Source organism: Bradyrhizobium sp. 197 (genome assembly GCF_023073375.1).
In the GTDB taxonomy this organism is placed as follows: Bacteria; Pseudomonadota; Alphaproteobacteria; order Rhizobiales; family Xanthobacteraceae; genus Bradyrhizobium.
The window spans coordinates 171,948-227,454 of sequence record NZ_JADPJJ010000055.1; the positions used below are offsets into that span (position 1 = coordinate 171,948).

The window sequence follows — 55,507 nt, forward strand, 5'->3', positions numbered from 1 at the left end:
TCAGCGTCCGCAGATCGTGCTGCTCGCCCTCACCCCGCCGCGCCGCCATGCCCGGCCTCTGCACCGGCGGCATCGGCTTTGCCGTGACAGCGTCCTTAGCTTTTATCATCAGCCGGTATTTGCCGGCATCATACTGAAGCCCGCGGAAGATGATCAGCCCGTCCCCGGGCGTCTCGATCTTGTCGCTAAAAACCTTGAAGCCGTGGCCGAGGCCAAGACTTGCGATCTTGCCCTCAATCAGCCGCTTGGACGATTGCGCCAGCGTCCGCTGCGCCTCGCGGATGCAGACCGCGAGCATGCCACGTTCGGCCTGGCAAGTCTCGACCAGAAGCTCGCCGAAGAAATGCGATTTGCCTGAGCCGCGCCCGCCGAAAACGCCCTTGTAGCGCGCAGGTTGCAACAGCGGCTCGAAGATCTTCGCCGTCGGAATTTTCAGAATGGACAATGGATATACCCGCTCGCGTTACGGCCGGCCGGTACGCCTGCGCCACATCGCGGACCAGTCTTCGTTATTTGGTATGTCGGGTTGTCCCAGCGGAGCTTGATCGAAACCAGCAAGGACGTCGCCTCCGGAAGGCGAAGGCCACGATCCGAATCGTCCCTCGAAGTCGCTTTGCGGCGAAGGCGGAAACGAAGCGTCGGGAGGAATAAAAGGCACCGATACGCCATCACTCGATTGAAAGCGGATCGATCCGATTGTCCGACAGGCATTTTCCTCAGAACCCGCACATTCTTCGGCGCGGGTCACAGGAACGAAGTCCGCATCCTGGAGATACCGCTGATGCTCCGGAACGTAAGCTGGCGGGCTCGGCGCGGGCAACTCTCGTTGATTCCAAAATGCCTGAGGATCGAGACGATGCCCGGCGTCATCGATCAATTGATAATGAAGATGATGATCACCACCCTCCACGTATTTCTCGCGCACTCCCATGTTACCCATCGCACCGACCATCTGCCCCGCGACAACCCGATCGCCAATGCTGACATATTGCCTATGCGTGTGTAGCAGGTCGTGTGACACACCATCTGCGTCCCTGATCGCTATGCGACCTGCAGTTCCTTCACCGGCATTCGTCACGATACCATCGACCGGAGACCGCAATGCGGGATGCCTGAGATTGATCCTCTGTTGTCCGTTTGGCCCGACGTTGTAGTTCGCATCCACGCCACGATGGGGCGATGTGCCAACGTCCCGGATTGCGCCGTATGGGCTGGTGGTGTGCGGTTGAAAGCCGTCGGTCGGCGGCAACATTCGTCGCAGGGCATGCTCCCAAGACACATAAATCTCCACTTCGTAGATCGATTGAAGGCAAACCGGCCGCGCTAAAACGTACTCCACTTGCTCAACTTATGGTCAATCCGCTATTCTGAGGTTGACGCCCTCGGACAGCTCACCACCACACCTTGTGCAGGATCGGACTCGTGAAACTGAATCGAATGAAACGCCTCACCTCATTATTGATGCTTGTCGCGCCTTTGTTGCCGTGCGCTGGCCTGTCGCTCCACGCCCAGGAAAGCGCCAAAACGGCCCCAGACAGATGGCGCCCAAAGGACGGCACCTATGCAGCGCCCGGCCCCGAATTCGGTGCGAGATGCGGGGAGTACGGCGACACTCAGATCGATTGGAACTCAAAATTTATCTCGGGCGGCGAGGAGGGCTGCAAGATCTCCAGACTGTCGGATGCCGTTCCCGGCAGCATCAAACTTGATGTGGTCTGCGAGTCCGCTGACAGAGAAGGACGGCCGTACAAAGAGATCATTCTCCTGAAGAAGATCGACGAGAAGACGATTTTCATACGCGAAACCCAAGACGGAAAGTTCAAGCGTCCCGGAGGTCGGATGGCCTATTGTCCGGACGAGCTGCAACGTTTGTATAGCGAGTCCAATAAGAAGAGTTGATCCGAGTTCGATCAATTGATCGCTGACCTATTGCAGCGACAAGGTTCAGCGCGCCTATGCCGGGCAACGCCGGACCAACAACTAGCAGTAGGATTATCGAAACGAAAAACCCGCGGCCAATTGCTCGGCGCGGGCGGATCCAACTAAATCTCGATGATGCCATTCTGCCGGTGTTTTGCCCGACGAGTCAAACGGTCAATCGGGCGCAAGTGCAAATCAACAACGTCGGCAACTCAGGCATCGGGTACGACGTCCCCGTCACCAGGGCTTTCCGGATGCACGATGACGCGCTCGACCCGGTGAACAAAATCAGGTGCTCCATCTTCGCCGTTCTCGATCGGCTGCGCGGCCTTGCCCCAGCCACGGTCGAGGATGGCGTTGGCGGCCGACACGCGGGCCGCCGGCGTCGCGTCATCGCTGCGCATGATGCCGACGAGGACGCGGATTGCGGTTCTGGTGTGGCTTCGCGCCAGCGACCGGATCTCGGTCAGCGATCGCACCTTGGACGTCTTCCTGGCCGTGGGCGAGCGAACCGACTCGCCGGCGCTCTCACATTCGACCTCCTCACTCAAGAAAGCATCTCCCAAAGCACGATTGCGACGAGGCCCGCGAGCGCGAGCGATATCAGATAGGCGGTCATTGTCCCTCCATGAAAAGAAATGCGCGGCAGATCGCGTGACGAAGCACGATCGTTTCGGGCGCAAACCCTATCTCCGTTCCCGGAGACCGCAGCGGCGCGAGCAAATGCCCAGCGCCGCGACCGGCACGTTCGCGCGTGCACGGCCAGCAATGGTTCGGACGACGGCGCGCCGATCGGCGCTCCAGGTTTGACGAGTGCGTGGCCGCAATGCGCCACCGCCGTCCGATCTCGAATCGAGACGAAAAAACCCGCGGCGGATGTTTTCCGCGCGGGTGAACCAACTCGTCTCGATGATGTCATTCTGCCGGTGTTTTGCCCGACGTGTCAAAACCTCGTTGAATTAAAAAGCCCGCCGCAGATCGCTCCGCGCGGGCTCAACAAAACGTCTTTCGATGATGCCATTCTGCCAGTGTTTTGCCCGACGTGTCAAACGAACGAATTCGCCAAGGCTGCGTTACCGCAATCAGGAGGACCGGCAGATGACACGCAACACTACGTCCCAACAGACGTCGCGAAATCTTCCAGGACAAAAGCCGCGCATCGACAAGGAGCGCAACACGCGAGAGGCCATCGTTGAAGACGCCGGTGAGACCGAGGACAAGGGCCGCGATCTCGTGCACGGCGACGGCGGCACCATCGACCTTCCCACCAAGCCCGGCGATTTGTCGAAGGATGACTAGGCCGCTCCCGCAGGCGGCACACATCTCGATGATGCCATTCTGCCGGTGTTTTGCCCGACGTGTCAACGCGGCGAACGCGGAAGAGGGATTTACTCTCCCCACTCAGATATGTGGTGTGCAACGGGCTTGCTTCAAGCCCCCGGCCCTGCCGTAGAACCCTCGACCCGAACAATATCCAAACTCGAGAGGGTCACCGCATGTCCGTGTTGCTTCCGACGTCTCGGCCGCGCGGCCACACCACACCGGCCCGCGCCGGCAACGCGACCGACCACACCGTGGTGATCGTCGGCGGTGGCCCGACCGGCTTGATGCTGGCCGCGGAGCTCGCGCTCGCGCATGTCGACGTTGCCGTGGTCGAACGGCGCGCCGATCAGGAATTGGTCGGCACGCGCGCCGGCGGCCTGCACGCGCGCAGCATCGAGATCCTCGATCAGCGCGGCGTCGCGGATCGTTTCCTGCGCGAAGGCCAGATCACCCAGCTCGCGGGCTTCGCCTGGACCAGGCTCGACATCGGCGACCTCCCCACCAGGCACGCTTACGGGCTCGCATTGCGGCAGAGCCACATCGAGCGCATCCTGGCCGACTGGGTCAGCGAGCTCGCGGTGCCGATCTATCGGAACCTCGAGGTGACGGGCTTCGCGCAGGACGAAACCGGCATCGACGTGACGCTCCCCGGCGGCGAGACCTTGCGCGCGAATTATCTGGTCGGCTGTGACGGCGGCCGCAGCCTGGTGCGCAAGGCCGCCGGCATCGAGTTCGCCGGCACAGGTCCGACGCTGAGCAACCTCATGGCCGAGGTCGAGATGCGCCAAGAACCGGCTTGCGAGCCCGCATGGGGCCTGCGCCACGACGCGCTCGGCTTTCACGGCCTCAGCAAGACCGAGAGCGGACGCGTGCTGGTGGTCGTGACCGAAGCGACGCTCGCCCGTACCGGCGAACCCGGCTTGCGCGATCTCAGCGAGGCCCTCGTCGCCGTGTACGGCACCGACTTCGGACTGCACAACCCGTCCTGGATCTCCCGCTTCACCGATGCAGCACGGCAGGCCGTGTTCTATCGCAAGGGACGCGTGCTGCTCGCCGGCGATGCCGCGCATATCCATCATTCCGTCGGCGGACAAGGCCTCAACATCGGCGTGCAGGACGCGGTCAATCTCGGCTGGAAGCTCGCGCAAGTGGTCAAAGGCGTTTCGCCGGACAGCCTGCTCGACACCTACCACACAGAGCGCCATCCCGTCGCCGCGCGCGTGCTGCGCAACACCATGGCGCAAATCGCCCTGCTCCGCCGCGGCGAGGACGGCCTCAAGGCCGCGCGTGAGGTCGTCTCCGAACTGCTCGCGATGGACGCGCCGCGCCGGCGTTTTGGCGCGATGATGAGCGGGCTCGACGTGCACTATGATCTCGGCAAAGGACATCCACTGCTCGGGCGCCGCATGCCCGATCTCGATTTGACGGTCGACGGGCAGCCGCTGCGACTGTTCACGCTGCTGCACGGCGCGCGCGGCTTGCTGCTCAATTTCAGCAAGACAGGCGGCCTCGACATCGCGCCCTGGGCAGGTCGCATCGATCGCATCGACGCCGAGTGCGAAGGCCCGTGGCAGCTTCCGGCGATCGGACAGGTCGCAGCGCCAGGCGCCGTGCTGGTGCGGCCCGACGGGCACGTGGCCTGGGTGGGAGATGGGAGCCAATGCGGACTCGCGGAGGCGTTGACGAGGTGGTTCGGACCGCATGCGGCATAACGCATGAACGTCCGACGGGCTGTCGGAACAAACAAAGCCCGCGGAATTCCGCGGGCTTGAACCAGGCACCTTTTCGATGATGCCATTCTGCCAGTGTTTTGCCCGACGTGTCAAAAGAAAGACCTCGAACGACATTCGCACGTCTCAAAACCTGCATTTCACTCCGGCCGAAGCAACGGCCGTATCCAGCGCGCGAACCACTCCTCAGCGTCATTGTGCGGACTGCCTGCGCCATCCACTCCAAAGATCGGTGGCGGAATGAAATAGCTTGGCTCATTCGCAAACGGGCCGGTCGGCCTGCTCGGTTCCGGCTGCCGGCCGTCAGCGGTCGGCATGGTCCAGTTGCCAAACCGATCGTTAAATTTCGTGGAAGACAGATAAGGGACTGGCGCATTTCCTGACGTGAAAACGCTGCCCGCATTCGACTCATTGACGCGGGTGAGACGGCGGACCTCTTCGGGTGCGACTACTCTCGCGGCTGGAGGGAGCAGTGGTTCTGGCGAGTTTTGGGCAGGCATGGTGCCGGCCGGCGTGTCGATCCAGTTTCCGAAGCGATCTACAAATCTACCGGCCCGCCCCGTTTCTGGACCAAGGATCCTGCTCTCAGTTTGCGATAATCCTGATGGTCCGGCAGAATTGTCCCGACCATTACCAGAGCGTAGACCAGGAACGTTGACGTCGAACGCTTTGTAGGGAGCCGCACCACCGTTGGAAAAGACGCTGCCATCTGCAACCTTGGCATCGTTGGGGGTAGTTGCCGAGAAAGCGGGTCGGGTGAGAGCGGCGGCAGTTAAGCCTGCGAGCAACGCAGCGCCAAAGCCTTGTGTTCCAGGTATCATCATGGCTCCTGCACCAAGCACACCTGCTCCCATTAGCAACGCGGAGCCTTGATCGGGAGGTGCTTGCGGCCCGAGCACCGGCGACCCATCAGAGAGCCGCGTGAGCGGTTGGCCTGTCTCTGAATGGAATTGCAAGACCTGCGGCTCCGGCGGCGCTGCCGTGGTCGGAGGCAATTCACCAAGCCGTTGTTCATTTGGCCTTAGCGCAGGAAAAGCCGGCAGCACACCTGTGAGGCGCGGATCAATTCGCGTGAGCCTTTCTTGTTCGTTCAGACCGACGAGAGAAGGTGAACTGTAGCCCGGCAGCGGCGGAAAGTCGCTCGCGTCTGCCTGTGTCGAGCCGGGTATCCGAAAGATGCTTGAGGAGGGATCAAAGGGCGTGAACTCGGACCAAGGCGTCTCCTTCAAGTCTTTGTTGCCGGGCGTTATGTTGAGGCCATGGTTATCGGCGATTGCCTTACTGAGCTGCTTTTCCCTGTCGAAATTGCCCAAGTACGGCGACAATTTGATGAGGTGACTTCCCGTCCGCCTGAGCTCGCGGATTCTCTTCTGCTTTTCGGGGTAATCGGCAAGATATTTTCCACGACCGGCAAGCAAGCTCTCGTTGATAGATGTCACATCAGCGCCGGCGCTCGGGTTGTTCGTGAAAAGGTCGCCATTCGCAAGGGCAATTCTCATCGCATCTTGCAGATCCTCTATAGCCCTTGAGCGAAGAATAGAGTCAGAAATCTCGGCAATCGCGTCAAGCTCTTTGCAAGCAGCGTAGTATGATTCGAGATGCCCACCGGGATGAGGAGACAACCCCATTTCGGCAGCGAGCAGCCGACTTCTCGGAAGATAAACAATATTTTCAGGTGCATCCAAATCCACTCCTTCCAAGGCCTTACGGCCCGCACAGTGCTCCGGAATAATATGGTGAGCCCATAGAATTGAAGTTCGCATGATGTCCCTCAGGAGGATTCAGCGGCCGCTTGAGCCGTCAAATGTCCAAAGCATTATTGAATTTGATTCCGAGAAGGCCGGCTTCCTTGCAGGCATCCTTGAGCGCCTGATCGCAAATAACCGTCCTAAAGCAGAAGGCCATTCGGAATACGTGTGCACTCCCGACCGCGTCTTTGTTGAAGACGAGTTTGGCGCCGCTCCCGAACTTGTAATATTTCTTGCCGAAATCGTTGTACTTTGGGTCGTCTCGAATACCTATCTCAAGCCGTGACTGCTCTTCGTCTAGCGCGTCCAGGACGCGAGTGGCATCGCACAACCAGTATCGCGGGCCATCGTAAGTCCCCCGGGAAACACTCACGTCGCATGCTGCAAATGCGAATCCGGCATGATCGACGGTTTGAAAGACCATCTTCGCTGGGTCGGACAGCAGCCAAAAGGAGTGAAATTCTCTGATGTCCAAAGGTTGTCGTACGCGCTTTTTCTCAAACAGGAAGCGCGGCTGCTCGGAGTATTCCGGAAATCCCCGCCGTCCCGGTGGCGGCGCAAGAACTCGCGTGCCAGGAGCGAGAGCAGCAGCGTTCTCCCAGGTCAGACGGGGGCGGGCGGGGCGGTAGTCGAGGGCCATTTCATAGTACTGTCCCTTCCGTACGCTGCGGCGACGCGATCCAACCTTCTCGTTATCGTCATTCATGATGGCCTGCTCGACTTTGCCGGTTTCAAGAGTAACGTCGTTAAATCAACAATGAGGCGCCTATCTCACATCTGAATACGGCTTGCTGCTAGGATCGTCTCTTGGGACGATATTCTAGGCCTGCCGGATTGCAGACGTCACCTGCGGCTGCGTTGATCTTGGTGCTCTATGTTCTGCGAGGAAGATCATCACGTGCCTTCGGCTTTTTCTTGCGAATGCGGCAAAGCCGTCGAAAGGTCCCAACCAGGTATCGTGATACGGGCGATTTCAGTCACGCGATAATCGCATGGTCCCGTGAGATTTCGCCAGGCCAGCCGGTCCAAGCCGCGCGTCCGCCAAGGAGTTGAAAATCTTCTACTCGCGCCCGTGAGCCCCTCCGCTAAAAGATTTTGGCCTTAACTCTTCATCGCTAAAGCGAACCACACCGAACGCCTCGCAACCTGCTCAGCTATTGCTTCGAGATCCGCAAGCGTTGCCAGACCTCATGACGCCGAAGGCTCCAGGCTAGTTCAAAGCTTCGAGACGTCGCAAAACCGTGTCCTCCTGAGACCGGCCGCCCTACAGGCATCCTTCATGTCTTGATCGCATATGACGTCAGCCTCGCTATGAGCCATACGAAAGATATGCGCTTTGCCGATGGCAGCCTCCGTAAAGACCAGCTTGGAGCCCGGCATGGTCAAGTAGACCTTCTTTCCAAATTTGAGAGAGCGAGGATCGTCCTCACTTCGGATGGTCAAATGCGATTGCGCTTCATCAAGTGCATCAAGGACGCGAACAACATCGCAGAGCCAATAGTCCGGGCCATCGTAGCTACCATGCGGCACTCGCACCGTGCACGGCACAAACACAAAGGCCCCCGGATCAAGCCGCTCCAATACTGCTTTTGTCCGATCCGAAATGAGCCACCAGCCGTAGTAAGGCTCCAGGTCAATTGGCAAGCTGCCAGCCGATTTATCAAACACAAAGGGCGCAGGCGCGGTAGAAGCCGGCAGCCGGAATACCTTGTAGGGAGGAAGGATACTTTCGTGCTCGAGCCAATAGCCCGCCTTGCCTCCCACGCCGTAGTCGGGACCCATTTCGTAAAAACGGCGCTTTCGCGCTCTGGGTCGTTTCGCAATAGAAACTGCACTTTCCTCGCCCATGACTACGTCCCATTGAACATCATGCCCATCGGGGCACAACGAAGAACTACCATCAACTGCCAATAAAAAAGCCCGCGGCACCCCCGCGGGCTCGATCCAAATCCATCTCGACGATGCCATTCTGCCGGTGTTTTGCCCGACGTGTCAAATGACCTATCCTGAATGGGACGCACGCAACTACCCTCGCGTATCGTTACAGTCAATCATGACGAACCATCGGTACAGAAAAGAACGGGCAAGCCTTCAAATCGATCGGAGTCCTTGTAACGAGCCGAGAAGCGCTCGCGCGAATCGCGACCAAACGTGTCGCCGTCTTTGACCACAAGCCCGTGCTCAACCAGATAGACGGTAAGACCGTCCACCTTATCGATCAACGTTGGAAGCGTCAGCTTGTGGGTCTCGAACTCGATTTCACGTCCGGCAAATGCTGACAGCCCTATCGTTACCGCGCCGATGCCTGTCTTTGATCGGAACGGCAATATGTCCACCCACAGCGAGGAAGGATAGTCGGGAAACGGCGCAAACGATCGGCTGGACAAGTCCAGCCATAGCTCGGCGGATCGTGCGACCCTGCCATTCCAGACCACGGCGCAACATTCCGGCATCGTCGCGATCAATGCGCCGATAACAGCAGTCGTCAGACGAGCGGAGGGCAACGGTCGCTGATTTTGGCCGAGCACGGAGACGATCAGATGCCCTCGATGCCGCGCCGCAACCGACTTGCTCTCTGGCCATGTCCCGGCGGCGCGCGACCACAGGCCGGCATCGTCAGGGATGCGCGCCGGCATCGACATGACGGCAACAAGCTCGTTGCCACAGCGAATGAGCGGCGAGTTTGTCTGAGCCTGTTGCACAGCTCCGTTCTCCCCCACCTCCGTCGCCAATTCCGGATGTCGCGCGCGAAGGACCTTGGCGACCGCCGACATATCCGGCGTCACAGGATTGTCCAATAAGACCAGAGAGAGAAGCGAGTTACTCATCGACTGCCCCGCAGAAATTGGGCGAGACGACAACTTCCGTTCTCGCCCACAGTTGAAACTTGGTTTCGTAGAACAAAACAAGAACCTCGTCAATCAATATTCCTTGCTCCCATGGCAGTCGTACGAATATCGATGCGGATCGCACACAAGCCATATCCATGTTCTCGATCGACCTCGACGCCCTCTCCGGCGCCCCGGCCCGCCGCCTGCTGGCGCTGCACCTCGCCGGCGTGCATGCGTTCGCGACGGCAATGAGGTGGTCTGCATCGGCGCGCTGAAGGAGGTGGACGACGGTAGCGCGGAGGTGAAATCGATGCGCACTCATCGGCCGCCGCGGCGCTGCTGCCCGAGCCGATGCGTAGACGGTCCACCGCAGCTCGCATCCAAGTGAACATTAAAATCTCCTGCGCCGCAAAATGAGTAAGCCACTCAAGCCGCTCAGACTAGCCGCGGGCACCCCGAAAGATTCTTCTAAACAAAATAGCAAATGACAAAGACGGTGCGAAACCGGCGGCCTAGGCTTGAGATATCACCGCGCCTCACTCGGCATCGATCGGCAACGACAACGCCGGGGTTGCGCTCCCGCCCTGCTCGCACGATGGACATGCGCCATGCTGACGCGCCGACGCTTCAAGCAGATCAAACCCCTCCATGAGCGACTCGCAGACGAAGCGACACGCCTTCGCGAGGAGGCGCGCACGCTCGCGCCGGGGCGCCGCCGCGAGATGCTGCTGCGCCGCGCGCGGCAGGACGAGACGGCCATTCACATCGACGCCTGGCTGCATTCCCCGGGCCTGAGGCCTCCGACATGACACAGCAATATCGCGCCTACCTGGTCGGCGAAAACGGTGTCTTCCGCTCCGCCGAAGCTTTCGAGGCCACGTCGGATGCGACCGCGCTCATCTTCGCGCAGCAATTCACGCGGCACGGCAAGGTCGAGGTCTGGCAGCTCGGCCGCAAGATCGCCGTGCTCGAGCCCGAGCAGTCGGCGACATTGCTGACGCGTCAATGATCGCGTGATTCTGAAGCTGTCCTGAAGATCTCGATCGCGAACGAGAAGTTCACCTGCATCACGGGACCTGCGGCATCGCGAACGTCGATCGCCATCGTCTGCCTGCGGCCGGAGGGAGGCGCGGAGAGGATGGCGTCGCGCGCCATATCCGCGACCGACTTGGCGGCCTCCGCGTGAACGGAGCGAGGGCTTGCCAGCTCCAGCCCTTCCTCGTCGAGCGCTACACCGGTCTCGTCGCGCAGGTCGAAATAATATCGGGGCATTGCAGCATCCTTTGCCGTAATAGGTCCGAAGCGGACAAAGGGTTTCCGGCGGCACGAAAAAATCTGTGCGGGATCAATGGGTTCCAGGAACTCCAGCGTCCTGCCCGCCGATTCCGCGCCTGCGTCGCGGACGCGCGCGCCACAACGGCCTAATCACTCATCCCACGACGACGGTTTCAAGCAAAACAAGCAAGCAGACAGGTGCTGCCGCCGACCCAGTAACCGCGCGGAAGCCGAGCGTGAAATTCGATGAAGACGCGAACGCGGCAGCATCAGTTGCCGCGTTCGTGCCCGGTCTCTTCACGGCGAAAGCGACAGGGGCGAAATGACACTCGCCACCCTCACTCCTCCGCAAGCTTCCGCTCGATATAGGCATCCACCGTCTCGGCGAACGAGCGCTGCACGCCGACCGCGGCACCATGCTGGTCGAGCGCATCGCGCTGGAGCACGCGCAGGCCGCGCCCGCGCATGCACACCGGCGCCGTGTTCAGATATGAATCGATAGCGCCTTGGGCGAGCGGGATGGCTTTCGGGTCGCCCCTTGCGATCAGAAGGCGCAAGAGGCTCTGGCATTCGGCCAAACCTGGCATGGGATCAGCGACTCACGCCTGCTGCGATGTCGACTTCGGCCGCTTGACCGGCTGGGTGTGCGTGCCGAACAGCGCCAGCAGAAACGCGACTTCTTCCTTCGAACCGACCTGGATCATGGTGATCTCCTTTTCGCCTGGTTGGTCGGGCGCCGCGGGCGGGGAGTTCGAGACTATCTGGTTTCAGCACTGTTTCAGGCGTGTTTCGTCGAGACGCGCCATGCCGCATTGGGCACGCAAACGGGCCGGAGCACGGCCCGGCAGCTACGCGACAGCGAAAAACACGCCACCCGATTAGGAACAGCTTTAAGGGCCAAAGGGTTATTCGGGCGTCGGTCCGGATGAACGACCGACAACCTCCACGGCCTCAGCTCGGCCCGCCGCGCTGGGGCCGTTTCTTTCCACTCGCAGGTCAAAGCAGGCCAGAGGTTCAGCCGCTATGGGGGCAGCGTTGGCAGCCTGAAGGCGCCGACCGAGGCGGCCTTAGTTTTGATCTCGTCTGGGCTTCTCCCAGCATAGCTTGTTGCACCCGGAGCACCGAAAGATGGCAATCGCCCCGTCCGGTGAAGCAACCGCGTCGATGAACGTCATGGGTATGTTGCACGCAGCACAAATAGGCCGCTGCCTGGTGTCTTGGTTCGCCATTCCGCGCAACGCGGGAACGGCGGACGAGGTTTCTATTGTTCTGGAGGCTCAGGGTGCCAGATCTTCGGAACCCGTTGCTGAAGCAGTGTCGTTGACATCTCGATCTGCTCCCGCGAACGGCGCAGCAATCGTCGTGTCGTTTGGCTTGCGTCAAGCTGGTGCGTTTTCTGCACGTCGAGATAGGCCTCGAATTCCTTGCTGATGAGCATGACAAGCTCCCGTTTTCCTGCTCTATTCGCAGCGTAGGTTATGAAACGATTTAGGACAGTCCAAAAGTGAACACGCGGAGGGAAGCTCGCCTGCAGCCATCCGGTGCGCTCTTGCCCTCTTGCGCAATCCGAACCCGTGCCTTTCACCTCACATTCATGACCCCGCCCTTAAACTACGGCCGAGAAAACGGCACGTAGGTAGGATCATGTCCTTTGACCCGATGGCCGCTGCGGTTGACTGGCTCGATGCCTACCGCGACGGCGATATCGAAATCATTCTGGCAATGTATGCTGACGACGCGGTCGTCCATTGCGGCTGCGGCGGCATGAAAACGATCTCGGGCCGGCGAGGCTTGCGGGAGTATTGGGTCGATCGCATGAAGAACTACCCCGCATCCCGCCTGGACAACCTCCAGCCGACCGCGGACGCAACGATCATCTCATACGTTTCGCGCGACGGCATCGTGAGCGCGATCCTCACTTTTAATGCCTCCGGGAAGATCGCGGCGCTGAGCTGCGGGCCTTCAAACTAGCTGTTTTTCAGGGTCTGCGCTTCTGCGGGACCGTCGGCAGACAGCCTCGCTCACACCCAGACCTCCTCGCGGCAACCATCGCACCGGTAGATCAGGACCGGGCGATCGCGTTGCACGTCGAGGATCGAGGTCAGGTAGTGCGTGGACGTCTCGCATTTGGAGCACGACGGCCCCGGCTGATGATGATGGACTCTCAACGGCCCGGCTTACTGGTCCTTGCTCATTTCCCCTCGCTGGCGAACTGAGTCCTAAGTCCCAAAGTGAACGTTTGTTCCCTGGCGCGGTAGCGCTTCTAATTCATGGGCGTGCCCAGACGTCCCATGATCGCGCGCTGATCCTCGGCATAGTCCTGAACGACTTGGTGGGATTCAGGCCGTCGCCGTTCGTCCAGGGTCGGGACGGTGCAGATGCGCGCGGCGCGGCGCGCCAGTTCTTCGTAATTTTCCGCCACCTTGCGCAGCACTTCCCGCGTCTCGGCGTACTCGCAATTGTCCGCCTTGGTGCGGAATTCTTCCGCCCGCATTCGCCAGTACCGCGGAGGGTGCATCCTTTCGGCGCCCATGGGCCACTCCTAGGTTGGGTCCAGCCAATTCCTGTTCGTTAATGGACCGCGCGTCCAGATGTTCCCGTCCCGAATCAAACGTAGATAGCGCAGCAAACTGCAACCAATGGCGGCAACGTCTCGCGGGACTGATCGACTTTAGTTCAAATGCAGCAAGGCACATTCGGCAGGATGCAATTCGTTCGCGCCATGCTGAAACGTGTCCCTTGCGAAAGACGCAATCGGGAAAGCTTCGGAGAGAGATCGTCGATGTATTACGTCGCCGCTGCATTGCTGGTGCTGTCGGGACTGTTCTATTCCGCAAGCCATCACGAGATCGGCTCGTTCGGCGTCACCATGTGCACCTATGGGAGCGCGTTCTGCGACAACCCGCTGATCGTCTTTTCCGGCGCCGCGCTGGCCGGCGCCTGGGGCATGTTCGTCAGCATCAAATAGTCCCGAAGCGTACTTGCTCAGGGGACAAACGCCTCGCTGCTCTCCATGCGCACGTTGCGGACGCGCGACGGCCGTCCATGGTCGCCGGTTGCGCCAGGGATGCGCGCAAAAGCGGGCACCGAGTGTTCTTCGATGATGCACTTATACAGGTGTTTTGCCCGACGAGTCAAAAGTCGATTAGCTTTATCAGAAATTGGCGAGGAGCCCGCTCATGCCCCGCTCGGAACCTTGTTCCCTCATTAGCAGTTGCTAACGACGCCCCCGACCGAGGTCCCTCCTGCCATGACCGACAGTGCCCTCACCCCCCCGAAATCGGCGCCGACGCTGTTGCAAAGGCTCGGGCCGGGTCTCGTCACCGGGGCGGCCGACGACGATCCCTCCGGCATCGCCACCTATTCGCAGGCCGGCGCGCAATTCGGCTATGGCTTGCTCTGGACGGTGTTTCTCACCACACCGTTCATGATCGCCATCCAACTCGTCAGCGCCCGGATCGGCCGCGTCACCGGCAAGGGGCTGGCCGCCAACGTGATGCAGATCGCGCCGCGCTGGGCGGTGCTGACGCTCGTCGCCATGCTCGTCGCCGCCAACACCTTCAACATCGCCGCCGACATCGCCGCGATGGCTGAGGCGCTCTCGCTGGTGATCGGCGGCCTCAACCACGAGCACGCGCTGATCTTCGCGGCGGGCTCGACCCTGCTGCAGGTGTTCCTGCCTTATCGCCGCTATTCGCCGGTACTGAAATTCCTCACTTTGGCGCTGTTCGCCTATGTCGCGACGGCCTTCACCGTGAATATCCCGTGGAGCACGGCGCTGCTCGCGGCGGTGTGGCCGAAGGCCAATGTCAGCGCCGACTACCTCATGATGGTGGTCGCCGTGCTCGGCACCACCATCAGCCCCTATCTGTTCTTCTGGCAGGCTTCGCAGGAGGTCGAGGAGATGAATCAGGGCAAGCGCGACAAGCCGCTTCGCGGACTGAAGCGCGGCGGCAATCCCGAACTCGCGCGCATCAGGGTCGACACCCTCGCCGGCATGCTGCTCTCCAACGGCATCGCCTGCTTCATCATCCTAACCACCGCGTCGGTCCTGCACGCACATGGCGTCACCAACATCAACTCGGCGACCCAGGCCGCCGAAGCGCTGCGGCCGCTCGCCGGTGACTTCACTTTCGCCCTGTTCGCGACCGGCATCATCGGCACGGGCCTGCTCGCAATTCCGGTGCTGGCGGGTTCGGCCGCTTACGGCGTGGCGGAGATCTTCGGCTGGCGCGCGACGCTGGAGGCCAAGCCGGACGAGGCGGTCGGCTTCTACACCATCATCGCCGCGGCGACCATTATGGGCTTCGGGCTCGGCTTCACCGGGATCGGCTCAATTCAAATGCTGGTGTGGAGCGCCGTGCTCAACGGCATCGTCGCCGTTCCGATCATGGCGATGATGATGCTGATCGTCTCGAGCAAGGCGATCATGGGCCGCTTCAAGGCCCGGTCATGGCTCGTCGTACCGGGCTGGCTCGGCACCGCGTTGATGGCGCTGGCCGTGCTTGCTCTGCTCGGCTCTTCCGCGATCGGCTGACTAACCTTGCGACAATGGCCGTAAAACGTCTAGGGCCAGGCCCGCTGCGGGCTTCACGCCGATCCGTGGTTGGCCTAACAATTGCGACCAGGGCCGGGGCTTGCGACCGGGCCTCAAGAAAAAGCAAAGCCCGGCCGGGCGACGGGGAGCGACATGACCAAATCATCAAAAGCAACAAGTCTCGAAATTCTCGCCTGCGATGCCGGTTGGAGAAACTACCACTTCGTCAAGCTGACGACCGAAGACGGTATCGTCGGCTGGAGCGAGTTCGACGAGGGCTTCGGCTCGCCCGGCGTCGGCGCTGCGATCCAGCGCCTCTCCGCCCGCGTCATCGGGCAAAACGTTTTCCGGCACGAGCGAATCTACGCCGAGCTGTTCGCGGCCACACGTCCCGCCGCCGGCGGCGTGGTGGCGCAGGCGCTCGGCGCGATCGAGAACGCACTGCTCGATGCCAAGGCGAAGTGTCTCGGCGTGCCCTGCTACGAACTGCTCGGCGGCAAGATCCGCGACCGCGTCAGGGTCTATTGGTCGCATTGCGCGACATGGCGGATCAATCATCCGTCCTGGTACAAGCCGCCGATCGAGAACCTCGACGGCGTCAAGGCAATGGGACGCGAGGTGCGCGAGAAGAAGTTCACCGCGCTCAAGACCAACATCTTTTCCTACGACGACGGCAAGCCGAACGGTTGGCGGCCGGGATTCGGCTCTCCCTTCGCCCCCGAGATCAACGTCGACCGCAAAATCCTGCGCGACCTGCGCATGCATCTGGAAGCGATCCGCGACGGTGCAGGCCCCGACGTCGACATCCTGCTCGACTGCAACTTCAACGCCAAGACCGAGGGCTATCTGAAGATCCTGCGTACCATCGCGGACCTCGACATGTTCTGGATCGAGATCGACAGCTTCAACCCGGAAGCGCTCGGTTACATCCGCAGGCAAAGCCCGCATCCGATCTCGTCCTGCGAGACGCTATTGGGCCTGCGGGAATTCCTGCCCTATTTCCACGAGCGGGCGATGGACGTCGCGATCATCGACACGCCCTGGAACGGCGTCTGGCAGTCGATGAAAATCGCAGCCGCCGCGGAAGCGTTCGAAGTCAACGTCGCACCGCATAATTTCTACGGCCATCTCTGCTCGATGATGAATGCGCATTTCTGCGCCGCGGTGCCGAACCTGCGCATCATGGAGATCGACATCGATCGCTTGGCATGGGACCGCGAGCTGTTCACGCATGAGCCGGAGATTGCGAACGGGCATCTGGTTATTCCAGACCGGCCCGGCTGGGGCACCGAGCCGAACGAGGAAGCCCTTCGCGCGCATCCGCCAAAGGCCAGCGGCGGGCTCCTCAACTACGGTCGCAAGGATTGAGGCCGACTACGGCGTCACGGGGTTGATCGTCGGGGACGTGTTCGGCCCCGGCCGCTCCGGCTCGATCGGCGACTTCTGTTCGGTCGGGAGCACTGCCGCACCAGCGGCGCGCGCAGCTTCGCCCGTGGTCGCATACATCGCGACGTGAGCCGGCTGCGTCTTGGCGCGATTCCACGGCCCATGATCGACGATGAGCATCGCAGCAATCGTCACGCCGGCCACAATCAACGCAATCACGCCGGGATGGCGAAGCGCTGACAACATGGAGTTTGCGAAGCGATCAGTTGCCATCATCGTATGACCCATATTTTTTCCTCTCGCAGGTTAATTCAATGACGTCCCGCGAGTTCCACCATTCGCATAAGCAAGTTCCGAGCCACCGCGTGGAACCTGATCGCGACTAGGCCATCACTTTTTCACATCAGGCCGCGCATCGTCAACGAACCTGTCGCGGTTCGGCATATTGACCGCCGCAAGCGATTTTGCATCGAGCGCCGCATCGGCTGCCACCAGCCCGTTCAGGTTCAGGATATAGGCGGACACCGCATAGACGTCCTCGTCACTCAGCGACTGCGGCGCGTTCTGCGGCATGGCGCGACGGATGTAGTCGAACAGCGTCGGCGCATAAGGCCAATAGCTGCCGACCGTTCGGATAGGCTTAGGAGTCCTGATCGTGCCCTGCCCTCCGACGAGCCGATCACCCAGTCCGCCCTCGCCCTGGTCGCCATGGCATGAAGCACATTGCTGGGCGAACACCTCGCGCCCGTGGCCGACTGAGCCACTTCCCTTCGGCAGATTGCTGCCGTCGCGCCCGATATCGATATTCCAGCCTGCGATCTCCGCAGCCGTCGCCGGGTGCCCGATGCCGTACAGGCTTTGCGCCTGCGCCTCGCTTGCAAAGACAGAGACCACGATTGCAACGGCGATGCTGCAAATCTCACGCCAGCGCATTGGTCACCTCACCGTCAGCCGCGATGCGCCAGGGCCATATCGCGTTGTTGTGGTAGAAATAGTTCTCGCCGCGCACCGCGAGCAGCTCGGACAGCGTCGGCTGCACATAGCCGGTCTCATCGATGGCCCGGCTCTGGATCACGGCAGGTTTGCCGTCCCATCGCCACGGCAGACGGAAGCGCGTGAGAGCGCGCGTCAGCACCGGCTCCTGCAATCGCGCGTCCTGCCAGCTCTTGCCGTCATCGACGGATATCTCGACGCGCGCGATCTTGCCATGCCCGCTCCAGGCGATGCCGGTGATCTCGTGGAAGCCGGGCGCGTTCAGACGCTGGCCGCCCGAGGGCCGCGTGATGATCGACTTCGCCTCCATGAAGAACGAAAATTCACGTGCGGTGCCGTCCGGCAGGAGGTCGGTGTATTTCGAGGTCTCCTCTCGCGAATAGACCGGCTCCGCCGTCACATGCAGGCGGCGCAGCCACTTCACGCTCATATTGCCCTCGAAGCCAGGCAGGAACAGCCGCAGCGGATAGCCCTGCTGCGGACGCAGCCGCTCCCCGTTCTGGCTGTAAACCAACATTGCGTCCTCGAGGCATTTCTCGATCGGGATGCTGCGGGTCAGCGCAGCGGCGTCGGCGCCCTCGGCGACGACCCATTTGGCTTCCGGCTTCAACCCGGCCTCCTGGAGCACCAGCTTGAGACTGACGCCGGTCCATTCCGCACAACTCACCAGACCCACAAGCTCCGATGCTGTCTTGCCGTAAGGCTTGCTGTAGCCGGGATTGCCGGAGCATTCGAGAAAGTGGACGCGCGATTCCGACGGGAAACGCCTGAGATCGTCCATTGTGAAGATCAGCGGACGCTCGACCAGCCCGTGCAGCATCAACCGGTGCTGAGCCGGATCGATGGTCGGAACGCCGCCGTGATGCCGCTCGTAGAACAGTCCGTTCGGCGTGATGATGCCATCGAGCTCCTGCAATGGAGTCCGGCCGGAGGCCGATATGTATTGCTTGAGAGTCTTCGAGATGTTCTTGACGACGCCCTTCTCGAACGGTGACGGCGCGCCATAGGGTTGGCTTCCCATCGGTTCGCCCGGCGCCTTCATCCATTCGGGAATGTTGGGTGGAAGGTTGTCGGTCTCGGCGGCAGCCGATGCACCGGCGCCCATGACGGTGCCACCCGCCACCGCAGCGCTGCCGCGCAGAAAGAGGCGGCGAGTCGTGCCTGCGGATTTGTCGTCGGCGTCGAACGTGCTGCTCATTTGCGGATCCTCGGCTGAAGCGCCACCCGCATGAAACATTCTGCGACGTGCATTTGCAATTCGCAGCTGTTTCAAAAATAGGCGATTTCGACCTCGACTGATCTAAATAGCGCGGCGGCGACGGCAGTTCCCTTCTTCGCAACGCACAAACGGCTCGTGCGTCACTCACCCGGCGCGATCGCATTGCTTGGTGTCGGCCGGTCGGCGATCTGCTGGCCGAACAGGCTGCCGATCAGTTCAACCGCGGTCCGCGCGGTGCGGCCACGTTCGTCGAGGAACGGATTGAGCTCGACGATGTCGACTGATCCGACCACGCCGGAATCGTGCAGAAGCTCCATGATCAGATGCGCCTCGCGATAGGTCGCTCCGCCCGGCACCGTCGTGCCGACACCCGGCGCGACGCAGGGGTCGAGAAAATCGACGTCGAAGCTGACATGCAGCACGCCGTTGCCGGCCCTGACGCGCTCGATGACGCGGCGGATCAGCACGGCGACGCCGAACTCGTCGATCTGTCGCATGTCGACAACCCTGATCCGGCGCGCGCGCATCAACTCCTTTTCGAGCTTGTCGATTGAGCGCGCGCCGAACAGGTCGAGCCTGTCGGGATCGATCGAGGCGCGCGGATCATCGCCGAGCAATCCGTCGAGGCCGGGTTCGCCGCACAGGAACGCTGCCGACATGCCGTGCATATTGGCGGTAATCGTCGTCTCCGGCGTGTTGTAGTCGGCATGGGCATCGAGCCAGAGCACGAACAGCTCGCGTCCGCGCTCCTGCCAGTGACGGGCCATGGCGTTCACCGATCCCATCGACAAGGTGTGATCGCCTCCCAGGAAAATCGGCAGCGCACCGGTGTTCGCGATCTCGTAGCCTTTGCGGCTCAGCACGCGCGTCCAGCGCTGAATTTCGCGGTAGTGATTGGCTTTGTCGGGAGGCCTGTCCGCGAGGTCCCGGACCTCGGCCACCGAGAGATCGCCGTAATCAGTGACCTCGAAATCCAGGCTCTCGAGCAGTGTCGCAAGGCCGGCGGTGCGGAGCGCCGCAGGACCCATCAGGGTGCCGCGCTGCGAAGCCCCCATGTCGATGGGAGCGCCCAGCAAGGCGATGCGCCGGGCTCGATCCGTCGGGGTCCGATCGGTCACAGCCGTCTCCTGAGATCAGCAAGATTGCGCCAGCCTAACAGAGATTCGCGCCCGTCGTTTCACGGGGGAGGTCCGCGTAGCGGTGTATCGACGCGGAACAAAACCCCGCGCGCCGAATTGCTCATCCACGGCCGGTACCCGCCGTAAAAACCACGGCGCCTGTCGCGGATAGCCAAAGGTCGTCGGACCCGCTGTTCAGAACGAGCGCTCGCGCGGATAGCCAAAGGTACCGGCCTCCGACACACGATCAGCCTGGAGGTCGCGCGCTTGAGCACGGAGATTCCGCAGTCCACTTCCCACCCCGGCATGGCCGAGCGCGCCATCGATGCCGCGACGGACGTATCCCGCACCGTCGGTGAGGTCGCAGGCGGCTTGCATGCAGCTGTCGACCGCATGACCTCCGCAATCGATGAAGCGCGAAAGCCCGGACGGCCCCTCGCGACCGTTGCGGCAATCACGCGCGAAGCGCCGCTTGCGAGCCTGTTTGTTGCTTTCCTGTTCGGGGTCGCGGTGGCGCGTCGGCGCTAGAGCGGGCCCGTTCAGGCGGCGTTGACGGCAGCGCACTCGACCGCGAGGAATTGCCGCTCGAATGCTTCCGCCGGCATCGGGCGGCCGAAGAAATAGCCCTGCCCTTCCTCGCATCCCATGCTCACCAGAAAATCGGCCGTAGCGCGATTCTCGATGCCTTCAGCCACGACCGTCAGTCCGAGCTGCTTGCTGAGGCCGATGGTCGACCCGACGATCGCGGCATCATCGGAATCCGCGAGCAGATCGAGCACGAACGACCGGTCGATCTTTAGCCCGTCGAGCGGAAATTTCTTCAGATAGCTCAGGCTCGCATAGCCAGTGCCGAAATCGTCGAACAGGACGCGGACGCCGAGCTGCTGGATGCGCTTGAACATGTCGAGCACGCGGCTTTCGTCGTGGAGCAGGATGTCCTCTGTGACCTCGATCTCGAGCAGCGACGGCGTGAGCCCCGTTGCGTCCAGAAGCGTCGCGACCGAATGCGCGAGATCGCCGGAGTGAAGCTGCGAGGGCGACAGGTTGATCGCGACGCGCACGCTATTGCCGGACAGCTCCCAGGCGCGCGCCTGCCGGCAGGCGGTCTCCATTACCCAATTCGCGATCCGCTCGGATAGCGCCGAGGTGTTGACCACCGGCATGAACTCCCCGGGCGAAACGTAGCCGCGCACGGGATGCCGCCAACGGATCAGCGCTTCGGCCCCGATCAGGCTGGCGTCGATCAGGCGTACCTGAGGCTGGTAGAACAGCTCGAACTCGCCGCGATCCGCGGCAAGCACCAATTCACTCTCCAGCGTCAGCCGGCTCTCCAGCTCCTGCCTGATCGCGCTCTCGAAGATCACATGGCCGCCCCGCCGCGTCAGCTTTGCCTTGCTCAGCGCGAGATGGCCATTGCTCAGGAGATCGTCCGCGTTGCGCCCGCCTTCCGGATAGACGGCGACGCCGATGCTTATCCTGACGCGATGCTGCCGTGTGCCAGTCGCAAGCGGTGCTTCGAAGGCGAGCGCGATTCGCTCGGCGAACTCTGCGATCGGCTCGCCGCCATCAGAGCCTTCACGCGCAATGGCGAATTCGTCTCCGCTAAGCCGGGCAACGATAGCGCCATCCCCCGCCTGGCCCTTCAGGCGAATAGCGACCGCCTGCAGCACGAGATCTCCGGCGGAATGACCCAGCATGTCATTGATGCTTTGGAAACCGTCGAGCCCGATCACGAGCAACGCGACCTCGCAAGAGCGCTGCCCCGCGTCCGCGATCATGTCGACCAGTCCGGCATGCAGCGTGTTGCGGTTGGCAAGACCGGTCAGCGCGTCGTATTCGGCGAGATATCTGACGCGGTCGGCCTCGCGCTTGCGGAGCGAGATGTCGCGCAGGATGGCTCCGTACTGGAAACCGTCCGTTCCCTGCCAGCCCGAGAAGCTCGCCTCGACCGGGAAAGTGTCACCGTTCTTGCGCCGCCCTTCGAATTCGACGACGACCGCCCCGCCGGGCACGAGGAGCGCCTGGCGTGCGGCGTTGCGCATGGACGGCCTCGCGTTATCGTCCACCGGCACGGCGCACAGCGTTTCGAACGGGCGGCCGATGATCTCGGCGGGCATATAGCCGAAGATCGCACTGGCGCCGGGATTCCACACCGTGATCAGTTGATCTTCGTCGGTGCAGACGAGGCCATCGCCGAGCGACATCGCGATCCGATGAAAGCGGCTTTCGGCGATGCGTCCCAGGAGACTACGGAAGTCGATTTCGTCCAGTGCGATCGCCGCCAGATAAGCGACAATCGCGATGTGGCACAGCGATGTGTCGATGATGAGGGGCCATCTTGCCTGCACGAGGATAGCGACCAGCTCGAAGGCCGCTCCGGCTGAGATCAAGATTGCGACGCGAGCTCCCGGTGCGAAGCGGCGCCACGAATACATCATCAGCAGGCAGATCGCACTGAGGCCCAGGATCATGCCGATATCGGAGGTCCAGCGCAGCATCCGGTTCTGGAGGATCGATTCTGCTGCCAGCGCCTGGAGGACGGGTCCCGAGACGATGCGCCCGTTAGGAACGCTGAACCGATCGCCGAGTTCGAGCGCCGTCGCACCAACGATGATTTTTTTATCTCTCAGCTTGTCGAGAGTGGCGGTATCGCCGCGGAGCACGTCGACATAGGAGACAGTCGGAATGGAAGCGCTTCGAATACCGAAATCGATCAGGAAAGGCGGCCGCCGATTGGCGTCCTGCCCGGCCAGCACGACGGCCATCGACGGCATCAAGGCATCGCCGAGCTTCTCGGCGAACGGATAACGGCGCACGAGCCCGTCGGATTCGACCGCGACATTGACGACGGCGGGCCACGACTGGTTGCTGAACGGCTTCAGAGGCCGATTGATGTGAGCCCCGCCGCCATTCGGCGTCGGCTGCTTGAAGGACGGCAGGATCGTCGAGCCGCCGACTTCACGAAGCGCAGTGACCAACGCCTCGTCAGAGGCCGGATCAGATGGCGTGCTGAAATCGATGTCGAAGGCGACGTCCTGCGCCCCCGCCGCCTCGAGCCTGTGCAACAGTTCCGCGTGCAGCCGGCGCGGCCAAGGCCATACCCCGATCTGGTCGATCGAGGGCGCGTCGATGGCGACCACGACGACGTTGCCGCTGGCAGCACGCGATTGCCATGCGAACCCCAGATCGGTCAGCGCGTTGCGAAGCGCACCGTGCCACCCCGTGGACAGCACCACCGCGAGTGCGGTCACGACAAGAATATGCGGCCGATAGCGTTTCACCCGATCCTCCTACACACCCGCGTCGGCGGGTGCGCCCCTCATCCCCTAGGAAATCGCCTCAGTGCTTGTTATGGCCGTAGGCATTGCCGTGACCATTGCGGCCATTGCCGTTACCGGTGGCGCCGTCGTTGCCGTTGCCGTTGCTTTCGTTTCCTGGACTTCCACCGGACACATTATCCGGCGGCCCAGCGGTGGTCGCAACGGTCGTCGCGCTTGCCGACGCCGATGTGGCACTGGCTGCGGATGAACTGCTGCTCACGCTGACTGCCGTTGTGTTGGAGCTATTGGCGGCTGCGGTCGTCGTGCTCGCCTTCGTATCGCTCCAGACCGTCTCGGTACCAGCGCTGGCGTTCGCGTTGCGCACCTGCCCGGGAGCAACAGCGCCGTGGGCGAGTCCGTGCGTGACCTTGTGGACGTTCAGCTTGAGCTCGCCAAGCGAGCTCGAGATGCGCACGACCCCAGCCTTGGGCGCGTGAACTCCGGCTGCCTGATGCGATTGCTTAGCTGCGCCGGCCGCCTTGGTGCCCTTGTCGACCGGACCGAGCGCATGAATCGCACGGCCATTCGCTGCGCTGCGCGGAGCCGACAGGCCCGATTTCGGCACGGGGACGCGCTCGATCGTCGAGGCGCGCGGCTTGCCGTGCTCGATCGGATTGAAGGTGCCGGCACCGCTCAGGCTGATACCGGGCTTGCCGTGCTCGAAGGCGGTAGCCGCTTGTCCCGGCATGACCTGAGCGATCTGTCCTGTCTTGAAGTCGGAGACCTCGACTTGGCCGCGAAGCACGCCGACCTTGGTGCTGCCCGCATTCACGGTGACGCTGAACTGCGTTCCCTTGACCACGGCGGCGAGATAGGGCGTCTCGACCTCGAAATGCTTGACGTTGCGCTTCTCGACCTCGAGCAGGATCGAACCTGCCTGCTGGATGATGGTGGTCGAGAGACCCTCCTTTTTCTCCGTGGGCAAGCCGACCACCGAGTTGGGAGAGATCAGTATTGTTTCCTCGCCGCGGACGAGCAGTACGCGCCCGTTACGTCCGGTGCGAATGGTGTCGCCGGGCTTGAGCGCCTCCTGCTGGTTCAACGAAACCTGCTGAGCGCCGTTGGTGGCGACCCAGACGTCGCCGGTGGCCTTGCCGACCGACCAGACGCCATCGTCCGCGGCGGAGGCGCCGGAGGCCGTTCCCAGGATCAGCGCAGCCACCAAGGCGCACCGCATTCCAATTTTGACCAGCATGACGATCCTCAGTCCGCGTTACAGCCAGTCCTGGGGGGTATCCGAAATCACTCAAGATAGAATTAGCGGGAAGCGGCGAGCGGAGCGGTCGCGTTAACGATTCATTGACCATAAAAAACTATGAAAAATCATGTGGCTAACGACCTTTTACCGCCTTAGGGGCACTTCTCCGTCAAACTACGGGGACAGGCTTGTTGGGCGCGTTGAGAAGCGGCATCTCCTTACCGCGCTGGTGCTGTTGGTACCGATTTTTGCGGGAGTTCCTCAGGCTTTCGGACAACAGGCGAGCCAGCCGGGTTTCGATCCGCGCCAACCTGAGAAATACTTTGAAAACCAAACCGAGCGGGAATCGCTGAGCCGTCGTCCGGTCAGGCTACCAACAGTCGGCCAGCCCAACACGGGCGGCGATACCAAGCCTCAGTTCGTGCTGCGCGGCGTGAACGTCAGCGGAGCCCAGGCGGTTTCCCCCGATCGCATCGCCGCGGTCTACCAGCCCTATGTCGGCAAGAAGGTTTCGCAGGCGGATCTCGCCGCGATCGCCGGCGCGATCAGCGATCTCTACCGCGCCGATGGATTTCACCTGAGCCGGGCGATCGTGCCGCCGCAGGATATTGCCGACGGACGCGTCCGGATCCAGGTGGTCGAAGGCGCCATCGTGCAGGCCGAGCTGAAAGGCGATGGCGCCGAGCAGTTCGGCGTGAGGCCGATGCTCGGGCCAATCCTGGCCGAGCAGCCCTCGCGCCTGGCAACGCTCGAACGCCAACTCTTCCTCGTCAACGGCAGGCCGGGCGTCCGCATCACCGATACCGCGCTGGAGGAGATCGGCGGTTCGACCGGCCGCTTCCGCCTCACCGTCTATTTGAAGACCTGGCACGTCTTCTCGTCGCTCGGTCTGGACAATCTCGGCTCGTCGTCAGTGGGCCCGTGGCAGACCTACGCGACCGGCGCGTTCAACTCCTACCTCACGCCCGGCGACACGCTGGCGGTCAACCTGTCGACCATTGCCAACGACCCCCGTGAGCTCGGCTTCGCGCGGCTGTCCTATGACGCGCCCGTCGGCGTCGACGGTGTGCGTCTCGGCGCCTCCGTCCTGTACAGCGCGGTGCGGCCGGGCGATGCCCGCCGCCTCGACAGCGACATCACCACGACCGAAGCTTTCGAGGTGCGGGCAAGCACTGTGCCCTTCATGTCGCAATCATCGGGGCTGACGCTTACCGTGGCCGGGACATTCAGCAACGTATCCGAGCATGACCTTTACGGGCCCTGGTACAACGACCACATCAGGACCGCGAGCCTGACCGCCGATTACCGGCTCCAGGATCATTTCGGCGGCACCAATTTCGCGACGCTGACCTATCGCCAGGGCCTCGACATCTTCGGTGCCTCGCATTTCGACGACGATCTGTTGTCGCGCGATGGCGCGGCATCGAACTTCTCGGTGCTGAACCTCTGGTTCACGCGCTACCAGACGCTCAACGACGCCTGGTCCCTCAAGCTCTCCGCTGCGAACCAGACGGCGTCGCGGCCGCTGTTCACCTCGCAGCAATTCTATCTCGGCGGCGCTGCCTTCGGCCGCGGCTATGGCGCAGCCGAGATCAGCGGCGACAACGGTCTTGCCGGTTCACTCGAACTGCGCTTCGACCAGAAGCTCAATTTCCGCTACTGGACCGGCTATCAGGTCTATGCTTTTGGCGATGCTGGCGCAGTCTGGAACGACGGTTACCGCTTGAGCGACGGCCTGTCGTTGACCTCGGCCGGAGCTGGCGTGCGGTTCTTCCTGCCGGACGATTTCCAGGCCGATCTCGGCGTGGCGGTCCCCTTGAGCTACCGGGCGCCAGACAACGAGCGCCGCAGCGCGCGCTTCCTGTTCACCCTGTCGAGCGCGTTCCGGCTCTGCCCCGAACGCAGCAGGGACGGCTACCTCTAGCCGCACGACCCTTGTTGCCGCTGCCTTGATGCGGCCCTTTTGCGGCGTTCCTCACAGACTGTCCTAAATTTAATCCCGTAACCTGCTCACGATCGCTCGATCCGGCAGTTCACAATGGCCATCTTCAGTGAAAAGTGATTTGAGACGGAACCATGAAAAGGGTGTTTGCAGTTCTGGCGTTTCTCTGTGTCCTCGGCGTCGGCCAGTACTTCGTCGTCAGCCGGTTCGCGATCCGCCACGAGGTTTTGGCCCTGTTCGACGCCGCCCGCCAGCGGCCGATCGCGGTTGAAATCGCGGTGCGGCGCGATTACGAGACCAAGGCCAATCTCGGTCTCTGGAAGCTGCCGCTCGCCATCATCAGCAACGGCAACACGGTAAAGGCCACCGAGTATTCCTTTCTCGCCAACGTGCTCGCCGCACGCGGTTATCTTGTCGCCAGCATCCAGCAGGACCTACCGAGCGATCCGCCGCTGATGACCCGGGTCGGCCAGGAATATGTCGGCCGGCGCGAGGTCTATATCCGCTGCGAGACCAACATCCTCTTCACCTTGGCTGAGTTGAAGAGGCGGCAGGAGAACGCCGACTTCGACCACATCACCCTCGTCGGACATTCGAACGGTGGCGACGTTTCGATGTATGTCGCTCATCAGCACCCGGAGTTGGTGTCGAAAGTGATCACGCTGGACAATCTGCGGGTGCCTTTCGTGCTCAGCGACAATATGAAGATCCTGTCGTTCCGCTCGAAGGATCCGCATTTCCAGACCGACCCGGGCGTGCTGCCGACGCCCGAAGAGGCCAAGGCGCTCGGCATCGACATTATCCACACCGGCGCACAGCATACCGAGATGAGCGACCGCGGCCCCGATGCGGTCAAGGAGAAAATCCAGGCGACGCTCGACCGCTTCCTGCGCGACAGCGCCAGCAGTGCGCTCGCGCCTGCCGATACGAAAAGTCCGATGATCATGAACCCCGGCGACTATTAGCCTGGCACCTTTGCGGCAGGTCAAGGCTGCCCCGAGCCGGGCACGATAGAAAGGGCCTCGCCATCTCGGAGAGGCACGTGTCGCACTCCATCAAAGCCTTGACACGAGAAATCTCGATACGACAAGCTTTGGCCTGCCCGTGGCAAGGACGCCGAGATTCGCGCGGCATCTCTATCGTTCGGCCCGCAGGCAGCTGCGGTCGATCATTGCGCGCATCGGCCTCTCGCAATTTCCGGGTTCGTGTTGCGGATGAGCACGGCGTCGCAAACTAACGCGTGCCCTAAAATGCAAATCCCTGCCGGAGGACCGGCAGGGATCAGCAGAGGATGATGGAGTCACACACCGAGATCAGGACTTGTCCTTTCCCGGTTGCATGAGACTGCCGGTCATCTGGCGCATGTGATCTCCGGCGCTGGTGAACTGGCTGCGCAGGAAATCGGATTGGATTCGCATCGCCTCCTGAAGGTCGGTGGCATGAACGAGCTTGCGAGCATGCTCGAACGCCGACTTCATGTTCTGCTCGGTGAAAGCGAGCGCCTGCTTCGACACCTCCGCCCCCGCGCCCGGAACGGTCGTCATCGATTTGGTGGCGGCTTCGAAAAACATGCCGAATGCCTTTTCCGCCTGGTCAATCGTCTTCTCCGCCAGGTCGCGCAGTTCGGCCGGAACTTCGATCTTCGGTTCGATCATGGTCGCACTCCTCCCTTTTTCAAACTGAATACCACACTTGCCGGATCGCCTTCCAGCGTCCAGCCCGGGGCAAACCTCGCCCGGCGGCCGGTTCTGGCAGGAAAACGAAGGGCAAGGCGGAAGGCCGGCGCGCAGCCCGGCTTAGGACAGGGGGTGTTCGGAAACAGTTTCTTCGGTGGCGAGGTCTTCGACGAGCTTGATGACCTCGAAACGCTGCCGGGGCGCCAGCTTCAGAAACGCGCGGAGCAGACGCAGGCTTTCGACGGTGCCGCCTGCAGGCGCGCCGAGCTTGAGGTGCAGTTCAGCGGCGAAATTGAGGTTTTTCATCTCGCACCTATAACAAGCATCGTCTTTCGTGATCCGACATCGAGGTCCCAACTGAGAACCGAACGCCATAACCGAACGCATAACCGGATACCATGGCAACGGCGAGCTTTCGGCCGGAGCGGACCCTCGCGTGTTCGCACGCTGAGCTACATGTCCGAAGGTTCGGGCTCAACCGAGCAGGTTGCACTTATGCCAAGGAACAACTCCTCCGGCAAGCCCAACAGTTGGCGTAGCAATGCTTCGTCTGCATCGCGCTACAGCAATTCCGGATAACAGGAATATGGCCCCCCGTCACCCACCTGCGTCAAGAAGCGGCATCAATTCGGCATACCGTCTCGATCGCTGACCTTCTACTGCGGCTTTGCGCAGGCAAAGGGACGAGGTCCTGATATCTCTCGCCTTGAAGGCAGCCTCTTTTCCCATCAGCCGCGCCTGCCCGGTGCTGTCAGGCTTGCGTTGCGGGTCGGCCCATGGCGCGACGGCGACGGCCGTCAATGTCCAGTTGCCGATGTAGAACGGATCGGCAGCCACAGCGATGCCCCCAAGCGACATGAGAAGGCAAACTGCGCCGGGAATTTCATCTTATCCGCCGCGTCGAGCTGTCAGACTCGGACGCGGCTCTTCATTCGGGCCGCATTTGGTTGCTGGCCATGAACCGTTCTTGAGGAGCGAACGACAAAGCGGATGCGAAACAGTCACGCAGATCACGGGCGCCATAGCCGACGGACTGATCGATTCGGGCGCGCCGCAGCACCTAAGGACGACGGCATGCTTTCTCGCTGCGATCTCATCAAAGGCGCCGCGGTCGCGCTTCTCACCCTCTCGATACAAGGCGCATGGGCGCAGGAGACCAGGATGAACCTGTTCAAGGTCGTCACCATCAAGGACGAAATCCTCGTCGGATTGTCGGCGGAGGAGCTTCAAGCGCTCGGCGGCAATGATGCCAGCGCGATTGCGCATGCTCTTGCGCAGAAGGGCGATCTCACCGTCTGGCAATACAATGTGCATCGCGGTCCGAGCGGAGAATTGCAGCAGGCGCCGACCGCCAAGATCGGGCTTTTGGCCAACGCCTCGCTCCGCGTCGAGCCCTATACCACGCCCTACCAGATCCTGCCGCATCCCTAAGCGGCAGACTGGCACGCCGGCGGCCGAGGCCGCAGGCGTGCCGTTGTCATCCGCGCTGCCCTGCACGCTGTCTCCCCGTTTCCGTCGCAAAGCCATAGATCAGCGCCAGCCGGTCCAGGCATTCCCGAAAGCGCCGCGAAAAATAGTCGTTCCAGCGCTGGGTACGGACGGCGCGACGCTGGCCGATCTCGTCCATGGTCAGGCCCAGGACCAACACATCGTGCACCAGCGCGGCGCCGTCGGTGCCGAGTTCGCGCTCGACCCCGTTCAGACGCAGCACCGCCTGACGCTGGCTCTCGGTGACGGGCTCGCGCGTGCGCGCGCCATCGACATATTCGCGGGTCGGGTCCATCGCCTGAAGACCTCGCTCGGCCCTCTCCCAATCGTTCTGGAAGGCACGCCCGCCGCGAAATTGCGCCTCGTCAATCTGATGGTGCGCGTGCAGCCTGCCGAGCGGATCGCTGCGGATCGACCGCACGGCCATGATCTTCTCTCCGGGGTCGAGCGCCAGCGGATTATCGACCTCGACGTCCGCCACCTCCGCATTGAACGGTACCTCGCGCGAGCGCCGGTCGTAGATCTTCGCCAATTTGTAGGACCTGTTGCTTCGGACACGTGCCACTCGGATACTCCTTTGCGAAATTGACGATTGAACGGGCGGTCGCCAGGTCAGGCTGCGGAGACCAGCCTCAGCACGACCGGTCCGGCGGGGCGGCCGGACCCGGCTCCAGAGCGGCGGGTCAGGCGCGCGTGCGGCGCGCAATAGCTCGAGCCCGGCTGGCGCGAATGGCCGCAGAAGGTAATCTCCTCCCCGTCTCTGTCGCCGCCGTAGGGATAGCGACAGTCGTCGCGATTGAGTTCGGCCAACGGGACCAGACGCGGCTGGACGCCGACGCAGCGCAGCTTGACCGGGGCGGCGGGCTTCATCGCGGATTTCGGCGGCAGGTTCAGTAACGTGGGACGGTGCGGGAGGATAAGACAGGCTCCGGACGGCAAAACCGGCACGATCGACGGACTCCTCATCGGTACCTTCACGACCAGCCCGAGCCGCTTGGCGCGGCCTACCACCGCATTGCGCGTGTAAGCCGTTCCAAACCTTGCGTTAATCTCCCTTCCGATCTCCGCATAAGACATTCCCTTGAGAAAATATTCGCGAAGCGCGTCGGAGTGCTCCGACGGCCAATGGCCCGGTTCCATGCTGCTGTCCTGTGATGCGCCTCCTCCGATCGCACGATCGCGAGGCGGAGCGTACATTCCGTTATTCCGAAGTAAGTGTCAAGCAATAATTCTGATATTCATAATTGCATCAATTCCGAATTTCGGATTACAAGAGGCGGGACGATGGACAATCGAGGGAATCACCATGTTGGACGCTGCAATGATCGAGCGGGGCCTGGAAAAGACAGGCAAGAGCAAGGGCGGCCTGGCGGCAGCCATGGGCGTTCGGCCCGGCGCGGTCTCGGAGATCCTCGGCGGCGAACGCCTGGTGAAGGCCTCGGAAATCGTTCCGATCATGGAGTATCTCGAGCTCAATCTCGCGCCAATCATGGGCCGCGTCGGCGCCGGTGCCGTGATCGAGCCGGATTATGAGCAGGTTCCCCCGGAGGGACTCGGCGACATCGCGCTGCCCTTCCCGATCATGGAGGAGACCATCGCGTTCGAGATCGTGGGCGATTCGATGCTGCCCAAATACGAGAGCGGCGACGTGATCGTGGTCTACAAGGACCAGCGCCATCCGCTGTCGAGCTTCTACGGCGAAGAGGCCGTGGTCCGGCTCAAGTCCGGCGAGCGCTATCTGAAGACCATCGAGCGGGGCAAATCCCCCTCCGTCGTCAATCTCAGCAGCTTCAATGCCAAGCAGATCGTCGGCGTGAAACTGGAGTGGGTCGGCGAGATCTGCCTGTCCATGCCCAAGGGCCAGCTCGAGCGGTTGCGCGCCAAGTCGGCGCGCCCTCGCAAGAAGAGCAGGTAGGCGCCGACTTCTGATTTCTCGAAATATAACTTGACTTGATTCCGTTTTTCGGAAATACTCTGCCGTGCCCCGGCCGTCGGGCACGGCAGGATCGTTTCATGCAGTATTTCGTCGTGATGATCGACTATGGGCGGCGCGGCCGCGAGGCGGTGGTCGATCCTGAAATCACCAGGCGCGAGGTCATTTCCCGCGTCGCGTCAGGCGAATATCAGAACATCTCGTTCATCCACGAGATCGTGGAGAGTTCGGTCGAGGACGTGACCGAGGCGATCCTCGCCGAGGCTGTCCTGCCCCGGATCCCTCCCCAAGATATCGACCTCCAGGCGATCCGGCTCGATCACGCCCGCGATCTGCGCAAGCACGAGCGGACGTGACGCAGGCCTAGGGCCGTTTCCGTTCCGATCGAAGCGGACCGGCCCTAGATTCTTATTTTGACGCGTTTTCTTTGCGCGAACCGGAATCCACTTCGCTCGAAAACGCTCTGCCAGTCTGCGTCACAGCCCGGTCGGAGACTACACTGTCAGGACGGTCGAGCCCGTGGTCTTGCGCGCGGCGAGATCGGCATGCGCTTTGCCGGCGTCCTTCAGTGGATAGGTCTGGCGCACCTCGATCTTGACCGCGCCGGACTTGACGACGTCGAACAGCTCGCCTGCAATAGCGACCAGGCTTTCACGCTTGGCGGCGTAGGTGAACAACGTCGGCCGGGTGACGTAGAGCGAGCCCTTCTGTGCGAGCAAACCGAGATTGAGCGGCTCGACAGCGCCGGAGGATGCACCGAACAGTGCGGCGACGCCGAGCGGCGCGAGGCAGTCGAGTGACTTCAGGAACGTATCCTTGCCGACGGAGTCGTAAACCACCGGCACCTTCTTGCCGCCAGTGATCTCATCCACGCGCTTCACGAAATCCTCGCGCGTGTAGATGATGACATGATCGCAGCCATGCGCCTTGGCGAGCTTGGCCTTCTCGTCGTTGCTGACGGTACCGATCACGGTCGCGCCGAGATGCTTGGCCCACTGGCTCAGGATCAGGCCGACGCCGCCGGCAGCCGCATGGAGCAGGATGGTGTCGCCGGCCTTCACGCGATAGGTCTGCCGGATCAGATATTGCGTGGTGAGCCCCTTCAGCATCATCGCCGCGGCGGTCTTGTCGTCGACGCCGTCGGGCAGCTTCAGCAGCCGGTCGGCGGGAATCAACCGCGCCTCCGAATAAGCCCCGAGCGGCGAGGCGCCATAGGCGACGCGATCGCCCGGCTTCAGATCGGTGACACCCGAGCCCACTTCCTCGACGACACCGGCCCCCTCGCTGCCGAGACCGCTCGGCAATTGCACGGGGTACACACCGGAGCGGTTGTAGATGTCGACAAAATTGAGACCGACCGCAGTGTGGCGGATGCGTGCTTCGCCAGGTCCGGGCTTGCCGACGCTGACCTCCTCCCAGACCAGGACTTCCGGACCACCAGTCTGGTGAAAGCGAATGGCATGCGTCATGGGCGTTGCTCCCTTATCGTTGAGGTAAAAGTCCGAATACCGGATCGGCCCTTTGAAATAGGCATTTAGTCCGCCCGTCACAGTACCGAGACGTAACAAGAATGTCACAGCGAACGACAAACCTCCGCCGTTCCGTCTCTGTTCGAAAGAGTTGATGTCGGCCTTGCGCCGACCGGCAGTAGCCTTTGCGCGGGTTTGGTGGTCGCCTGCGAAGGAGAGCCGAGATGCCAGCTTATGTACAGCATCATCAGGATATGGAAATCGCGCCAGTGATCTGCCCTGCTTGCATGGGGTTCCTGCCGATGTATGTGCGCGAGGTTGAACCGCATTGGAGCCTTGCCAAGATCGACTTCGTCTATGAATGCGCCGATTGCGGCGCCGAGGTCAGACAGACCATCCGCAAGCCGGAGTTGCTGCGGCACTGATCGCGCAGCCGGTAGGCCGTTCAACTATTTGCGTTGAGCGGAAAATACGTCCGTACGCGCGGGTCTGGTCCCTCCCAAACGAGGCTTGTTCTTTGCCGGGAACACAGGCAGAACAAGCCTCAAGCAAGACCTTTGGGAGCGCCTTTCGTGGCTGAACAGAAGGCCTCGACCGCGATCGAGGCAGTGGAGAGCGGCCTCGCCGCGCAAGGCTACATCGCGAGCCGGCAGATCGCGACCGCCGTCTATTTGTCGCAACAGATCGAAAAGCCGATTCTGGTCGAAGGCCCTGCAGGCGTCGGCAAGACCGAGCTGGCCAAGGCGATTGCGGCCTGGCGCGGCCTGAAGATGATCCGCTTGCAATGCTATGAAGGCCTCGACGAGGCCAAGGCGCTCTACGAGTGGAAATACGCCAAGCAGCTTCTTTACACACAGATCCTGAAGGACAAGCTCGGCGAAGTCCTCGGCGGCGCGCAGACGCTGCACGACGCGCTCGCCCAGCTTCACGATTTCGGCGACGTGTTCTTCTCCAAGGAATTCGTCGAACCGCGGCCGCTGCTGCAAGCGCTGGAGCAGCCCGGCGGCTGCGTGCTCCTGATCGACGAGATCGACAAGTCGGATGCGGAATTCGAATCGCTGCTGCTGGAGATCCTCTCCGACTTCCAGGTCACGATCCCCGAGCTCGGCACCGTCTCTGCGATCACGCCGCCGACGGTGATCCTCACCTCCAACAGCGAGCGGGATCTCGGCGACGCTCTCAAGCGGCGCTGCCTGCATCTGCATATCGGCTTCCCCGAGCAGCGGCTCGAGGAGCGCATCGTCGAGAGCCGCGTCCCCGGCATCTCGCAGACGCTGCGGCGGCAGATGGTCGGCTTCATCCACGAGATTCGCTCGCTCGACCTCAAGAAGCTGCCCTCGGTCAGTGAGACCATCGACTGGGCGCGCGTGCTGGTTCTGCTCCAGGCTTCCGAGCTCGACACCGACATAGTCAAGGACACGCTCAACGTGCTCCTGAAATACGAGGCCGACATCGAGGCGGCTCAGCCTCAGATAACGACCTTCATTGCCAAGGCAGCACGATCCAACGTCTTCGGTTGACGCCGATGCGCGAGAACCTCCATCGTTTCTTCCGTGCGGCACGCGGCGTCGGCGTCCATGTCTCGCCCGCCGAAAGCATCGATGCGATGCGCGCGGTGACGCAGGTCGGCGTTTCAGACCGGACCATCCTGCGCGACGCGCTGCTCCTGACGCTTGCCAAATCGCAGGACGAAAAGCTCGCGCTCGGCGACTGTTTTGATCTGTTCTTCAGCCAGCCGGAGCCGCGGCAGAATCAGCCCGAGGCCGACAGCGAGGACGCTTCGGAAGACACGGATCAATCGCCCTCCTCCAGCCCGGCCAGCGAAGCGGGCGAAGGTCAGCCTCCCGAGGGATTGGGACCGCTCGCGCAGATGCTGCTGTCGCAGGATCGCAACGCGATCGCAGCCGCGATCGCCAGCGCCTCAGGCGCGGCCTCCCTGTCCGAGATCCGCTACTCCACCCAGCGCGGCATCTTCTCCAGCCGCATCCTCGACGCCATGGGGCTCCAGCGGCTGCGCGACGATCTCGACGAGCTCACCGCGACCAACCCGGCGCTGGCCGAGCGACTTCGCTCCGCGCTCGACGCCCTGCGCGAAGCCGTCCGCGACACCGTCGCGCAGGGGCTTGCGCTCTATGCCCGCGAGGAGGCTGAAAACCTCCGCAACGAGATTCTGCGCAACGCGCCGCTTGCCCGCATTGAGCGGCGCCATGTCGCGGAGATGCGCGCTCTCATCCGCCAGATCGCGCGGCGTCTGCGCGAGCGCTATTCGAAACCGCGCAAGCGCCAGCGCCGCGGTCATCTCGACGTCCGCCGCACTCTGCGCCGCAACGCCGCCTGGGGCGGCATCCCCTTCCTCACGGCGTGGAAGCGCAAGCATCGCGACCGGCCGAAGATCGTGGCGCTCTGCGACGTCTCCGGCTCGGTCGCGCAAGTCTCCGATTTCTTCCTGCTCCTGATCCACTCGCTGCACGAGGTGGTCGACGACGTCCATTCCTTCGCCTTCTCTTCGCATCTGATCGAAGTCAGCGACATCCTGGAATCGAAATCGCCGGAAGAGGCAATGGCCGAGATCATGTCCAAGGTGGGCTTCGGCTCCTCCGACTACGGCTCGTCGCTGGTCGATTTCGAGAAGGAGTTCATGAGCACGTTGACACCGCAGACCACGGTGATCGTGCTAGGGGATGCCCGCAGCAATAATCTCGACCCGCGCGCCGACATCCTGCGCCGCATCTCCGAACGCTCCAAGCGCCTGGTGTGGCTCAATCCCGAAGGACGTCTCGCCTGGGGCTTTGGCGATTCCGAGATGCCGCGCTACGCGACCTTCTGCAGTGTGGTGCGCCAGTGCGCCACCGCGCAGCAGCTCGAGCGCGCGGTGTCCGATATCGTGGCGACTTATCAGTAGGCTTTACGCCGAGGCCGACGTCAGTTTCGCGCAAACTCCGTCGGAGCCAAATTGCACTCCCGGAAATGATAGGCGATTTCGTCAAGCGCGCGCTGCTCCCATTCCTGGGCTTGCGCAAGCCAGAACACCCGGCGCTCGAAATCAAGCGCGGCGCGCTCCCGGCACAGGGATTCTTGACTGCGAATTTCGACCAGCCTGATCATGCACTCCACTCCTGCCGTGTGAAGCCGTTCCCGCGAATCAGCGTAGCAGCATCTCGAGCGTTTCGTCTCATGATTTGCATGCATATTGCGACGCGGAATGGGACAGCAGCGCTTCCCGTGCAGCGCGGCATCTCCGCGCGACATCAAGCCCGCTTCATCAATATGTGATCGAGGCCCCGGGAAGATATTCGTGATCGAGCGATCTTAATTCTTGTGGCGCAACGACATGCGGCAATTTGTGAAGAGGAGTTCTAAACACCTCACCGAATTCCCGACTCATTGTCGTCGCACGGTCTTCACGCAGCGCCGCTAACAGGGTGAGCGAACGGTACTATCGCTTGAGGCAACATGAGCAACGACATCGACTTCGATCTTTCGCCGGACCAATGGAAAGTTCTGAAAGCGCTCCGCAATCCGCCGTCGCGCGGTCGCCTCACGAAGACTCATGTTGTCGAAGGCCTTATCAAGCTCGGCCTTGTCGCGATCAGGGACGGCGTTCCCGAGATGACATTGACAGGACGCAAGGTACTGGTGCGCGGATCATGCCGCCTGCTGGATCTCGTGGCGTGATATCGCGCGTGCAACGACGCGGCGCGAGGACGGCAAGCAAGCGGATGCGGGAGCTGATCAGGAACGGGTTTGGCGGGCTGAACAAATGATGGTTTCGGGGTCGAGAACGTCGGGATAGAACCAGGCGAAGTCGCGCGGATAGTACGCGGAGGCGTGCGGCGCGCCCGTGACGAGGAATGCTTCGGTCACCGCAAAGGCGCTGTCCATCGAGTGCCGGTAAAGGTCCTCGATGGCCGTGAACGGATGATGTGACTTTCGCAGGAATCGATCGCCGAGAAAATTCACGGCCTGAAGCGCGTTGGCGACGAAGGTCGCCGCCCGACCCTGATAAAATCGGTTCTCGCGACGGGATGGAAAAGAGATGTCGCTGTTCATATGCGGCGTGGAATGGTGTCTCGTGGTGGCGGCGGTAGGCCGTCACGCTTCCGGACCTGCCTGATTCGTGTCTCTATCCCGTGACTTGCGGCCTCAACTTACCCTTCCCGCGGCTGAAAATTCTCAATCACCCGCAGCAACACCCGCGCGCCGGCGTCGGCATCGGCGGGCTCGACATGCTCGTCCGGGTGATGGCTGATACCGCCGCGGCAGCGGACGAAGATCATGCCGACATCGGCAATGTCGATCATGGCCATGCCGTCGTGCCCCGCCCCGCTCGGGAGCTCGAACACGGAAAACCCTTCAGCATGGATCGCCTGCGCGATCTGGCCCTTGAGCCAGGGCGCGCAAGGCGCGGTGCGGTTCTCGTGGGTGACGTCGAGCTGAAGCGTCAGTTGGCGGCGCTTTGCGATCGCTTCGATCTGCCGGACGACATCGGCGACCGCGCGCTTGCGGTGCATGTCCATCGGCGCGCGCATGTCGATGGTGAAGGACACCTCGCCCGGAATGACGTTGGTCGCGCCGGGCCTCGCCTGAATGTAGCCGACAGTGCCGACCAGGCCGCTCGCGTCGGTCCGGCAGAATTGCTCGATCGCGCCGATGCATTCGGCAGCACCAGTGAGCGCGTCACGGCGCAGCGCCATCGGCACGGTGCCCGCGTGACCGGCCATGCCGGTCAGGCGCGCGGCAAGCCGTGTCGCGCCCGCAATCGCGGTGACGACACCGACGGGCAGGTTTTGCGCTTCCAGCACGGGCCCCTGCTCGATGTGCAGCTCGAGATAGGCGAGCAGTTCGCGCCGCGCCCGCGCAGCCGCGCCGATGTGATCGGGATCGAGCCCGAACGAAACGAGCGCATCGCGCATCGACACGCCATCGCGGTCGCGTGTATTCAGAACATTCTCGTCAAATGTGCCGGCGACCGCACGGCTGCCGAGCAAGGTCGAAGCGAAGCGCACCCCCTCCTCATCCGCGAAACCGACGATTTCGATCGCGAACGGCAGGCGCCTGCCGCGGCGGTTGAGATCGGCGACGCAGGCGATCGCAGTGATTACGCCCAGCGGCCCGTCCCATTTGCCGGCATCGCGCACGGTGTCGTAGTGCGAGCCAAGCATCAGGCAAGGCGCGCCCGACCGCTGCCCTTCGTAGCGCCCGCAGACATTGCCAATCGCGTCGAGACGCGCACTCATGCCCGCCTCGCGCATCCAGCTTAGGATCAGATCCGCGGCCTTGCGCAGCTCGCTGGTCAGATAGATGCGGGTAAGTTTGTCGCTTTCTTCCGAGATCGCGGCGAGCTCGTTGATCCCTCGCACGATCGCTTCGCCGAGCGATGCATTCTGAACGGCGTTACCAGCAGCCATCTCGGCGAGCTTTCCATCTCTTGGGACCCGCGGCAGCGGCGGTCCTGGCGGCAATCGATACAAGTTCGGTGCCAGCGAAATCACGGGCGCGGTCCCGATCCGCGCGTGGGTAGCATGAATGAGGGTAGCCGGCAGGGCGTAGCTCCCGTCGTGCACACGCGCGAGCTGATCGGTCTGCTTAACTCCATTGCATACAACAGACAGATATTGCCTATAAAATAATCTGCCGATTTCCTCGGCAAGATCCTTAAAATTAAAAAATGTTATATTTTTCCATAGCTTACGATAATTTGCCCGCTTCCCGGCCTCTGGCATGAAGCTTGCGACATCTTGTTCCGGGCTCCGCCAAACCGGCGCAGCCGCGAGATCGAGGCGGTCAATCCGCCAGGGGGAGCAGGCAATGGAATTTGGCAGGATCTCACGACGTCATTTGTTGCAGGGCGGTGCGGCCCTCACCCTCGGCGCGGCGGCAGGCATCCGCCCGGCCTTCGCGGCCGAGACGACCATCGGCTTCATCTATGTCGGCTCGCGCGACGACTATGGCTACAACCAGGCGCATGCCCAGGGCGCTGCGGCATTGAAGAAGATTCCCGGCCTCAAGGTCGTGGAAGAAGAGAAGGTGCCTGAGACCGACGCGGTCGAGAAGACGCTCGAGTCCATGATCAATCTCGACGGTGCCACCCTGCTCTTCCCGACCTCGTTCGGCTACTACAACCCGCACACGGTCAAGATGGCCAACAAGTTCCCGAAGCTTCGCTTCGAGCACTGCGGCGGCCTCTGGAGCGACAAGGACCCGAAGAACGCCGGCAGCTATTTCGGCTATATCGACGAAGCCCAGTACATCTCGGGCATCATCGCCGGCTATAGCTCCAAGAGCGGAAAGCTCGGCTTCGTCGCCGCAAAACCGATCCCGCAGGTGCTGCGCAACATCAACGCCTTCGCACTCGGCGCCAGGCTCGCCAACCCAAAGGCGACGACGCAGGTGATCTTTACCGGCGACTGGTCGATGCCGGTCAAGGAAGCCGAAGCCACCAACAGCCTGATCGACCAGGGCGTCGACGTACTGACCTGCCACGTCGACGGTCCCAAGACCATGGTCGAGAACGCCGCGCGCCGCGGCGCCATGGTCTGCGGCTACCACGTCAACCAGTCGCCGCTCGCGCCGAAGGCCTACCTGACCGGCGCCGAGTGGAACTGGGAGGCGCTCTATCCGAAGTTCGTCAAGATGATCGCCGCCGGCGAGAGCATCCCGAACTTCTATCGCGGCGGCCTCAAGGAAGAGATCGTCAAGACCTCGCCCTATGGCGAAGCGGTCTCCGCCGAAGCGCGCAAGCACGCCGACGAGGTCAAGGCCAAGTTCTTGTCCGGCGACGGCTACGCCATCTTCAAGGGAGGCCTGGTCGATAACAAGGGCAAGACGGTGATCGCGGCCGGCACCGATCGCGGCCAGAAGGATCCCGAGCTCGAGAAGATGGACTATCTCGTGGAGGGCGTAATCGGAGCGACTTCGTGACAGCGGAGGCGGCGGATCCTGCTGAAGCGGTCGGGACTGTTGCCCCGGCCGCCGATCCGGGATTCCTCCAACGTCACGGCGGAGCGATCGAATATGTCCTGATCCCGGGCGCGGCGCTGGCCGGCGCGCTCGCGGTCTTCGGCATCTTCGTCGCGATGTTCGGCAAGAACCCGCTCGACCTCTATTTCTACATGTACTACGGCGCGTTCGGTACCTGGTTCTCATGGCAGAACACGCTGACGCGCGCGGCGCCGCTGATCCTCACCGCGCTCTGCACGGCGCTTCCCGCGCAGCTCGGCATGGTCATCATCGGCGGCGAAGGCGCGCTGCTGATTGGCGCACTGTCGGCAACCAGCGCCGCGCTCGCGCTCCAGGGCCTGCCGCCGCTCATCGTGCAGATCGCCATGGTCATCGGCGGCGTCATCGGCGGTGGCTTGTGGATCATGCTGGCGGGCGCGCTACGGCAGTACCGCGGCGTCAACGAGACCATCTCGAGCCTGCTGCTCGTTTACATCGCGCTCGCGGTCCTCAACCATCTCGTCGAAGGCGCGATGCGCGACCCCGCCAGCCTCAACAAGCCCTCGACCCGCGAGATCGGCGCGGCCAACATGATCGGCTCCATTCCCGGCACCGACGTGCATTGGGGCCTCGTGTTCGGCCTGATCGCCGCGGTCGCCGCCTACATCCTGATCTATCACACCGTGTTCGGCTTCGCCGCGCGCGTCGCCGGCGGCAACATCCGCGCGGCGAAGATCGTCGGCCTCAATGTCAGCAAGCTGATCCTGACTATCTGCTTCCTCGCCGGCGGCGCCGCGGGCCTTGCCGGCATGGTCGAGGTCGCCGCCGTGCAGGGACGCGCCAACGCCAATCTCGCCGCGGGCTACGGCTTCACCGGGATTCTTGTCGCCTTCCTGGCGCGGCAAAATCCGCTCGCCATTATCCCCGTCGCGATCCTGCTCGGTGGCATCAGCGCCAGCGGCGGGCTGTTGCAGCGCCGCCTCGGATTGCCGGATGCGTCCGTGCTGGTGCTGCAAGGCATCATCTTCGTCTTCGTGCTGGCCAGCGATGCGCTCTACGGCCGCATTGGGTTTCTGAAGGGAAAGTCCTGAGATGGCAGACGGCTCGATCGGACTCTGGACCGTCCCGCTCGCCGTGCTCGGCGGCGCCATTCGCGTTTCGACGCCGTTCCTGTTCGTGAGCCTCGGGGAATGCATCACCGAGCGCTCCGGCCGCATCAATCTCGGCCTTGAGGGCACGCTGGTGATGGGTGCGATGAGCGCCTATGGCATTTCCTACCTCACGGGATCGCCGTGGCTGGGTGTGCTCGCCGCCGGCATCACCGGCGCATTGCTGGGAGCATTGCACGCCGGCATCTGCTCGCTGCCGCGCGTCAACGACATTGCCGTCGGCATCGCCTTGATGCTGTTCGGCACCGGGCTCGCCTTCTATCTCGGCAAGCCGCTGATCGAACCGACCGCGCCGCGGCTGCCAGCGATCGATTTCGGCTGGTGGAGCGATATCCCGCAGCTTCGCGCCGCGCTCCGCATCAATGTGATGTTCCTGATCGGCGTGGCGCTGGCTCCGATCCTATACTGGGCCTTCCGCACCACGCGCTGGGGTCTGTTGATCCGCACCGCCGGCGAAAGCTCGGATGCCGCACGTGCCATGGGCTACTCGGTGCTGCTGATCCGCCTGCGCGCGACGATGGTCGGCGGTTTCCTCGCCGGCATCGGCGGTTCGTTCCTGTCGCTGTTCTATCCCGGAAGCTGGAACGAGGGCCTGTCCTCGGGCCAGGGCATCACGGCCGTGGCGCTCGTGATCTTCGCGCGGTGGGACCCCTTGCTGTGTCTCTGGGCCTCGCTCGCCTTCGGCGGCGCCGCGGCGCTGGGACCGGCGTTGCAATCGGTCGGCGTCACCTCCGGCTATCACCTCTTCAACGCAGCACCCTACATCCTGACGCTGGCGATCATGATCATCACCTGCTCGCCGAAGCGAACGCTGACCGGAGCTCCGGCCGAATTGTCGATCACCCGCTAGGAAGCGAAATCATGCCCGAGCGCTCCATCAAGTCCGAGCCCTATGCCTGGCCGTACAACGGCGATCTCCGCCCCGAGAACACCGCGCTCATCATCATCGACATGCAGACCGATTTCTGCGGCATCGGCGGTTATGTCGACAAGATGGGCTATGATCTCTCACTGACGCGGGCGCCGATCGAGCCGATCAAGAAGCTGCTCGCGGCGATGCGTGCCCAAGGCTTTCACATCATCCATACACGCGAAGGCCATCGTCCCGATCTCTCTGATCTTCCCGCCAACAAGCGCTGGCGCTCGCGCCAGATCGGCGCCGGCATCGGCGATCCCGGCCCGTGCGGCCGCATCCTGGTACGCGGTGAGCCCGGCTGGGACATCATCCCGGAGCTTGCGCCCCTCCCCGGAGAACCCATCATCGACAAGCCCGGCAAGGGCTCGTTCTGCGCCACCGACCTGGAGCTGATCCTGCGCGTGCGCGGCATCGAGAATATCGTGCTGACAGGGATTACCACCGACGTCTGCGTTCACACCACCATGCGCGAGGCCAACGACCGCGGCTTCGAATGCGTGCTGCTGCACGATTGCTGCGGTGCGACCGACAGGAGCAACCACGAGCACGCGCTGAAGATGATCAAGATGCAGGGCGGCGTGTTTGGCGCGGTCTCGACGTCAGACGCCTTCATAGGAGCGATTTCGTGATCATCGGCGAAACGCCACCGCCGTCAGGCGCCTTCGGTGTCGACGCAATCGCCATGACCATGCGCTTCGGTGATTTCCTGGCGCTGGACAATGTCGCGCTGAAGGTCCGGCCGGGTTCGTTCCATGCGCTGCTGGGCGAGAACGGCGCCGGCAAGTCGACGCTCGTCAAATGCATCATGGGTTACTATCACGCCACCGAGGGCGACATCCTCGTCGGGGGGCGCGAGCAGGCGATCGGCAATCCGAAGGACGCCCACGCGCTCGGCCTCGGCATGGTCTACCAGCATTTTACGCTGGTGCCGGCGATGACGGTCGCCGAAAATCTGGTGCTGGCGCGCGACGACGTACCGGCCGTGGTGAACTGGCCGAAGGAAATGAAGGAGCTCGAGGCCTTTCTGGCCCGCATGCCGTTCAAGGTACCGCTCGGCGCAAAAGTCTCCGCCATCTCTGCCGGCGAGCGCCAAAAATGCGAGATCCTCAAGCAGCTCTACCTGAAGCGCCGCTTCCTGATCCTGGACGAGCCGACCTCAGTGCTGACGCCCGCGGAAGCCGATGAAGTGCTCGGCATGCTTCGCGACATGGTCGTCAAGGGCGAGCTGACCATCCTGATGATCACGCACAAGTTCCGCGAGGTCATGGCCTTCGCCGACGACGTCACGATCCTGCGTCGCGGCAAGCTTGCCGGAGCGGGCAAGGTTTCCGAGCTGACGCCGGACGCGATGGCGCGCACCATGATCGGCGCCGAGGAGCTGACGATACAGCCGCCGCGCAGTGGCGAGGCCGGCAAGGCGAGGCTGGAGCTGGCGGAGCTGCGCGCGCTCGACGACGCCGGCGCCATCGCTGTGCACGACGTCTCGCTCACGGTCCGTGCCGGCGAGATCGTCGGCATCGCCGGCGTCTCCGGCAACGGCCAGCGCCAGCTGGTCGAGGTGCTGGCCGGGCAGCGCGAAGCCGAGAGTGGCGAGATCCGCGTCGCCGGCGATCCCTATCATGCCAGCCGCGAGGAGATGCGCCGCCACAAGATGTCGCTCCTGCCCGAGGAGCCGCTGAAGAACGCCTGCGTCTGCGGCATGAGCGTCGCCGACAACATCGCTTTTCGCGAGTTCGACCGCGCGCCGTTCGCCAGCGGCGGCTGGTGGCTTAACCGCGGCGCCTTTCGCGACGACGCCGGGAAGAAGATAGCCCAGTACAAGATCAAGACCCGCACGCCGGAGACGCCGATCTCGGCGCTGTCGGGCGGCAACGTCCAGCGCGCCGTGCTGGCCCGCGAGCTCGGCAGCAAGGTCGAAGTACTGATAGCGGCCAATCCCTGTTTCGGGCTCGACTTCGCCGCGGTGGCGCAGATCCATGCCGAGATCATGGCCGCGCGCAATCGCGGCGCCGCTGTGCTGCTGGTCAGCGAGGATCTCGACGAACTGCTGGAACTCTCCGACCGGCTGGTGGTGATGTTCCACGGCGAATTCGTGTATGAAGCACGGACCAGCGAGGCCGATCTCACCGTAGTCGGCCGACACATGGCGGGGCATTGACCAGGGAAGAGCGATGAGCGGCGCATCCGAGCGCGACGAACACTTCCTCCGCCTTTCGTTTGCGGTCGCCCGCCGTTCCCTCACCCATGGCAACCATCCCTTCGGTTGCATCGTCGTCGATGCCGAAGGCAAGGTGCTGATAGAGGCCGAGAACGGCTACATGCCGGATCACGATGGCACCGCGCATGCCGAGCGTCTCGCGGCGACGCAGGCCTGCCGTACGCTCGGCCGCGAGGTGCTGGCGAAGGCCACGCTCTACTCCTCCGCAGAGCCCTGTGCGATGTGCGCCGGCGCGATCTACTGGGCCGGCATCAGCCGTGTGGTCTATGGCCTCAGCGAGCACCGCCTGCGCGGCATCACCGGCGATCATCCGGAGAACCCGACACTCGACCTGCCCTGCCGCGAGGTCTTTGCCAGCGGGCAACGGCCGACGGAGGTTGTGGGGCCACTGCTCGAAGACGAGGCCGAAGCGCTGCACGACGGCGTGTGGAAGTAGCAAACAAGAGTTCAACTCCGTTGGGTAGGTTACGCCAGCGGACTGCGCTTCGCGCAGCAACGTGCTCATCTACCTACTTTCCTTATCCACAAACGAAGATGACGCCGCGGAGGTTTGACGCGGCATCATCGTCGTTCAGCCGAAGAGTGTCAGGTGGCTAGAACTTCACAGTGACACCGGAGTAGAGCGAGGACTCGGTGCAGGACCCGGTGCTCACCTTTGCCCCGCCGGCCAGGGTGGTGCAGGCCACGGCGTTGTTGTGATCGAGGCCGAACTTGTTCTGCCAGTAGCGGTAGGCGACCCAAACGTCCACGAAGTGCGAATACTTCTCACCCCAGACTGCCTTCGAGGCATCGAGGGTCAGGCGGATCGGCTCGGAGTTGAACTCGACCTTGGTGGGATAGACGCCGTTGGCGACGCTGGCGGGAAGCGGCTCGGTGTCTGTTCCCTTCTTGCCGTACCAGCCGGCGCGGCCGCTGATCGAGAAATACTGCATGTTCGGCGGCAGGAAGCCGAGGTCCATATAATAATTGGTCTCGATCGCCCAGGTTGGCTTGAACGACGTGTTGCCGTCGGCAATACACGGCGCGGACCAACCGGCGCCGCACTGCGAGAAGGAGTTGTGGTTGGCAAACTCCCAGTACACCAGCGGCGCTACGTTGAAATAGCCCTTGTAGGGAAGGTCGAAAGCGAACTGCAGACCGGCGACGACGTCGCGCTTGGCGGCGCCGAAATACCGGTTCTCCGTGTTGGCATCCATGCCAACCTCGAACGAGATGTTGTGCAGCGGTCCCTGCGTGAAGGCCTTGGTGTTGAATATCTCGTTCCAACCGAAGGTCGAGCGGAAAAGGCCATAGATTTCTGTCGCGCCGGCACAGCTCGCCGGCGTCGCTGCGAAGCCTGCAGCCGGCGAAACGATCACGCCTGTGGCGGTGCAGGGGGCGGCCGGATCGTTGTGGTCCGACTTGAACATCGAGATGGTGAAGAAGTTGGTGCCGTAAGCCCAGGCATCGAAGTGGGTGAAGGAGTAGACCTGCTTCGTCGTCTTGGCGTTGATCACGCCGTTGATGTTGGTGAACGCACCGGGCTGCGAGGCGTTGAAAATGTAGGAGAAGGTGACGCGGTCGTCGATCACCAGGAAGAACGGGAGGTCCGCCGCCTTCTTGGCAGCCTTGACCGGCAGATCCGCTGCCTGAGCCAGGCCACCGGTAGCGAGCGTGGCAAGTGACAGCGCCCCTGCTGCAATTGCCTTGAAACGAAACGACATCCTGAATACCCCCAAATTTGGACACGTAAAAATGAGCGTCCCTTGGTGCGACACTTGCGCCGATCTCCCGGAGTGAGAAGCCTCAACTTGTTTCAAGGCATGCCGCTTGTTTGCCCAGGAGGCTGCGTTTCACCGGCGGATTTGGAGGGCCAATCTCACCGCCACGCGGTCAGGCGAGAGCGGCCATTGCCGGAAATTCCCATTTGATTTCGCTCGCCTTTCATGTCGAGCGGACAAGGCAGACACGATGGCCGGGAGCTACTGTCGCGGTGTTCGCAAATGCATACGCGTGATGACGCGTCTCTGCTCAAGTTCACGTCAAGCCTGCATAGCGGGTTCCGATTTGGTTTGATCCGTCACAAATTTGCAACAGACGTCACACGCGAGCCGGCGCTGCAAAGGCTGTTCGGGAAGCATTTGAGGTCGATCGCCGCCCGGCGAAAGCAGCGGCTCGCCGACACCACCTGCCTGCCGAAGCGTTGAGCAAGGGATGACGCTTTTTCACACCTTACGCGACGGTTCAAACTAGCCCACTATTGAGGCACTTCACCCCGTGCAAGCGCATCAGCGAATGTTGGATCCAACGACTAACGGCCTGCATTCCGGCGAAACCCCGCTCCTCAGGACGATCGGGCTTACCAAGCGCTATGGGGATTTCCTCGCCAACGATGCCATCGACATCGATATCTGGCCGAAAGAGATCCACGCGCTGCTGGGCGAGAACGGCGCCGGCAAGTCGACGCTGGTCAAGGCGATCTACGGGCTGATCCAGCCCAGCGCCGGCGATATTTTCTGGAACGGCAAGCCGATCGCGCTGACCGGTCCCTCGGAAGCTCGCAGTCGCGGCATCGGCATGGTGTTCCAGCATTTCTCGCTGTTCGACAATCTCACCGTCGCCGAGAACGTCGCGCTCGGCCTCGATGGGAGAGAGTCTTTCAAGGACATCTCGGCACGGCTTGAGCAGGTGTCGAAGACTTATGGTCTGCAGCTCGATCCCAAACGCGAGGTCTGGCAATTGTCGGTCGGCGAACGCCAGCGCATCGAGATTGTCCGCGCGCTGATGCAGGATCCGCAATTCCTGATCCTGGACGAACCCACCGCGGTGCTGACCCCGCAGGAAGCCGACCAGCTCTTCATCGTGCTGGAGCGGCTCAAGGCCGAAGGCCGCGCCATCCTCTACATCAGCCACAAGCTCGAAGAGGTGAAGCGCCTGTGCGACACCGCGACGATCCTGCGCGGCGGCAAGAAGGTCGAGACGTGCAATCCCAGGCTTGAGACCGCCGCATCGCTCGCGCGCATGATGGTCGGCGGCGAGGTCAAGCAAGTGAAAGCGGCCGCCGGCCGGCAGACCACCGTGCCGCGCCTCGTCGTCAACGACCTCACGCTCGCTCCTGTCGAGGCGCATGGCGTGCGGCTCGAGCATATCTCGTTCGAGCTGAAGGGTGGCGAAATCCTCGGCATTGCCGGCGTCGCGGGCAACGGCCAGGACGAATTGTTCGCTGCACTGTCCGGCGAGCGCTTGTCGAGGGACCCCGGCACGATCGTGATCGAAGGCCTTGCTGCCGGCCACCTCTCGATCACGCAGCGCCGCAAGCTCGGCGCGGCTTTCGTTCCCGAAGAGCGGCTCGGCCACGGCACTGCGCCGCGCATGAAGCTTTCGGAGAACGCGCTGCTCACCGGGCACGCCGCCAGCGGTATGGTCCATCACGGCTTCATCGACACCGCCGCGACGCTGAAGACCGTCGATCGCACGACCGAGACGTTCGACGTTCGCAAGGCCAAACGCGATCCGGAAGCCGCGAGCCTCTCCGGCGGCAATCTGCAAAAGTTCATCGTGGGACGCGAGATTCTGCGCAACCCCGCGGTGCTGGTGGTGAGCCAGCCGACCTGGGGCGTCGACGCCGGCGCTGCCGCCGTCATTCGCCAGGCGCTGCTTGATCTTGCAACCGCCGGCGCCGCCGTGCTCGTCACCAGTCAGGACCTCGACGAGCTCGCGGAAATCGCCGACCGCATTGCCGTGATGTTCCACGGCCATCTGTCCGCCCCGCTCGCCACCAGCGAGGCGACCCGCGAAAAACTCGGGCTGTTGATGGGCGGCAGCACGCTGGAGCCGAAGGAGGACGTGCATGCAGTTGGTGCTTGAGAAGCGCGCGGAACGCTCCAACACGATCGCACTGATCTCTCCGCTGATCGCGATCGGCCTCACGATCGTGACGATGGTCATCCTGTTCGCGATCCTCGGCAAGAATCCGCTGCTCGCCCTGCACGCCTATTTCATCGCGCCTTTGACCGACAGCTATTCGCTCCAGGAAATCGCGGTGAAGGCGACGCCGCTGGTGATGATCGCGATCGGGCTGTCGCTCTGCTATCTCGCCAACGCCTGGAACATCGGCGCCGAAGGGCAGTTCCTGATCGGCGCGGTCGCCGGAAGCTGGATTGCAGTGAAGACGCAAGGCACCGACGCCGGCGCCTGGGTGCTGCCGGTCATGCTTGTGCTCGCCGCCGCAGCGGGCGCGCTCTACGCGCTGATCCCGGCGATCTGCAAGGTGAAGTTCGGCGCCAGCGAAATCCTGACCAGCCTGATGCTGGTCTATGTCGCCGACCTCTTCCTCGATTATCTCGTGCGCGGGCCATGGCGCGATCCGCACGGTTTCAACTTCCCGACTACGGCCGAGTTCGATCCGGTCGCAGCGGTGCCGCTGCTGATCGAAGGCGGCCGGCTGCATCTCGGCTCCATCGTCGCGCTGTTGGTCGTCGCGGCAGCGGCCATATTGCTCGGACGCACCATCAAGGGATTCGAGATTCGCGTGGTCGGTGCAGCGCCCCGCGCCGCGCGGTTCGGCGGCTTCAATTCCAATCAGTTGGTCATCCTGACTTTCGCGGTGTCCGGCGCGCTCGCGGGCCTCGCCGGTATCATCGAGGTCGCAGGACCGGTCGGCCATCTTCAGCCCGGTATCTCGCCGGGCTACGGTTTTACCGCGATCATCGTTGCCTTCCTCGGCCGATTGAACCCGCTTGGAATATTAATTGCAGGCCTTTTTCTTGCGTTGACCTTTATCGGCGGCGAGCAGGCACAGATCACAATGAAGATTCCGTTGGACGTCACCAAGGTTTTCCAGGGCATCCTGCTGTTCTACGTGCTCGCCTGCGATTCCCTCATTCTATACCGCTTCAAGCTGGTGTTCCCGAACCGACAGGTGGCTCGTGGAGCTGGTTGAAGCCATCATCCTCGCGGTGCTCGCCGCCTCAACGCCGCTTTTGATCGCGGCGACCGGCGAGCTCGTGACTGAACGGTCCGGCGTGCTCAATCTCGGGGTCGAAGGCATGATGATCGTTGGCGCCGCATGTGGCTTTGCAGGTGCGTGGCTGACCGGCTCGATATTCATTGGCGCACTGTTCGGCATCGTCGCCGGCACGATGATGTCGCTGGTCTTCGCGCTGATGGCGCTCGGGCTTGCGGTCAACCAAGTTGCGACAGGTCTCGCACTGACCATCCTCGGCGTCGGTCTGTCCGGCCTAATCGGCGCTGGCTTCGTCGGCGAGCGCATCACGCCGGCAGTGCATCTCTACGTCCTCGGTTTGACCGACATCCCGCTGATCGGCCGCGTGCTGTTCGGCGAGGACGCCTTCATCTATTTCTCGTTGGCGCTGGTCGTCGGCGTCTGGTGGTTCCTGTACCGCACGCGACCCGGCTTGATCCTGCGCGCCTGCGGCGACAACCACGTCTCCGCGCATGCGCTCGGCTATCCCGTGCTGCGCATTCGTACCTTGGCCGTGATGTTCGGCGGCGCCTGCGCCGGACTTGCCGGCGCTTATCTACCGCTCGCCTATACGCCCTTCTTCATTCCCGGCATGACCGCAGGCCGCGGCTGGATCGCGCTGGCGCTGGTGGTGTTCTCGTCCTGGCGGCCCGGCCGACTCGTGGTCGGCGCCTACCTGTTCGGCGCGGTGACGATCCTGCAACTGCACGCGCAGGGTTGGGGCGTCGGCATTCCCTCGCAGTTCATGTCGGCGCTGCCATACCTTGCGACCGTCATCGTGCTGGTCCTGCTCTCCCGCGCGCGCACCGGCGGATCGACCGCGCCGGCCGCACTCGGCACCGTGTTCGTGCCTGACCGCTAGCGTTTCATTTCTGCCGCGTGCGCGATGGGGCGCGGACGTTGCGGATCGTGACTTTCCCCTGATGTTTGGAGATTGATGATGAGGAAATCACTTCTTGCGCTGGCTGCCGGGCTTTTGCTCGCCGGAAGCGTCAGCGCAGCCTCCGCCGCCGACAAGCTGAAAGTCGGCTTTATCTATTTGGGTCCGATCGGAGACCTCGGCTGGACCTATCAGCATGAGCTGGCACGCCAGGCGCTGGTGAAGGAGCTCGGCGACAAGATCGAGACCACCTTTCTCGAAAACGTGCCTGAAGGTCCCGACGCCGAGCGGGCCATCGAGCAGCTTGTCCGCGCCGGCAACAAGCTGATCTTCACGACGTCGTTCGGCTATATGGATCCGACGCTGAAGGTCGCGAAGAAATACCCGAACGTGCATTTCGAGCACTCTACCGGCTACAAGCGCAATCCGAACATGTCGACCTACTCGGCCAAATGGTACCAGGGCCGCTACATCCAGGGCCTGATCGCGGCCAAGATGTCGAAGTCCGGCGTGCTCGGCTATATCGGCTCGTTCCCGATTCCGGAGGTCGTCTCTGGCATCAATGCGACGATCCTGGCGGCGCAGACCATCAACCCGAACATCAAGGTGAAGATCATCTGGGCCAACACCTGGTTCGATCCGGGCAAGGAGGCGGACGCTGCCAAGGCGCTGATCGACCAGGGCGCTGATGTCATCATGCAGCACACGGATTCGCCGGCGGCGATGCAGATCGCCAGCGAACGCGGCAAGCTCGCCTTCGGCCAGGATTCCGAGATGATCAAGTTCGGGCCGAAGACCCAGCTGACCTCGATCCTCGACACCTGGGGTCCCTACTACATCGCCCGCGTCAAGGCGGAACTCGACGGCACCTGGAAATCCGAGGACACCTGGGGCGGCCTCGACAGCCACATGTTCGCGATGGCGCCCTACACCAACATGCCCGACGACGTGAAGAAGATCGCCGAGGATGCCCAGGCCGCGATCACCGCGGGCAAGCTGCATCCGTTCAAATGCCCGGTCGTTGGGCAGGACGGCAAGCCGGTCGAGTGCAAGGGTGGCGCAAATCTCGACGACGGCCAGATCCTCGGCATGAATTTCTACGTCAAGGGCATCGACGACAAGCTGCCGGGCAAGTAGCACGCTTCTTGCATGGCCTAAATCACCTGCTCCTCCCGGAGGAGGTTCGGAGGGGGTGGCCAGAAGCACCCGGCACTTGTGGTCGCCCCCTCTTTTTATTTTCGCCGGGATATTATCCCGCCTGCATCTTCCGCGCCGCCGAACTGTGGCGGCGGATGAGGTCAGGGACGTCCAGCCCCGGGATCGCGCCGTCGATCACGGCCCATTTTCCCGCCACCATCACCCGGTCGGCCCGATGCGCCCCGCACAGCACCAGTGCGGCCAGCGGATCGCCGTGGCCGGAGAAGCGCAATTCGTCGAGCCTGAACAACGCGAGATCGGCAGCCTTGCCGACCGCGATCTCGCCGAGTTCCGGCCGGCCGACGCAGGCCGCGGAGCCTTTGGTGGCCCAGCGCAGCGCATCCTTGTGGCTGACCTTCGTCACCCCGTAGCGCGCCCGTTGCAGCAGGAAGGCGGTCCGCACCTCCTGCATCAGGTTCGATCCATCGTTCGAGGCCGAGCCGTCGACACCGATGCCGATGCCGACACCGGCCTCCTCCATCTCGCAGACAGGGCAGCAGCCGGAGGCCAGAATCTGGTTGCTGCACGCGCAATGGCTGATGGTCGTCTTTGCCTTGCCGAGCCGCTTCATTTCCTCGGCGTTGAAGAAGATGCCATGAGCGAGCCACGTCCGCGCATTGAGCCAGCCGCATTGCTCGAGATAATCGAGCGGACGGCAACCATACATCTCCTGGCAGAATTTGTTCTCGTCCTCGGTTTCGGCGAGGTGGGTGTGCAGACGCACGTCGAGCTTGTCGGCGAGATCGGCGGTCGCGCGCATCAGGGACGTCGTCACCGAGAAGGGTGAGCACGGTGCGAGCGCGATCTGCACCATCGCATCCGCACCGCGCTGATGGTGCCTGGCGACCACGCGCGCGCTGTCCGCGAGGATGGTGTCCTCATCCTGCACGACGCTATCGGGCGGCAGGCCGCCGTCGCGCTGCGGCAGGTTCATCGAGCCGCGCGTGAGCAGCACCCGCACGCCGAGCCGTCTTGCGACTCCGACTTCGATATCGACGGCGTCTTCGAGTCCCGCCGGAAACACGTAGTGATGATCCGTCGTGGTGGTGCAGCCGGAGAGCAGAAGCTCCGACATCGCCACCGTGACAGCGAGCTCGAGCGCATCCGGCGTCAGCTTCGCCCATACCGGATAGAGCGCCTGGAGCCAGGGAAACAGCTCGCGGTCCATCGCCGCCGGCAGCGCCCGTGTCAGCGTCTGGTAAAAATGGTGATGCGTGTTGATGAGTCCCGGCAGCACGACGTGGTCGCCAGCATCGAACACCGCAACATCCGCGGTTGCGGGTACACCGCCGGCCGGCACGAGTTCGACGATCCGACCGTCCTTCACCACGACCCCGCGCTCGGCCCCGTCGGCCAGGATAGCCAGGGGATCCCTGATCCAGATCGGCTTTGCATCGCTCATGATCCCGCTCCTCCTCACATCCGTAGACGGCGGCCGCCCCATGCGGAAGCCGCCCGAACGTCTTCCAGCTAGCTACTTGTTGTTGCGACTTGGCTCCGGTCTTGCAAGACTCTGTTGCATGATTCACCGGGCGGAAGCGTTGGCGCAGCCATGGATTTGAATACCATCACGACAGTGGCCCATCCGCAAACGCGCGCCCAGCTGCCGATTTGGAGGGCAGGTGATGCTTGGCTCGCGGGCGGCACCTGGCTGTTCTCGGAGCCGCAGGTCCACCTGACTCGGCTCATCGATCTGGCCGACCTGAAATGGCCGGCACTGACCGTCACCGAGAGCCATCTCGGCATCGCCGCCACGTGCACCGTTGCGCAGCTCGATGGACTCGTCTGCCCACCCGGCTGGTTCGCTGCGGCGCTGATCAACCAGTGCTGCCGCGCCTTCCTTGCATCGTTCAAGATCTGGAAGACTGCAACCGTCGGCGGCAATCTCTGCATGTCGCTTCCGGCGGGACCGATGATCTCGCTCACCGCCGCGCTCGACGGGGTCTGCACCATCTGGAAGGCAGACGGAGGCGAACGGAAGATACAAGTCACCGAATTCGTCACCGGCAACCAGCGCAATCGTCTCGCGACAGGGGACCTGCTCCGGCAGATCGATATCCCGATTGCCGCGTTGAAGCGTCGCGCGGCCTTTCGCCAGATCTCGCTGGCGCCGGTCGGCCGCTCGGCGGCGCTTCTGATCGGCAGCCTGGATACCGACGGCACGCTGAAGCTCACGGTCACCGCATCGACGGTCCGACCGATCCAGCTGTCCTTTCCCAAGCTGCCCAACGCGAGCGCGCTCCGCGATGCGATCGAGCAACACATTACCGACGAGCTTTACCACACCGACATCCACGGCAAGCCGCTCTGGCGCAAGCACATGACACTACGGCTTGCCGAAGAGATCCGTGACGAACTCCTGGGAGCGGCACCATCATGAGCTTTGAGGTCAACGGCAAACCGTTTTCGCAAGCACCGCGCGCCGGCCAGTGCCTGCGCACGTTCCTGCGCGAGCTCGGCCATTTCGGCGTGAAGAAGGGCTGCGACGCCGGCGATTGCGGCGCTTGCACCGTGCTGCTCGACGGCGAGCCGGTGCATAGCTGCCTGATCCCGGCCTTCCGCGCCGAGGGGCGCGCCGTCACCACGATCGAAGGTCTCGGCGGGGACAGCGGCGCACATCCGATGCAGCAGGCCTTCCTCGATGCGCAAGGCTTTCAATGCGGCTTCTGCACCGCCGGCATGATCCTGACCTGTGCCTCGCTCAACCAGGCGCAGCGCACCGATCTGGGCGTGGCGCTGAAGGGCAATATCTGCCGCTGCACCGGCTATCGTTCGATCGAGGATGCGCTGCTCGGCAAGTCCAATGTCGATGAGAACGTCGAGGCCGGCGCCGCATTCGGCCGCAGCCTGCCGGCGCCAGCTGGCCCTGACGTCGTGCGCGGCAAGGCGCGCTACACGTTCGACACGCAGATTGACGGCCTGCTGCATATCAAGCTGCTCCGTTCACCGCACGCCCACGCGAAGATCGTCGCGATCGACAAGTCTGCGGCGCTGAGCATTCCCGGCGTGCACGCGGTGCTGACGCATGAGGATGCGCCTACGGTGCTGATCTCGACCGCGCGGCACGAGAGGGACTGGATGGATCCCGAGGACACCCGTATCCTCGACGACGTTGTTCGCTTCATCGGCCAGAAGGTCGCTGCCGTCGTCGCAGACAGCGAAGCCGCCGCCGAGGACGCTTGCCGCCGACTGAAGGTCGATTACGAGCTTCTGCCTGCGCTGATTGATCCTGAAAAGGCGATGGCGCCGGGTGCACCTGTCATTCATCCTGACCGCACCACCGCGAACCGGATCGCCGATGCCCAGCGCAACCTCGTTGCGGAGACGCATGGCGAATTCGGCGATGTCGCAGCTGCGCTCGCGACGTCCGCCGTCACTTACGAGGCTACCTTCCACAGTCACCGTGTGCAGCATGCCGCATTGGAGACCCATGGCGGCCTGGCCTGGCTCGATGCTTCGGGCGTGCTCAATGTTCGCACCTCGACGCAGGTGCCGTTCCTGACCCGGCGCGCGCTGTCCGATATCTTCGAGCTTCCCATCGACAAGGTCCGCGTGTTCTGCGAGCGCGTCGGCGGCGGCTTTGGCGGCAAGCAGGAGATGTTCGTCGAGGACATTCTGGCGCTCGCGGTGCTCAAGACCGGGCGGCCGGTGAAGCTGGAGCTCACCCGCGAGGAGCAATTCATCGCGACCTCGACGCGACATCCGATGCGGGTCCACATCAAGGCCGGTGCGGACGCGGACGGCAGGCTCACCGCGCTCCAGCTCAACGCCCTCTCCAACACCGGCGCCTACGGCAATCACGCCGGCCCCGTGATGTTCCACTCGCTGTCCGAGTCCATCGCCGTCTACAATTGCCCGAACAAGAAGGTCGACGGCTACGCGGTCTACACCAATACGGTGCCGGCAGGCGCGTTCCGCGGTTATGGCTTGCCGCAAACACTGATCGCGACCGAAGCCGCGATCGACGAGTTGGCAAGGCAGCTCGGCATCAGCCCCTACGAGATGCGCCGGCGCAACGTCGTCAAGCCCGGCGATCCCATGCTGTCGCCGCCACCGTCGGAATTTCACGACGTGCTCTATGGCTCCTATGGGCTCGACCAGTGCCTCGATCTCGTCGAG

At 62.7% G+C, this 55,507-nt stretch carries 57 protein-coding genes and 2 pseudogenes (1 of these 59 running past the window's edge); 31 read left to right on the forward strand and 28 right to left on the reverse strand.

Going from position 1 to position 55,507, the window contains the following annotated elements; all coding sequences use genetic code 11:
• Positions 1-133 precede the first annotated feature (133 nt).
• Positions 134-445: pseudogene (locus IVB27_RS12170) on the reverse strand (phage terminase large subunit); the annotation flags it as partial.
• An 18-nt stretch (positions 446-463) separates the two neighbouring features.
• Entirely contained in the window at positions 464-1,252 is a 789-nt protein-coding gene (locus IVB27_RS12175; RefSeq protein ID WP_247443829.1) for a M23 family metallopeptidase, read from the reverse strand.
• Positions 1,253-1,422: 170 nt separating this feature from the next.
• Between IVB27_RS12175 and IVB27_RS12180 the strand changes: the two genes are divergently transcribed.
• Positions 1,423-1,899: a hypothetical protein gene (locus tag IVB27_RS12180; RefSeq protein ID WP_247443830.1), complete on the forward strand. Its 477-nt coding sequence runs from the start codon at positions 1,423-1,425 to the stop codon at positions 1,897-1,899.
• A gap of 233 nt (positions 1,900-2,132) precedes the next feature.
• Here the strand turns inward: IVB27_RS12180 and IVB27_RS12185 are convergent, their stop codons facing one another.
• Positions 2,133-2,471 (reverse strand): hypothetical protein, encoded by a 339-nt coding sequence (locus tag IVB27_RS12185; RefSeq protein ID WP_247443831.1) that lies wholly within the window; start codon positions 2,469-2,471, stop codon positions 2,133-2,135.
• A gap of 547 nt (positions 2,472-3,018) precedes the next feature.
• On the opposite strand from IVB27_RS12185, the gene IVB27_RS12190 reads away from it, so the two are divergent.
• Both IVB27_RS12190 and IVB27_RS12195 read left to right on the forward strand, forming a co-directional pair.
• Positions 3,019-3,219, forward strand: coding sequence for a hypothetical protein (locus IVB27_RS12190; protein WP_247443832.1), 201 nt, complete (start codon positions 3,019-3,021; stop codon positions 3,217-3,219).
• Positions 3,220-3,416: 197 nt separating this feature from the next.
• Positions 3,417-4,955, forward strand: a complete 1,539-nt coding sequence (locus tag IVB27_RS12195) for an FAD-dependent monooxygenase (protein ID WP_247443833.1) — start codon at positions 3,417-3,419, stop codon at positions 4,953-4,955.
• A gap of 158 nt (positions 4,956-5,113) precedes the next feature.
• Here the strand turns inward: IVB27_RS12195 and IVB27_RS12200 are convergent, their stop codons facing one another.
• The 4 genes from IVB27_RS12200 to IVB27_RS12215 form a co-directional block, all read right to left on the reverse strand.
• Entirely contained in the window at positions 5,114-6,736 is a 1,623-nt protein-coding gene (locus IVB27_RS12200) for an AHH domain-containing protein (RefSeq protein ID WP_247443834.1), read from the reverse strand.
• 37 nt (positions 6,737-6,773) lie between these two features.
• The gene (locus IVB27_RS12205; RefSeq protein WP_247443835.1) at positions 6,774-7,427 is read right to left on the reverse strand and encodes an imm11 family protein; all 654 of its coding nucleotides are present in this window, start codon (positions 7,425-7,427) and stop codon (positions 6,774-6,776) included.
• A 509-nt stretch (positions 7,428-7,936) separates the two neighbouring features.
• Complete coding sequence (locus IVB27_RS12210; protein WP_247443836.1) at positions 7,937-8,569, reverse strand: imm11 family protein; 633 nt, start codon at positions 8,567-8,569, stop codon at positions 7,937-7,939.
• Between the two features lie 203 nt (positions 8,570-8,772).
• Positions 8,773-9,549, reverse strand: a complete 777-nt coding sequence (locus IVB27_RS12215) for a DUF4261 domain-containing protein (RefSeq protein WP_247443837.1) — start codon at positions 9,547-9,549, stop codon at positions 8,773-8,775.
• Positions 9,550-10,160: 611 nt separating this feature from the next.
• On the opposite strand from IVB27_RS12215, the gene IVB27_RS12220 reads away from it, so the two are divergent.
• The gene (locus tag IVB27_RS12220; RefSeq protein WP_247443838.1) at positions 10,161-10,361 is read left to right on the forward strand and encodes a hypothetical protein; all 201 of its coding nucleotides are present in this window, start codon (positions 10,161-10,163) and stop codon (positions 10,359-10,361) included.
• Complete coding sequence (locus IVB27_RS12225; RefSeq protein WP_247350673.1) at positions 10,358-10,561, forward strand: hypothetical protein; 204 nt, start codon at positions 10,358-10,360, stop codon at positions 10,559-10,561. Before IVB27_RS12220 ends, IVB27_RS12225 begins: the two co-directional genes overlap by 4 nt.
• On the opposite strand, the gene IVB27_RS12230 is transcribed toward IVB27_RS12225, so the two are convergent.
• From IVB27_RS12230 to IVB27_RS12240, 3 genes are all read right to left on the reverse strand, one after another.
• Positions 10,555-10,824 (reverse strand): DUF6894 family protein, encoded by a 270-nt coding sequence (locus IVB27_RS12230; protein ID WP_247443839.1) that lies wholly within the window; start codon positions 10,822-10,824, stop codon positions 10,555-10,557. The genes IVB27_RS12225 and IVB27_RS12230 overlap by 7 nt on opposite strands.
• A 341-nt stretch (positions 10,825-11,165) precedes the next feature.
• Complete coding sequence (locus IVB27_RS12235) at positions 11,166-11,414, reverse strand: hypothetical protein (RefSeq protein WP_247350667.1); 249 nt, start codon at positions 11,412-11,414, stop codon at positions 11,166-11,168.
• A gap of 674 nt (positions 11,415-12,088) precedes the next feature.
• The gene (locus IVB27_RS12240) at positions 12,089-12,265 is read right to left on the reverse strand and encodes a hypothetical protein (protein ID WP_247443840.1); all 177 of its coding nucleotides are present in this window, start codon (positions 12,263-12,265) and stop codon (positions 12,089-12,091) included.
• 206 nt (positions 12,266-12,471) lie between these two features.
• On the opposite strand from IVB27_RS12240, the gene IVB27_RS12245 reads away from it, so the two are divergent.
• On the forward strand, positions 12,472-12,798 hold the full coding sequence (locus tag IVB27_RS12245) for a nuclear transport factor 2 family protein (RefSeq protein WP_247443841.1): 327 nt from the start codon (positions 12,472-12,474) through the stop codon (positions 12,796-12,798).
• Between the two features lie 292 nt (positions 12,799-13,090).
• Here the strand turns inward: IVB27_RS12245 and IVB27_RS12250 are convergent, their stop codons facing one another.
• Positions 13,091-13,360, reverse strand: coding sequence for a hypothetical protein (locus IVB27_RS12250; protein ID WP_247443842.1), 270 nt, complete (start codon positions 13,358-13,360; stop codon positions 13,091-13,093).
• 249 nt (positions 13,361-13,609) lie between these two features.
• On the opposite strand from IVB27_RS12250, the gene IVB27_RS12255 reads away from it, so the two are divergent.
• The 3 genes from IVB27_RS12255 (at position 13,610) to IVB27_RS12265 (ending at position 16,732) form a co-directional block, all read left to right on the forward strand.
• Positions 13,610-13,795, forward strand: coding sequence for a hypothetical protein (locus IVB27_RS12255; RefSeq protein ID WP_211398252.1), 186 nt, complete (start codon positions 13,610-13,612; stop codon positions 13,793-13,795).
• A 282-nt stretch (positions 13,796-14,077) separates the two neighbouring features.
• Positions 14,078-15,364, forward strand: coding sequence for an NRAMP family divalent metal transporter (locus IVB27_RS12260; protein WP_247443843.1), 1,287 nt, complete (start codon positions 14,078-14,080; stop codon positions 15,362-15,364).
• A 153-nt stretch (positions 15,365-15,517) separates the two neighbouring features.
• On the forward strand, positions 15,518-16,732 hold the full coding sequence (locus IVB27_RS12265) for a mandelate racemase/muconate lactonizing enzyme family protein (protein ID WP_247443844.1): 1,215 nt from the start codon (positions 15,518-15,520) through the stop codon (positions 16,730-16,732).
• Positions 16,733-16,738: 6 nt separating this feature from the next.
• Here IVB27_RS12265 and IVB27_RS12270 read toward each other — a convergent pair whose 3' ends face one another.
• The 4 genes from IVB27_RS12270 to rocF form a co-directional block, all read right to left on the reverse strand.
• Entirely contained in the window at positions 16,739-17,023 is a 285-nt protein-coding gene (locus IVB27_RS12270) for a hypothetical protein (RefSeq protein WP_247444028.1), read from the reverse strand.
• Positions 17,024-17,140: 117 nt separating this feature from the next.
• A complete protein-coding gene (locus IVB27_RS12275) occupies positions 17,141-17,683 on the reverse strand; it encodes a c-type cytochrome (RefSeq protein ID WP_247443845.1) in 543 nt (180 codons plus the stop codon).
• Complete coding sequence (soxC, locus tag IVB27_RS12280; protein WP_247443846.1) at positions 17,670-18,941, reverse strand: sulfite dehydrogenase; 1,272 nt, start codon at positions 18,939-18,941, stop codon at positions 17,670-17,672. The genes IVB27_RS12275 and soxC overlap by 14 nt, the downstream gene beginning before the upstream one ends.
• Positions 18,942-19,102: 161 nt before the next feature.
• Complete coding sequence (rocF, locus tag IVB27_RS12285; RefSeq protein WP_247350647.1) at positions 19,103-20,080, reverse strand: arginase; 978 nt, start codon at positions 20,078-20,080, stop codon at positions 19,103-19,105.
• 267 nt (positions 20,081-20,347) lie between these two features.
• Between rocF and IVB27_RS12290 the strand changes: the two genes are divergently transcribed.
• Positions 20,348-20,608 (forward strand): hypothetical protein, encoded by a 261-nt coding sequence (locus IVB27_RS12290; protein WP_247350644.1) that lies wholly within the window; start codon positions 20,348-20,350, stop codon positions 20,606-20,608.
• 11 nt (positions 20,609-20,619) lie between these two features.
• Here IVB27_RS12290 and IVB27_RS12295 read toward each other — a convergent pair whose 3' ends face one another.
• Positions 20,620-23,361, reverse strand: coding sequence for an EAL domain-containing protein (locus tag IVB27_RS12295; RefSeq protein WP_247443847.1), 2,742 nt, complete (start codon positions 23,359-23,361; stop codon positions 20,620-20,622).
• A 58-nt stretch (positions 23,362-23,419) separates the two neighbouring features.
• Positions 23,420-24,595: a FecR family protein gene (locus IVB27_RS12300; protein ID WP_247443848.1), complete on the reverse strand. Its 1,176-nt coding sequence runs from the start codon at positions 24,593-24,595 to the stop codon at positions 23,420-23,422.
• Between the two features lie 130 nt (positions 24,596-24,725).
• Between IVB27_RS12300 and IVB27_RS12305 the strand changes: the two genes are divergently transcribed.
• Positions 24,726-26,522, forward strand: coding sequence for a ShlB/FhaC/HecB family hemolysin secretion/activation protein (locus IVB27_RS12305; RefSeq protein ID WP_247443849.1), 1,797 nt, complete (start codon positions 24,726-24,728; stop codon positions 26,520-26,522).
• Positions 26,523-26,674: 152 nt separating this feature from the next.
• Positions 26,675-27,505: an alpha/beta hydrolase gene (locus IVB27_RS12310; RefSeq protein WP_247443850.1), complete on the forward strand. Its 831-nt coding sequence runs from the start codon at positions 26,675-26,677 to the stop codon at positions 27,503-27,505.
• Between the two features lie 348 nt (positions 27,506-27,853).
• Here the strand turns inward: IVB27_RS12310 and IVB27_RS12315 are convergent, their stop codons facing one another.
• The 3 genes from IVB27_RS12315 to IVB27_RS12325 form a co-directional block, all read right to left on the reverse strand.
• The gene (locus IVB27_RS12315; RefSeq protein ID WP_247348308.1) at positions 27,854-28,195 is read right to left on the reverse strand and encodes a phasin; all 342 of its coding nucleotides are present in this window, start codon (positions 28,193-28,195) and stop codon (positions 27,854-27,856) included.
• A 141-nt stretch (positions 28,196-28,336) separates the two neighbouring features.
• Entirely contained in the window at positions 28,337-28,522 is a 186-nt protein-coding gene (locus IVB27_RS12320; RefSeq protein ID WP_247348309.1) for a hypothetical protein, read from the reverse strand.
• A gap of 291 nt (positions 28,523-28,813) precedes the next feature.
• The gene (locus IVB27_RS12325) at positions 28,814-29,053 is read right to left on the reverse strand and encodes a hypothetical protein (RefSeq protein ID WP_247443851.1); all 240 of its coding nucleotides are present in this window, start codon (positions 29,051-29,053) and stop codon (positions 28,814-28,816) included.
• 237 nt (positions 29,054-29,290) lie between these two features.
• Here IVB27_RS12325 and IVB27_RS12330 point away from each other — a divergent pair, with 237 nt between their 5' ends.
• Positions 29,291-29,647: a hypothetical protein gene (locus tag IVB27_RS12330; RefSeq protein ID WP_247443852.1), complete on the forward strand. Its 357-nt coding sequence runs from the start codon at positions 29,291-29,293 to the stop codon at positions 29,645-29,647.
• Between the two features lie 46 nt (positions 29,648-29,693).
• Here IVB27_RS12330 and IVB27_RS12335 read toward each other — a convergent pair whose 3' ends face one another.
• Together IVB27_RS12335 and IVB27_RS12340 are read right to left on the reverse strand one after the other, a co-directional pair.
• Complete coding sequence (locus tag IVB27_RS12335) at positions 29,694-30,269, reverse strand: hypothetical protein (protein ID WP_247443853.1); 576 nt, start codon at positions 30,267-30,269, stop codon at positions 29,694-29,696.
• 47 nt (positions 30,270-30,316) lie between these two features.
• Positions 30,317-30,844 carry a GcrA family cell cycle regulator gene (locus IVB27_RS12340; protein WP_247443854.1) on the reverse strand — a complete coding sequence of 176 codons (528 nt, stop codon included), beginning with the start codon at positions 30,842-30,844 and terminating at the stop codon, positions 30,317-30,319.
• Positions 30,845-31,010: 166 nt separating this feature from the next.
• Here IVB27_RS12340 and IVB27_RS12345 point away from each other — a divergent pair, with 166 nt between their 5' ends.
• Both IVB27_RS12345 and IVB27_RS12350 read left to right on the forward strand, forming a co-directional pair.
• Positions 31,011-31,619, forward strand: a complete 609-nt coding sequence (locus tag IVB27_RS12345) for a S24 family peptidase (RefSeq protein WP_247348314.1) — start codon at positions 31,011-31,013, stop codon at positions 31,617-31,619.
• Between the two features lie 98 nt (positions 31,620-31,717).
• Positions 31,718-31,993, forward strand: coding sequence for a hypothetical protein (locus tag IVB27_RS12350; RefSeq protein WP_247348315.1), 276 nt, complete (start codon positions 31,718-31,720; stop codon positions 31,991-31,993).
• A gap of 138 nt (positions 31,994-32,131) precedes the next feature.
• Here IVB27_RS12350 and IVB27_RS12355 read toward each other — a convergent pair whose 3' ends face one another.
• Positions 32,132-33,106, reverse strand: a complete 975-nt coding sequence (locus tag IVB27_RS12355; protein WP_247443855.1) for a quinone oxidoreductase family protein — start codon at positions 33,104-33,106, stop codon at positions 32,132-32,134.
• Between the two features lie 224 nt (positions 33,107-33,330).
• Between IVB27_RS12355 and IVB27_RS12360 the strand changes: the two genes are divergently transcribed.
• From IVB27_RS12360 to IVB27_RS12370, 3 genes are all read left to right on the forward strand, one after another.
• Positions 33,331-33,531, forward strand: a complete 201-nt coding sequence (locus tag IVB27_RS12360; protein ID WP_247443856.1) for a hypothetical protein — start codon at positions 33,331-33,333, stop codon at positions 33,529-33,531.
• A 147-nt stretch (positions 33,532-33,678) separates the two neighbouring features.
• A complete protein-coding gene (locus IVB27_RS12365) occupies positions 33,679-34,626 on the forward strand; it encodes an AAA family ATPase (RefSeq protein ID WP_247348318.1) in 948 nt (315 codons plus the stop codon).
• Positions 34,627-34,631: 5 nt separating this feature from the next.
• The gene (locus tag IVB27_RS12370; RefSeq protein ID WP_247443857.1) at positions 34,632-36,008 is read left to right on the forward strand and encodes a vWA domain-containing protein; all 1,377 of its coding nucleotides are present in this window, start codon (positions 34,632-34,634) and stop codon (positions 36,006-36,008) included.
• 20 nt (positions 36,009-36,028) lie between these two features.
• Here the strand turns inward: IVB27_RS12370 and IVB27_RS12375 are convergent, their stop codons facing one another.
• Entirely contained in the window at positions 36,029-36,211 is a 183-nt protein-coding gene (locus IVB27_RS12375; protein ID WP_247348323.1) for a hypothetical protein, read from the reverse strand.
• Between the two features lie 348 nt (positions 36,212-36,559).
• On the opposite strand from IVB27_RS12375, the gene IVB27_RS12380 reads away from it, so the two are divergent.
• Entirely contained in the window at positions 36,560-36,781 is a 222-nt protein-coding gene (locus IVB27_RS12380; RefSeq protein WP_247443858.1) for a hypothetical protein, read from the forward strand.
• 84 nt (positions 36,782-36,865) lie between these two features.
• Here IVB27_RS12380 and IVB27_RS12385 read toward each other — a convergent pair.
• Positions 36,866-37,156: pseudogene (locus IVB27_RS12385) on the reverse strand (hypothetical protein); the annotation flags it as partial.
• A 98-nt stretch (positions 37,157-37,254) separates the two neighbouring features.
• On the reverse strand, positions 37,255-38,514 hold the full coding sequence (locus IVB27_RS12390) for an allantoate amidohydrolase (protein ID WP_247443859.1): 1,260 nt from the start codon (positions 38,512-38,514) through the stop codon (positions 37,255-37,257).
• A 400-nt stretch (positions 38,515-38,914) separates the two neighbouring features.
• Between IVB27_RS12390 and IVB27_RS12395 the strand changes: the two genes are divergently transcribed.
• Genes IVB27_RS12395 through IVB27_RS12420 form a run of 6 tightly spaced genes read left to right on the forward strand, consistent with a single transcriptional unit; the run spans position 38,915 to position 44,784 of the window.
• A complete protein-coding gene (locus tag IVB27_RS12395) occupies positions 38,915-40,027 on the forward strand; it encodes a BMP family ABC transporter substrate-binding protein (RefSeq protein WP_247443860.1) in 1,113 nt (370 codons plus the stop codon).
• Positions 40,024-41,136, forward strand: coding sequence for an ABC transporter permease (locus IVB27_RS12400; RefSeq protein WP_247443861.1), 1,113 nt, complete (start codon positions 40,024-40,026; stop codon positions 41,134-41,136). Before IVB27_RS12395 ends, IVB27_RS12400 begins: the two co-directional genes overlap by 4 nt.
• Before the next feature lies 1 nt (position 41,137).
• Positions 41,138-42,064, forward strand: a complete 927-nt coding sequence (locus IVB27_RS12405) for an ABC transporter permease (RefSeq protein WP_247443862.1) — start codon at positions 41,138-41,140, stop codon at positions 42,062-42,064.
• An 11-nt stretch (positions 42,065-42,075) separates the two neighbouring features.
• Positions 42,076-42,759, forward strand: a complete 684-nt coding sequence (gene biuH / locus IVB27_RS12410) for a biuret amidohydrolase (protein WP_247443863.1) — start codon at positions 42,076-42,078, stop codon at positions 42,757-42,759.
• On the forward strand, positions 42,756-44,288 hold the full coding sequence (locus IVB27_RS12415; RefSeq protein ID WP_247443864.1) for an ABC transporter ATP-binding protein: 1,533 nt from the start codon (positions 42,756-42,758) through the stop codon (positions 44,286-44,288). The genes biuH and IVB27_RS12415 overlap by 4 nt, the downstream gene beginning before the upstream one ends.
• A gap of 13 nt (positions 44,289-44,301) precedes the next feature.
• The gene (locus IVB27_RS12420; RefSeq protein ID WP_247443865.1) at positions 44,302-44,784 is read left to right on the forward strand and encodes a nucleoside deaminase; all 483 of its coding nucleotides are present in this window, start codon (positions 44,302-44,304) and stop codon (positions 44,782-44,784) included.
• Positions 44,785-44,941: 157 nt separating this feature from the next.
• On the opposite strand, the gene IVB27_RS12425 is transcribed toward IVB27_RS12420, so the two are convergent.
• Positions 44,942-46,051, reverse strand: coding sequence for a hypothetical protein (locus tag IVB27_RS12425; RefSeq protein ID WP_247443866.1), 1,110 nt, complete (start codon positions 46,049-46,051; stop codon positions 44,942-44,944).
• 571 nt (positions 46,052-46,622) lie between these two features.
• On the opposite strand from IVB27_RS12425, the gene IVB27_RS12430 reads away from it, so the two are divergent.
• From IVB27_RS12430 to IVB27_RS12445, 4 genes are all read left to right on the forward strand, one after another.
• A complete protein-coding gene (locus IVB27_RS12430) occupies positions 46,623-48,194 on the forward strand; it encodes an ABC transporter ATP-binding protein (RefSeq protein ID WP_247443867.1) in 1,572 nt (523 codons plus the stop codon).
• A complete protein-coding gene (locus IVB27_RS12435; protein WP_247443868.1) occupies positions 48,178-49,269 on the forward strand; it encodes an ABC transporter permease in 1,092 nt (363 codons plus the stop codon). Before IVB27_RS12430 ends, IVB27_RS12435 begins: the two co-directional genes overlap by 17 nt.
• Positions 49,256-50,173 carry an ABC transporter permease gene (locus IVB27_RS12440; protein ID WP_247443869.1) on the forward strand — a complete coding sequence of 306 codons (918 nt, stop codon included), beginning with the start codon at positions 49,256-49,258 and terminating at the stop codon, positions 50,171-50,173. The genes IVB27_RS12435 and IVB27_RS12440 overlap by 14 nt, the downstream gene beginning before the upstream one ends.
• A gap of 78 nt (positions 50,174-50,251) precedes the next feature.
• Positions 50,252-51,328 (forward strand): BMP family ABC transporter substrate-binding protein, encoded by a 1,077-nt coding sequence (locus tag IVB27_RS12445; protein ID WP_247443870.1) that lies wholly within the window; start codon positions 50,252-50,254, stop codon positions 51,326-51,328.
• Positions 51,329-51,440: 112 nt separating this feature from the next.
• Here IVB27_RS12445 and IVB27_RS12450 read toward each other — a convergent pair whose 3' ends face one another.
• A complete protein-coding gene (locus IVB27_RS12450; protein ID WP_247443871.1) occupies positions 51,441-52,790 on the reverse strand; it encodes an 8-oxoguanine deaminase in 1,350 nt (449 codons plus the stop codon).
• A 150-nt stretch (positions 52,791-52,940) separates the two neighbouring features.
• On the opposite strand from IVB27_RS12450, the gene IVB27_RS12455 reads away from it, so the two are divergent.
• Together IVB27_RS12455 and IVB27_RS12460 are read left to right on the forward strand one after the other, a co-directional pair.
• Positions 52,941-53,768, forward strand: coding sequence for an FAD binding domain-containing protein (locus IVB27_RS12455; RefSeq protein ID WP_247443872.1), 828 nt, complete (start codon positions 52,941-52,943; stop codon positions 53,766-53,768).
• On the forward strand, positions 53,765-55,507 hold the 5' portion of the coding sequence (locus IVB27_RS12460; protein ID WP_247443873.1) for a molybdopterin-dependent oxidoreductase. It continues 984 nt past the right edge of the window; 1,743 of the gene's 2,727 nt are visible here — the first part of the coding sequence; its start codon is at positions 53,765-53,767; its stop codon lies off the right edge, out of view. Before IVB27_RS12455 ends, IVB27_RS12460 begins: the two co-directional genes overlap by 4 nt.

What these genes read in the sequence shown, in the direction of transcription:
- IVB27_RS12175 (WP_247443829.1), bottom strand. Translation starts at nt 1,252, where the DNA reads ATGTTGCCGCCGACCGACGGCTTTCAACCGCACACCACCAGCCCATAC.
- IVB27_RS12190 (WP_247443832.1), top strand. Translation starts at nt 3,019, where the DNA reads ATGACACGCAACACTACGTCCCAACAGACGTCGCGAAATCTTCCAGGA.
- IVB27_RS12195 (WP_247443833.1), top strand. Translation starts at nt 3,417, where the DNA reads ATGTCCGTGTTGCTTCCGACGTCTCGGCCGCGCGGCCACACCACACCG.
- IVB27_RS12200 (WP_247443834.1), bottom strand. Translation starts at nt 6,736, where the DNA reads ATGCGAACTTCAATTCTATGGGCTCACCATATTATTCCGGAGCACTGT.
- IVB27_RS12205 (WP_247443835.1), bottom strand. Translation starts at nt 7,427, where the DNA reads ATGAATGACGATAACGAGAAGGTTGGATCGCGTCGCCGCAGCGTACGG.
- IVB27_RS12210 (WP_247443836.1), bottom strand. Translation starts at nt 8,569, where the DNA reads ATGGGCGAGGAAAGTGCAGTTTCTATTGCGAAACGACCCAGAGCGCGA.
- IVB27_RS12215 (WP_247443837.1), bottom strand. Translation starts at nt 9,549, where the DNA reads ATGAGTAACTCGCTTCTCTCTCTGGTCTTATTGGACAATCCTGTGACG.
- IVB27_RS12220 (WP_247443838.1), top strand. Translation starts at nt 10,161, where the DNA reads ATGCTGACGCGCCGACGCTTCAAGCAGATCAAACCCCTCCATGAGCGA.
- IVB27_RS12225 (WP_247350673.1), top strand. Translation starts at nt 10,358, where the DNA reads ATGACACAGCAATATCGCGCCTACCTGGTCGGCGAAAACGGTGTCTTC.
- IVB27_RS12230 (WP_247443839.1), bottom strand. Translation starts at nt 10,824, where the DNA reads ATGCCCCGATATTATTTCGACCTGCGCGACGAGACCGGTGTAGCGCTC.
- IVB27_RS12235 (WP_247350667.1), bottom strand. Translation starts at nt 11,414, where the DNA reads ATGCCAGGTTTGGCCGAATGCCAGAGCCTCTTGCGCCTTCTGATCGCA.
- IVB27_RS12240 (WP_247443840.1), bottom strand. Translation starts at nt 12,265, where the DNA reads ATGCTCATCAGCAAGGAATTCGAGGCCTATCTCGACGTGCAGAAAACG.
- IVB27_RS12245 (WP_247443841.1), top strand. Translation starts at nt 12,472, where the DNA reads ATGTCCTTTGACCCGATGGCCGCTGCGGTTGACTGGCTCGATGCCTAC.
- IVB27_RS12250 (WP_247443842.1), bottom strand. Translation starts at nt 13,360, where the DNA reads ATGGGCGCCGAAAGGATGCACCCTCCGCGGTACTGGCGAATGCGGGCG.
- IVB27_RS12255 (WP_211398252.1), top strand. Translation starts at nt 13,610, where the DNA reads ATGTATTACGTCGCCGCTGCATTGCTGGTGCTGTCGGGACTGTTCTAT.
- IVB27_RS12260 (WP_247443843.1), top strand. Translation starts at nt 14,078, where the DNA reads ATGACCGACAGTGCCCTCACCCCCCCGAAATCGGCGCCGACGCTGTTG.
- IVB27_RS12265 (WP_247443844.1), top strand. Translation starts at nt 15,518, where the DNA reads ATGACCAAATCATCAAAAGCAACAAGTCTCGAAATTCTCGCCTGCGAT.
- IVB27_RS12270 (WP_247444028.1), bottom strand. Translation starts at nt 17,023, where the DNA reads ATGGCAACTGATCGCTTCGCAAACTCCATGTTGTCAGCGCTTCGCCAT.
- IVB27_RS12275 (WP_247443845.1), bottom strand. Translation starts at nt 17,683, where the DNA reads ATGCGCTGGCGTGAGATTTGCAGCATCGCCGTTGCAATCGTGGTCTCT.
- soxC (WP_247443846.1), bottom strand. Translation starts at nt 18,941, where the DNA reads ATGAGCAGCACGTTCGACGCCGACGACAAATCCGCAGGCACGACTCGC.
- IVB27_RS12300 (WP_247443848.1), bottom strand. Translation starts at nt 24,595, where the DNA reads ATGCTGGTCAAAATTGGAATGCGGTGCGCCTTGGTGGCTGCGCTGATC.
- IVB27_RS12305 (WP_247443849.1), top strand. Translation starts at nt 24,726, where the DNA reads ATGTGGCTAACGACCTTTTACCGCCTTAGGGGCACTTCTCCGTCAAAC.
- IVB27_RS12310 (WP_247443850.1), top strand. Translation starts at nt 26,675, where the DNA reads ATGAAAAGGGTGTTTGCAGTTCTGGCGTTTCTCTGTGTCCTCGGCGTC.
- IVB27_RS12315 (WP_247348308.1), bottom strand. Translation starts at nt 28,195, where the DNA reads ATGATCGAACCGAAGATCGAAGTTCCGGCCGAACTGCGCGACCTGGCG.
- IVB27_RS12320 (WP_247348309.1), bottom strand. Translation starts at nt 28,522, where the DNA reads ATGAAAAACCTCAATTTCGCCGCTGAACTGCACCTCAAGCTCGGCGCG.
- IVB27_RS12330 (WP_247443852.1), top strand. Translation starts at nt 29,291, where the DNA reads ATGCTTTCTCGCTGCGATCTCATCAAAGGCGCCGCGGTCGCGCTTCTC.
- IVB27_RS12340 (WP_247443854.1), bottom strand. Translation starts at nt 30,844, where the DNA reads ATGGAACCGGGCCATTGGCCGTCGGAGCACTCCGACGCGCTTCGCGAA.
- IVB27_RS12345 (WP_247348314.1), top strand. Translation starts at nt 31,011, where the DNA reads ATGTTGGACGCTGCAATGATCGAGCGGGGCCTGGAAAAGACAGGCAAG.
- IVB27_RS12350 (WP_247348315.1), top strand. Translation starts at nt 31,718, where the DNA reads ATGCAGTATTTCGTCGTGATGATCGACTATGGGCGGCGCGGCCGCGAG.
- IVB27_RS12355 (WP_247443855.1), bottom strand. Translation starts at nt 33,106, where the DNA reads ATGACGCATGCCATTCGCTTTCACCAGACTGGTGGTCCGGAAGTCCTG.
- IVB27_RS12360 (WP_247443856.1), top strand. Translation starts at nt 33,331, where the DNA reads ATGCCAGCTTATGTACAGCATCATCAGGATATGGAAATCGCGCCAGTG.
- IVB27_RS12370 (WP_247443857.1), top strand. Translation starts at nt 34,632, where the DNA reads ATGCGCGAGAACCTCCATCGTTTCTTCCGTGCGGCACGCGGCGTCGGC.
- IVB27_RS12375 (WP_247348323.1), bottom strand. Translation starts at nt 36,211, where the DNA reads ATGATCAGGCTGGTCGAAATTCGCAGTCAAGAATCCCTGTGCCGGGAG.
- IVB27_RS12380 (WP_247443858.1), top strand. Translation starts at nt 36,560, where the DNA reads ATGAGCAACGACATCGACTTCGATCTTTCGCCGGACCAATGGAAAGTT.
- IVB27_RS12390 (WP_247443859.1), bottom strand. Translation starts at nt 38,514, where the DNA reads ATGGCTGCTGGTAACGCCGTTCAGAATGCATCGCTCGGCGAAGCGATC.
- IVB27_RS12395 (WP_247443860.1), top strand. Translation starts at nt 38,915, where the DNA reads ATGGAATTTGGCAGGATCTCACGACGTCATTTGTTGCAGGGCGGTGCG.
- IVB27_RS12405 (WP_247443862.1), top strand. Translation starts at nt 41,138, where the DNA reads ATGGCAGACGGCTCGATCGGACTCTGGACCGTCCCGCTCGCCGTGCTC.
- biuH (WP_247443863.1), top strand. Translation starts at nt 42,076, where the DNA reads ATGCCCGAGCGCTCCATCAAGTCCGAGCCCTATGCCTGGCCGTACAAC.
- IVB27_RS12420 (WP_247443865.1), top strand. Translation starts at nt 44,302, where the DNA reads ATGAGCGGCGCATCCGAGCGCGACGAACACTTCCTCCGCCTTTCGTTT.
- IVB27_RS12425 (WP_247443866.1), bottom strand. Translation starts at nt 46,051, where the DNA reads ATGTCGTTTCGTTTCAAGGCAATTGCAGCAGGGGCGCTGTCACTTGCC.
- IVB27_RS12430 (WP_247443867.1), top strand. Translation starts at nt 46,623, where the DNA reads ATGTTGGATCCAACGACTAACGGCCTGCATTCCGGCGAAACCCCGCTC.
- IVB27_RS12435 (WP_247443868.1), top strand. Translation starts at nt 48,178, where the DNA reads ATGCAGTTGGTGCTTGAGAAGCGCGCGGAACGCTCCAACACGATCGCA.
- IVB27_RS12445 (WP_247443870.1), top strand. Translation starts at nt 50,252, where the DNA reads ATGAGGAAATCACTTCTTGCGCTGGCTGCCGGGCTTTTGCTCGCCGGA.
- IVB27_RS12450 (WP_247443871.1), bottom strand. Translation starts at nt 52,790, where the DNA reads ATGAGCGATGCAAAGCCGATCTGGATCAGGGATCCCCTGGCTATCCTG.
- IVB27_RS12455 (WP_247443872.1), top strand. Translation starts at nt 52,941, where the DNA reads ATGGATTTGAATACCATCACGACAGTGGCCCATCCGCAAACGCGCGCC.